This window comes from Brevibacillus gelatini (assembly GCF_050920745.1).
GTDB classification, from domain to species: domain Bacteria; phylum Bacillota; class Bacilli; order Brevibacillales; family Brevibacillaceae; genus Brevibacillus; species Brevibacillus gelatini.
This window is the reverse complement of record NZ_CP154342.1, coordinates 4,348,212-4,405,882: the sequence shown is the minus strand read 5'-3', so window position 1 is coordinate 4,405,882 and position 57,671 is coordinate 4,348,212. Positions and strand designations below refer to the sequence as shown.

Sequence of the window (57,671 nt, the reverse complement as noted above, 5' to 3'; positions counted from 1 at the left end):
AGGGCTGTGCAAAGGCAAGGGCGGCTCGATGCACATTGCGGACCTCGACAAAGGAATGCTCGGGGCAAACGGCATCGTCGGCGGCGGATTCCCGCTGGCGTGCGGCTCGGCGCTGACAGCCAAGCTGAAAAAGACCAGTGCGGTCAGCGTATGTTTCTTCGGAGATGGCGCCAACAACCAGGGAACCTTCCACGAGGGCATGAATCTGGCGGCGATCTGGAAGCTGCCTGTCGTGTTTGTGGCTGAAAACAACGGGTACGCAGAGGCGACGCCGTTTGCATACGCCTCCAGCTGCACGCATATCGCTGATCGTGCAAGCGGTTACAATATGCCGGGCGTGCGAGTGGACGGCAAGGACGTGCTCGCTGTTTACCGGGCGGCAGAGGAAGCAGTGGCCCGTGCGCGGCGCGGCGAAGGCCCTACTCTGATTGAATGTGTGACTTACCGCAACTACGGGCATTTCGAAGGGGATGCGCAGAAGTACAAAAAAGAGACCGACAAGCAGGAGCATCTAAACGAAAAGGATGCGATTGCGATGTTCCGCAACCATTTGACCGCATCGCAAACGCTCGCGGAGGCGGAATTGACGGAAGTCGAGCAGTCGGTGGAAGCGGCGATTCAGGAGGCCATCCGCTTTGCCGAGGAAAGCCCGTATCCGAACGCCGAAGAGCTGCTGACTGACGTGTACGTGTCGTACTAAGAGAGGGGGATGGAGAACATGACGAGAAAAATCAGCTTTTCTGCCGCTGTAAACGAAGCGATGAAGCTGGCGATGAGAGCCGACGAGAACGTGATTTTGCTGGGCGAGGACGTGGCTGGCGGCGCGCAGGTAGACCATTTGCAGGACGATGAAGCGTGGGGCGGCGTGCTTGGCGTGACCAAAGGGCTTGTGCAGGAGTTTGGCCGCGAGCGCGTGCTGGATACGCCGATTACCGAGGCGGGCTACATCGGGGCGGCCATGGCGGCTGCGGCAACAGGGATGCGGCCGATTGCCGAGCTGATGTTCAACGATTTTATCGGCAGCTGCCTGGACATGGTGATGAATCAGGGGGCGAAATTCCGCTACATGTTCGGCGGCAAGGCGCAGGTGCCGATCACGATTCGCACGATGCACGGTGCCGGATTCCGGGCGGCAGCGCAGCACTCGCAGAGTTTGTACGCCATGTTCACGCATATTCCTGGCATCAAGGTAGTCGTGCCGTCTACGCCGTATGAAGCAAAAGGCTTGCTGCTCGCTTCCATCGAGGACAACGATCCGGTCATTTTTTTCGAGGACAAGACGCTGTACAACACCACAGGAGAAGTTCCGGAAGACTACTACACGATCCCGCTCGGCGTAGCGGACATCAAGCGCACAGGCAGCGACCTGACGATTGTTGCCATCGGCAAGCAGGTGCAGACAGCGCTTGCGGCAGCTGACCAGTTGGCAAAAAAAGGGATCGAGGTTGAGGTGGTCGATCCGCGCACGCTGTCGCCGCTGGATGAGGATACGATATTGGCTTCTGTCGCGAAAACAAATCGGCTGATCGTGATTGACGAGGCGAATCCTCGCTGCAGCGTCGCCACTGATATTGCAGCGCTTGTCGCCGATAAAGGCTTTGACTATCTGGATGCGCCGATCAAGCGAATCACAGCGCCGCACACCCCCGTTCCGTTTTCGCCTGTGCTGGAAGACCTGTATTTGCCATCGCCGCAAAAGGTCATTCAGGTCGTGTCGGAAATGATCGGAGACGCTTCGATTACAGCCGTTTCCTGATCGACCGGGCAGCACCCGGCTGTCGGCAACAAGGGGAAGCCGGGTGCTTTTGCAGCGAAAAGACAAGCGCACAGACAAGGCAGGAGAGGAGAGAGCAGAAATGGCAGAAAATATCATCATGCCCAAGCTGGGAATGGCAATGGTGGAAGGGACGGTGATCGCCTGGAAGAAACGGGAGGGAGAGGCGGTCAAAAAAGGAGAAGGCATCGTCGACATCAGCTCGGAAAAAATTGAAATGGAAGTGGAAGCGGCTTCCGACGGCGTACTTTTGAAAATCGAGGTTCCCGAAGGCGGTGTCGTCCCCTACGGCACCGTGCTTGGCGTAATCGGACAGCCAGGGGAGCTGGCAGAGACGGCCTCTGTCGCCGCGTCGGCAAAAGCGACTGCCGAGTCGGCCGCTGCGCTGGCGGCTTCGGATGAGCAGCGGACAGCAGCAGGAGCGCCAGCGGCCACAACGGCAACGGCCGTACTGGATCGTCCGCGGGATGGGATCAAAATCTCCCCTGTCGCGCGCAAGATGGCCGAGGAAGCGGGGATTGACTACACTAAGCTGACGGGCACGGGACCACAGGGAAGAATCACCAAGGAAGACGTGGAGCGCTACCTCCAGGCTGGCGGGCAACTACAGCCGGATATGGCGGCACAAAGAGCAGAAGCGCAAGCGAACGCTGTACCAGTCGCAGGCGGCGGCAATCGCGTGGCAGCGGCAGCGAATACCGGCGAAAAGCAACCGGAGCGCATTCCAGTATCTGGCATGCGCAAAGTGATTGCCGAGCGCATGTACCAGAGCTTGCAGCAAAGCGCCCAGCTGACGATCACGATGCAGGCGGACATCACCGAGCTTTTGCAACTGAAAGAAAAGCTCTCGCCAGAAATGGAGCGCCGCTATCAGCTCAAGCTGTCGGTTACGGATTGGATCGCGAGGGCGGTCGTTCTGTCGCTTTTGCGCCACAAGCAGATGAACAGCGCGTATGTGGAAGACCGGATCGAGCTGTACGAAGAGGTTCATCTCGGAATCGCCGTCGCGCTGGAAAAAGGTCTGGTCGTCCCCGTTATTCGTCGGGCCGAGCAGAAGACGCTTGCCGAGCTGGCGAGCGAACTGAAATCCGTCAGCGCGAGGGCCAGACAAAATCAGCTCGCGCCAGAAGAAATGAAAGGCTCTACTTTTACGATCACCAACCTGGGCAGTTATGGCGTAGACACCTTTACCCCTGTGCTGAATCCGCCGGAAGCCGGGATACTGGGCGTGGGAGCGGCGAAGGACACGCCTGTATTTGTCGGCGACGAGCTGCAGCGCCGCACGTTATTGCCGCTCTCTCTGACATTTGACCATCGGGTGCTGGATGGTGCCCCGGCTGCTTCGTTTTTGGCGACAGTCCGGTCTTATCTGGAAGACCCGCACAGCCTGCTGGTCTAGGGAGGGAAAAGCATGTACGATATTGCGATTATCGGCGGAGGGCCAGCGGGCTACGTGGCGGCGATTACAGCGGCGCGCGCGGGAAAGCAGGTTGTGCTGATCGAACAAAAGGAGCTGGGCGGCACCTGCCTGAACGAAGGCTGCATGCCGACCAAAGCGCTGCTTGCCTGTGCGGACACGTATCAGCACGTCTTGCATGCAGGACGCTTTGGCATCGACATCCCTGTGAACCAGACGCGCGTCCAATGGGAGAAGGTGCACGCCTACAAGCAGAGCATCGTTCAAAAGCTGACTGGCGGCGTGCAATACTTGATGAAGCGCAACCAGGTGCAGGTCATGCGCGGACGTGCGACGTTTCACAACGAGCGCTCTTTGCGGGTGGAAACGGCAGACAGCACGAGCAGCGTAGAGGCAGAGAAATTTATTGTAGCGACCGGAGCGGAGCCAATTGCCCTTCCTTTTGCGCCATTCGACGGGGAGTGGATTTTGCACAGCAGTCACTGCCTGTCGTTGGAAAAGGCTCCGCCCGTGCTGCTCATCGTGGGCGGGGGAGTGATCGGCTGCGAATTTGCTTCTGTGTACAGCAGAATGGGCAGCCAGGTCGTCATCGTGGAGATGGCGGAGCAGCTTTTGCCGGGAGAAGACGCTGACATCGCGGCATTTCTGGAGCGCAGCCTGAAGCAGGAGGGCGTACAGCTGCATTTGGCCAGCAGCGTGGAAGCACTGGATCGCACGAACAGGCTGGCGCGCATCCGGACTCCGGAGGGGGTAAAGGAACTCAAGGCAGATGCCGTTCTTGTAGCGATTGGAAGAAAGCCGCGTCTGGACGGACTTGCGCTCGATCGAGCCGGGGTAAAGGCGACGGCGCGCGGAATTGAGGTAAACGAGCGCTTGCAGACGAGCCAGCCGCATATTTATGCCGCAGGAGATGCACGCGGAACGATTCAGCTTGCCCACGTCGCTTTTCACGAAGGCGAGATTGCTGCTCGCAACGCATGCGGGGAGGAAGCGACGCTCAACCTGCGCGCGGTTCCCCGTTGCATGTATACATCGCCGGAGGTGGCTTCCGTCGGATTGACGGAGCGTCAGGCCAGAGAGCGATACGCGGGGCTGCTCGTCGGCGAGTTTCCTTTTTCGGCCAACGGCAAGGCGCTGGTTTTGCAGGAAGGATCAGGCAAAGTAAAAGTGCTGGTGGAGCCAGAGTACCACGAGATCGTCGGCGTGACGTTGGTCGGTCCGCTGGCAACAGAGCTGATCGGGCAGGCGGCACTTCTTTTGCATACCGAAATGACGGCAGATGCCATGGAGAGCTTTATCGCCCCGCATCCGACGCTTTCAGAGGCGCTGAACGAGGCCGTTCGCGGGGCGCTTGGACATGCGATTCACGGATAGCAGAAACAAAAGCGGACGACTTGCAAGCGATGCAAAAAGGCAAAACAGACAGCCCTCCCCCAAGCCTGTCAAGCCAAGGGGAGGGCTGTCTGTTTTTTTATCGAAAAGAAGCAGCATCAGTGGTTCGTGATTGGCAGCAAAATCGTAAACCTCACGCGCTTTCCCCTGTTTTCTGCGTATACTTCTCCGTGATGGAACTGGATGACTTTTTTTGTAATGAACAAGCCAAGGCCGAATTTTCCGTTCATGCCTTTGTAAAAATGGTTGAACAACTGATCGAGCTGTTCAGCTTCGATTGGAGGACCGTCGTTTTCCAGGATGATTTTCACGCATTCTTTTCCCTGGGCGAAAACGCGTTTTACGGTTATCCAGATAGAAGATTGGGCAAAGCGCATATTGTTTTCCAAAATGTTCTCCAGTGCTACCGTAAGCTCTTCCTCGTTTCCCCAGACGTACACATGTTCCAGTTGGGGGTGAATGACGATGTGGTTTTGCACCAGCGAAAATCTGTCGATGAGATTGTGGACAATGGCTTGGACGTTCGTGGGCTTGCATTCGCTTTTTCTTTTTAAGATATAGTCGAGACTGTTGAGGTACAGCAGTTTTTCCACCTTTTTTTCGAGGTGCTTGGCTTCCTTGATAATGACCGCAACCGTCTCGTCAAAAGAGTCGTTCAAATAGACTCGATCCAAAAGCGCCTGGGAATAGCTGTGGATGACCATGATCGGTGTTTTCAAATCATGGGAAACACTTTGCAAAAAAATTTCTTCCTCCATCTCCATCTTCTTGAGCGATTCTTGCATCATGTTGATAGAGGAAGCCAGTTTGCCAAATTCGTCTCCGCGATTGAGGTCAATCGGTTCTTCCCACTCCTTGTTGGCAATTTTGCGAACCTTCTTTTCCAGGTAGCGCAGCGGCTCGGTAATTTTATTCGCGATAAACTTGGCGAGACAAATGTTGATGATCGAGAGAATGACGAGAAGCCGCACGAGATTGATTAGGACATCGACCGAGACATAGGAGACGAGGACAAGCGAGATAATCCCCGTAATAAAAATGAGAAAAGCGGTCATGATTACCCATATTTGGAGTCCAAACGGTTTGTCTCTCATCCATTCACCAACCTGTACCTGTAACCGTAGCCATAGACTGTTTCTATGGACAGCTTCGGCATTTTCTTGCGTATGCGCCGCACGGTATCGTCAACTACACGATCCGAGCCGTAATAGTTTTTGTCCCACAGTCGTTCCAAAATTTGTTCCCGGGAGAACACGCGATTGGGATGGTCAATGAAAAACAGCAATAGCTCAAACTCTTTGCTGGTCAGCGATATGGAAACACCGTCGTGAAGAATGGTGTGATTTTCGCGGTGAATGGTATAGTCGTTTATTTTGGTGATCGCGTGCTGCTGAGGTTTTGTGCCGTTTTTGCGTTCCAGCAGCTTTTGCGTTTTCAAGATCAGTTCTCGCGGTAAAAATGGTTTGGAGATGTAGTCGTCGCAGCCCAGTTCCAGACCGATCACTCGGTCAATTTCCTGGTTCTTGGCAGAGATAAAGATCACGGGAATATCCGGATGGATGGCTTTGATCTCTTTAAATAAGGTGTACCCGGTCGTATCGGGCAGCATAATGTCCAAAATCCAGAGGTCGGGTGTTTCCCGGATTTTTTGCTGGGCACTGTGGCCGTCCAGAAATGCTTCCACGGTATAGCCTGCGTTTTCCAGATACTTCTGCAAGATGGAGTTTAAATCCTGATTATCCTCAACTAAAAAAACGGTGTACGCCATCTGCAAAAAACTCCCCTCACGATGTAATACTTATATTATACCGGAATGGAGCAAACCTCTGAACTCAAGAGAATCCAGAGGTTAAAAAAGAGGAAGCGAGCTACAGAACCTTGTTCAGGAACTCCCGCGTTCTTTCTTGCTGCGTATGGAAAAACAGTTGTTCTGGTGTGCCTTCTTCGACAACAAATCCTTGATCCATAAACAAGATGCGATCAGCTACTTCTCTGGCAAAACCCATTTCGTGTGTGACGATCACCATCGTCATTCCTTCCTGGGCCAAGTCTTTCATGACTTGCAAAACCTCCCCGACCATTTCGGGATCGAGTGCGGATGTCGGTTCATCAAACAGTATGATTTCCGGCTCCATCGCCAAAGCTCTTGCAATCGCCACCCGTTGCTGCTGACCGCCAGACAGGTTTCGCGGGTAGACATCTGCTTTTTCCAGAAGGCCTACTTTGGCCAGCAGGGCTTTTCCTTTTTCAACGGCAGTGGCTGTATTGTATTTTTTGATCTTAATCAGGCCCAGCGTAATGTTTTCCAATGCCGTTTTGTGCGGGAAGAGGTTAAATTGCTGAAACACCATGCCGGCTTTTTGCCGAAGGGTGTTAATATTTGTCCCCTTGTCCATAATGTTAATCCCGTCGATGATAATTTCACCGGCTGTCGGCTCTTCAAGGAGATTGAGGCATCGCAGGAAAGTAGATTTCCCGGAGCCGGAGGGACCGATGACACATACGACCTCTTTGCGCTTGATATGGGCGTTGATGTTCTTGAGGACGTGGAGATTTCCGAATGATTTTGCCAGCTGTTTTACCTGAATCATTGTGCCGCCAGCCTCCTTTCCAGCCAATGAGAGAACCATGTGAGTACATAGATCAGAACCCAGTAAATGACGGCGATTGTACCCAAAAACTCGAAAGCTTTGAAGTTTACGGCATAAATGGTCTGAGCCGTAAATGTAAGCTCTGCAATACCGATGGTGGCAAGCAGTGACGTATCTTTGATGCTGATGATGAACTGGTTTACGATTGCGGGGATCATCCGCTTGATGGCTTGTGGCAAAATAATGTATGCCATGGTTTGGCCGTGGGTAAAGCCGATGGCTCGGCCAGCCTCCATTTGGCCTTTGTCGATGGACTCAATGCCGGCGCGGAAAATTTCAACCAAATACGCGCCTGCGTTCAGACTGAGAACGAAGATACCGGCAGACACCGCATCGGTAGCCCGTCCAAACAGCAATGGAAATACGCCGAAGTAAAAGAAAATAACTTGCACATACAGCGGGGTACCCCGAATGATGCTAACATAGACTTTCGCAATCATTTGCAGCCACTTGCGCTTCGATACACGCAAGAGACCGAAGAAAAGTCCGAGAACTGTGGCGAAAAGCAAAGAAAGAAACGCTACTTTGATCGTACTCTCAAGCCCTTTCAGCAAAAGGGGAGATGCGTCTGCAATCAGGTTGAATGTGTCCATGCTTCGCTTCCTTTCCTGAAAGAAATAAGGTGCAAATTGCACCCATTAGTTTGAACCGAAGTATTTATCGTATAATTTTTGATACTCGCCGTTTTCTTTCATTTCTTTCAGGTGTTTGTTGAATTTTTCCAGGATGTCTTCTTTTCCTTTGGCGATTGCGATTCCGTATTCTTCCCCTGTCAATTTGTCTCCAACGATTTTCAGGTTGGCAGCTGTACCGGATTTGATTTTATTGGCAACAAACGGGAAGTCGTTAATCAGCACGTCGGAGCCGCCTGCTTCCACGTCCATATAGAGAGTAGCTTCATCTTCCAAAATCTTTACTTTGGCGCCTTTTTCTTTGGCCAGCTCGTTTGCTTTTTCAAGGCCGGATGTTCCTTGCTTGGCAACGATTGTCTTGTCCTTCAGGTCATCGATGGAGCTGATCGGGCTATCTTTTTTTACGACCATCACCAGACCGGAATCAAAGTAAGGGTCGGTAAAATTCGTCACGGCCTTACGATCTTCGCGAATGGTGATGGAAGCGGCAGCGCCATCAACCTGTTTCGCTTGCAGGGCAGGGATGATGCCGTTGAATTTCATCTCTTTCCATTCGACCTTGAGGTTTTCTTTTGCAGCGATGGACTCAACAAGCTCAATATCAAATCCGGTCAATTTGCCGGAGCTGTCTCGGGAGCTGAAAGCGCCTCCATCTGGAGCGACAGCAAAAATGAGCGTATCGTTTGTGCTGCCTCCGGTTTCCTGGGATCCGCACCCTACGAGGCTAATGGCTGTCAAACAGCTTACGACAAAAGAAACCCAATGTTTACGACGAATCATGAAAAACCCTCCTCTTTTGAAAAAAAGATACGTTCTTTCTGCCTCTATCATAAAAAAGTAATGTAAAATAAATTTCAAAGAAATATGTGAAAATTCGTGAAAGGTCTGGTTGCCTTGTTAGAGAATATGGCATACTCCATCGTCAACATCCTTTGGGATATTCCTGTGCCCTTTGCTATTCTTTTCGCGGGCTTCTTTTTTACGGTGGAGAATCGGTTTTTTCAACTTCGTTATCTTTTGCATATATTTCGCCATATTCGGGGGTCTATTTCGCAAAAAAGAGAAAAAGCAAACAAGCAAGGAGGACTGCCCTCTGCCATCACCGGAAATATTGCCATTGGCTGTCTGGTAGGAGTTGGCTGTATCGGCGGGGTGGCTACAGCCATCGCCGTCGGCGGTCCGGGAGCGGTATTTTGGATGTGGGTCGCCTCCGCAGTCGGGATGATTATCAAGATGGTAGAAGTCACCTTATCCGTCTACTACAGGACGCGAGACGAGGACGGGCAAATCATCGGGGGTGCGACGGTTTACATCGAGAAAGGCATCGGGAAAGAAATGAATGTAAAAAACTGGATGTTTTTGGTTGTGCTGTTTGTGATCGGCATGAGCGCACCCGTTTTTCTCTCGATCCAAAACTACGTGGCTTCCGTCGCGGTCAGCACTACGTTTCATATGAACATTCTGGTTGTATCCTTTGTGTTTGCACTTTTGGTTTATTTCATCATCGGGCGCGGCATTGCGCATTTGGCAAAGATTTTTTTATACATCGTGCCGTTCATGATTGTTGCTTATCTTGCGTTAGGCTTCCTGATTATTGTGATGAACGTGGAAAAAGTCATCCCGACCCTGGAATTGATTTTTCAGCACGCTTTTTATGGCTCAGCCGCCATCGGTGGTTTCACGGGAGCAACCTTGGCCCAGGTGATTACAATCGGGGTATCCCAGGCCGTGTACACAAGTGAATTTGGCTGGGGTACGACACCGACTGTTCATTCGATGGCCAACGTCGACCATCCGGTCAAGCAAGGGCTGTGGGGCGGTTTTGAGGTGTTTTTTACAAGCATTGTGATTTGTGGCATTACCGCTTTCGTGGTGATTTTGTCTGGTGATTGGGTTTCCGGACAAACGGGGGTTGAGCTGGCTCTGCATTCGTTTGAACAAACATTGGGGTTAGCGGGGAAATACATCGTGACGGTCATCATTTTCCTGTTTGCCCTGACGTCGGCAAGCGGCTGGTATGTAAACAGGGAAATCATAGCTCGACACCTGCTGAATAAAAACAAGGTCGCCAAAAAACATGTACTGAAATATTTGAAGGTGCTTTGCGCACTTCCCGAATTTCTTTTTGTCGTCTATGTCGTCACCTTTCAGTATCCCGACAAGGATGTATGGTTGATGACAGGCATCATGACGGCTGTACCTACCTTTATTAATATATTTTTCCTGCTGGTTCTCAGCCATCAGTTCAAAAAGCTGGTGCAAGATTACAAAGCCAGATATTTGAACATCGGGCAGATTGACGAAGATGTCCGGCTGTTTTACGAAGAAACGGGAAATGGCCACCGCCGCAAAGACAATTGAGGGAGCGATCACATAATTTTTTGATTTTTCTCCAGAATTTTTTCCCTAAAATCAGTCACATAAGATCATCAGATGAAGGAGAAATGGACCGTGACGAAGCCTCTCATTGGTTGTACAACCTATTACGTCAGTGCCTTTGAGGAAAGCAAGCACCGATTTGCGATTGCGCAGGACCACTATACGTCAGCGATAGACGATCCTGAGAGCATTCATCGTGCGGGCGGAATACCTGTACCGATTCCACTCATTGATGATGACAGTTATCTGGATTCGCTGCTGGATCGGCTCGATGGCCTGATGTTTATTGGCGGGAGCGACATTAGCCCCAGCTTTTACGGACAGCCGTATAAAAAAGGGCTTGGTCAGATCAATCCGGCCAGAGACAAGTTTGAATGGAAGCTGCTGGACAAGGCGGTCAAAAGAAAGTTGCCGATATTCGGGATATGTCGCGGACTGCAACTTCTGAATGTGTATTTCGGCGGGACACTTGTGCAAGACATTGAGCGCGGCTACTCCACGGAGATCAACCACGCCGGGTATATCGGGCCAAAATCCAGTATTGCCCACAAGGTAAAGCTGTCAAAAGAGCATATTCTGTATCGTTGCTTTGGCAAGGAAGAGCTGGACGTCAACAGCTTCCATCATCAGGTGATCGATAGACTCGGAGAAGGTCTGGAAGCGATTGCAACCGCAGAGGACGGCATCATTGAGGCGATTGTTCATACCCAGTATCCATTTTTGCTGGCTGTTCAGTGGCATCCCGAGATGATGTTTCAGACAGACGAGGAACAGCTCAAGCTGTTTAAACTGTTCATCGAGTCCGCCAAGCAGAAGCAAACAAATACAGAGAACCTCTGTACCTCCAACCGATAAGAAAATTGGGCGGCAAGACATGTATCCAGGGCGCATTTGTGTTAAAATGAGCCGTAATTGGATGGAGGTATGAAATACATGAGTACATTGCCAAATTGCCCAAAATGTAATTCCGAGTACACGTACGAGGATGGAAGCATGCTGATCTGCCCGGAATGCAGTCATGAGTGGACACTGCAGGCAGAAGCCGAGGACAGCGGTGAAAAAGTCGTCCGGGACGCGAACGGCAACATTCTGCAAGACGGCGATACCGTAACCGTCATCAAGGACCTGAAAGTAAAAGGGAGCTCGTCGGTTTTGAAAATCGGGACGAAGGTAAAAAACATTCGCCTGGTAGACGGCGACCACGATATTGACTGCAAGATCGACGGGTTCGGTGCGATGAAATTGAAGTCGGAGTTTGTGAAAAAGGTGTAAGAACGTCAGGCCAGCTTCTGTAGAGAGGCTGGTTTTTTCTTTTCACATTTTTGCGGTAGCTGCTGACAAACAGCAACTGGAGCCTGGCGTTGAATTTGGCGATTATTGCTTGCTGCAGGTGAAGGCCTTTGATGAAAGTAGGTGCCAAAGCGTGGATTTTCAAGTAAAATGTGGTTATAAAATCCCGCGCATCATCTTGGACTGGTACTCATCCATTTAGAGAACACTGGGCAGTAGTTAATGGTAAATAAAATCAAAAAATAAATCCCTAAAGGGGATGATACCATGTTTATACATCGAACCAAGAAACTGATCGCTGTATCAATAGTCGGTCTTGCCATTTTAGGCGCTGCAAGTTTTTTTGGATATCAAGCGTATGCGAATGATGCATCCAAAACAGAAATGCTTAAGCAAATGGAAGAAGAGTATCAAAAGCTGGCCGAGCAAGATGATCCAAATGCGCCAAGTGAAGAAAGACAAAAAATAAAAGATCTGGGGTGGGAGATAGGCAAGCTGAAAAAAGAGCTGTACCCCGAAAACCCCGAGGATGTATTGGCACGTAAGCTAGCTGGTTTCAAAGAAATGACACTCATTCATGAATCAAGCTACAAAAACAGTGATGCAGATGCAAACGACCCCGAGGTAACGAAAATGTTGGCGCAAATCGAACAGCAGAAACAACTCGTTGCAAAATTTGAAGAGAAATTGGCTTCTTTAAAAAATAGAGCAAAGATGGCAAGGCAGTCTGAAGATGCCAAAGAAGAAGCAGAACAGTTGCTGGCACAATTTCAACAGGAAAAAGAAGCAATCAGTACGCAAAGCGACCAATAAGGCTACATGTACGCGAAAAACAAAGGGCGTTGCTCACCAGGGCAGCGCCCTTTTCATGAGCCGTCCAGGTGGACAGGCAAAACATAAAATGGCAGACAGCGGCTCATGTTACTACTGGCAGCTTCCTTCTCGCTATTTCCCTTTTATGGTAGACTGTCATGGAAGTATCAGATGGCCTTCATTTCTATAAAAAATCAGGTGGTACATGCATGCGTTCCATATGGCAGATTTACAAAACGGACTGGCTGAACATATTCAAAGTACCGACGGGGATTTTCCTCATCGTCGCGATTATCTTGCTTCCATGTCTGTACGATTGGGTCAACATCAAGTCTGTCTGGGACCCGTACGCCAATACGCAAGGCGTAAAAGTGGCGGTAACGAGCGAAGACCAGGGTGCGACGGTCATGGGCAAGCAGATCAACATCGGGGACGAGCTGCTAAAAAGCTTGCAGCATAACGATAAGCTGGGCTGGACCTTCGTGACGAAGGAGGAGGCCGAGCGCGGCGTGGATCGGGGCGACTACTACGCCAGCATCCTGATTCCGGCCGACTTTTCCGAGAAAATAACCGGGATTGTCAACGGCAGGCTGGACAAGCCCGAAGTGATCTATACCGTCAACGAAAAGATCAACGCCGTGGCTCCCAAAATCACCTCTTCCGGCGTCTCCGCTATCGCCAGGCAAATCAACGAAAGCTTCACGAAAGAGGTCAGCGAGACTCTGCTGACAAAGCTGAGGGAAGTCGGTGTGAAACTGGAAGAGCAACTGCCGACCATTCGCCGCATCGAGAGCGGTATTTTTGATTTGGAGAAAAAGCTGCCCGAGATTCACGCAGCGGGGCAAAAGGTGCTGGAGATGGAAAAGAAGCTGCCGGATATTCATGAGAAGGCGCAAATCATTCCGGAAGTGGAAAAGCGGCTCCCGGAAATCAACCGGGCAGCCGATGCGGTGCTGAAAGTCCAGCAAAGCTGGCCGCGAATCAACGAAGCAGCATCGCTCATCATCGGTATGGAAGACAAACTGCCGATCATCGAGCAAGCAGTCGGGCGCATGACCGAGCTCGATCAAAACTTCGGCAAAGTCGCAAGCGCGGTTACTACGGCCACAGAGAAGGCCAATAAGGCACTGGAGATGGTTTCAGCGGCGCAAAACGCCTTGCCGCGCATCGCTGAGCTGACGGACAAAGGGGCTGATTTGGCCGATCAGCTAAATCAGTTTTTTGCCAATCACGACGGGGCCTGGGACACAATCGCGCCGCTGATGAAGCAAAATCTCCTGCTGGCCCAACAGGCAGCCGATGCGCTTGCGCAGCTTACAGACAGGCTTTTGCAGCTGAGTCCGGAGCGCTTGCCGACAGCCGAAGAGGTTCATGCCGTAGAGGACAGGCTGTCCCGAGCGGTGCGCGTGCTGGAGCATACCGCAGCGCTGGTCGATAGACTAAACAGCTACATCCCCGGACAACCGTTGGCTCATTTGTCAGAGCGGCTGCACGGGCTAGAGGACAGGGTGAACCGGCAAATCGATATTTTGGGCACGATTGCAGACGCGCTGGCCAACGGGAAAAAGCCAGCGCGAGACTTGGTCGAGAGCTTGAACGAACTGTCGAAAAACGTGAGCGCGGAGCTTGGCGATATTCTCTCGCGCTACGATAGCGAAATCGTTCCGAAAATCGAAGAAGGCATTGATAAGCTAAAGACGATCACGGGAACGTCCGCCGAGCTTTTGCATACAGCACAGGAAAGGCTCCCGGATATTGAAGCGATTCTCAAAGATACAAAGGCCGGGCTGGAGCTTGGCCTGGCAGAGCTGAAACGAATCGAGCAGGAGCTGCCGCAAATTCAGGCGCGGGTTCACGAGCTGGCGGAAACGCTGCAGGTGAAGTCGGACGCTTTTGCCCAAGCGATTCGCACGGTGGCTCCGTTCTTGAAGGAAAACTTGCCAGCCATCGGGCAAAAGCTCGACCAGGCGGCGGCGTTCATTCGCAACGATTTGCCGCAGGCGGAGGCAGAACTTGTGAAACTGGCTGATTTTGTGCGCAACAAGCTGCCGGAGGTAGAGGAAGGCGTCCACAGAGTGGCGGCGCTCGTCCGCGACGATCTGCCCAAGCTGGAGAGCGCGATTGGACAGGCGGCAGACAAGCTGAGAGAGGTCGAGGCGAACAACAACTTCGCCGATCTCGCCAAGCTTTTGCGCGGGGATATTCAAAAGGAGAGCGAATTTCTCGCCAGCCCGGTGCAGATCAAGGAGAACCGCAAATATCCGATCCCGAACTACGGCTCGGCGATGTCGCCGTTTTACGGTGTCCTGTCGCTATGGGTCGGGGCCACGCTGCTGATTTCCCTGCTCAAGCCGGATGCGGAAAATCCGGACGGCCGCTACAAGCCGTACCAGCTTTATTTGGGGCGTTTGGGCACATTTGTCACGATTGGTCTGCTTCAGGCATTGTGCATTACGCTTGGAGACATTTACATTCTGGAGGCCCATGTCGCGGATAAAGTTCCGTTTGTGCTTTTTGCGATGCTCGTCAGCATGGTCTTCGTCACGATCACGTACACGCTGCTGTCCGTATTCGGCAACGTGGGCAAAGGCATCGCAATCATTTTCATGGTGTTCCAGTTTTCCAGCTCGGGCGGGACATTCCCGATCAGCATGACCGCGCCCTTTTTCCAGGCGTTGAATCCGTTCATGCCGTTCACCTACGCGATCAGCCTGCTGCGGGAGGGCGTAGGCGGGGTGCTGTGGGAGACGGCGATCCGGGATATTCTCTTTCTGTTCGGTTTCATCGGCATCAGCCTGTTCATCGCGCTCGCCTTGAAGCGTCCGTTGAGCGGTCTGATCCGAAAATCGATGGAGAATGCGAAGAAGACGAAAATTATTGGGTAAGCTTGTTGGTGGCGATCACATAAAACAGGGGAGTGTTCCGGCGAACAGATATGTGTCTCGTCGGGACACTTTTTTGCTTTTTTACGAAGGCAGATATAAGCGAAACAGGGGCGGCATTTGTTCATCATATACGCAAAAATTTTATATCCAGTTTTTGTATGATTGTTATATTATGGATGTGTATCTATTTTCTTTCATTGAAAAATGGATGCATGCAAGATTATCCATTCCGGCCATAGAAAAGAGATGAACGATGCGAATTAAAGAGATTGATTATTTGGGGAATGTAAATTTTTTTGTGTAAATGGGTTTTTAACAGGTGAATGGCTACTTCAACGGCTTTACATGGAGGGGCGGGCATGATAGGCTCGTTAGCCATGCGATGCAGTGATTTACAGGCATCGCCCAATCGCAAAGAATCATGCCCGCAGAGGCTCCATGTCAAGCCGCCCCAACAGCCCCTTTATGCAGATAGTTCCCCTTGCAAGCGGTCTCCGAAATGGATGGCCAGTTGCGATATACATTCTTTCCAGCTTCGAAGGGGCATGGTCCATTTCTTTGAAGCCTCCATGGTTGCCAGATAGATGATTTTCCGTAAGGCATCGTCGGTTGGATACGCCGTTTTTGTTTTGGTGACCTTACGAAGTTGCCGATGATACCCCTCAATAATATTCGTTGTATAAATCATCTTACGGATTTCTGGGGGATAGCTGAAATAGGCGGTCAATTCAAGCCAGTTGCTTTCCCAGGAGCGAATAATGATGGGATACTTCTTCCCCCACTTGTCTTTGAACATAGCAAATGCTGATTCGGCCTCTTCCAGCGTAAGAGCTTGATAGACTTTTTTTAAATCTGCCAAAACGGCCTTTTCTTCCTTGAACGGTACATATTTCATCGAGTTGCGAATCTGGTGAATGACGCACAATTGAATCTGGGTTCTTGGGAACGCTGCGTTGATTGCTTCGGAGAAGCCCGCCAGTCCATCCTTGCAGGCAATCAAGATATCTTCTACACCACGACTTTTCAGATCTGTGCACACATTGAGCCAGAAGCTCGCACTTTCGTGCTCGCCGATCCAGATGCCCAAAATGTCCTTATGACCAGACATCGAAATGCCGAGAACGCTGTAAGCTGCTTTGTTGACGATTCGATTTTCTTGACGGACTTTAAAATGGATGGCATCCAGAAACACGATGGGGTAAACCCGATCCAGCGGTCTGCATTGCCATTCTGCCACCATTGGCATAATCTTGTCGGTCACCTTGCTAACCATCGCAGGAGATACATCGATTCCGTACAGATCCTTCATGTGTTCCTCAATGTCTCGTGTAGACATTCCTTTAGCATAGAGTGCGATAATTTGCTCCTCCAAGCCATTTGTGGTAGTTTCATGCTTCTTCACAATGTGAGGTTCAAATTCGCCGTTACGGTCACGAGGCACACGAATTTCTGTGTTCCCGAACTTTGTCTTTAGCGTCTTTTTACTATACCCATTCCGACTATTTCCTGAATGATCCCCATCGGTACTATGTTTGGTATAGCCCAAATGGGCATCCATTTCAGCTTCAAACAACTGCTGGATGGTGTCACGGAACAAATCTTTCAGCATGGTGTGCACGTCTTCGATGGTACGGCAATCCTTCGCTAACTCCTTGATCGTCATGTCTCTTTTGTCTTGCATAAATGATCATCTCCTTAATGGGAAGTTTAACCATTTACACAAAACTTTTTACGCTCTCATTATTTGCGGGCCTTTTGTGCATTTTCGGTTATAGTCATTCATGTAACTGCTGGGTATATCGATCAAGAATCGACTGCTTACGTATTCAATCAGATTGCCCGTTATGCGGTTCCGTTGTTTATTTTACTTTCCGGATTTGGGCTTGGTTTTTCGGAGAGGAAAAAGAACACCACTTATCTCGAGTTTCTAAAGAAAAGGTACAACAAGATACTGCTTCCGTACTTTTTATGGAGCATCTTCTATTTTGTTTTTTCCAATCGATACCGAATTGGCTCCACAGATGCAGATGTTACAGAGCTTTTTTCCTTGTTCATCAAGCAATTATACACTGGAACTGCTTATGTACATCTTTACTTTTTGATTATCATGATTCAGTTGTATCTGGTGTTTCCTGTACTTCAAAAGTGGCTTATAGAAAAGCGGTACCATACGCTTGTTGGCTCATTTTTTATTTCGTTATGCATGCACGCGGCTATATATTTACATGCAGTTGGTGTGATCGTGCTGCCAAGTTTAGGCGTTCCGTATGTCATACTTTCTCCTGTTTGGGTCTTTTATTTTGTGTTAGGGATATACGTCTCTATGGAAAGGGAACGTTTCATAAGATTGACCGAAAAGATAACCTTCGCCCAAATGACATTCGTATGGTTGTTAACGTTCGTGCTGTTACTTTTGGATAGCAAGTATACAAATACTTTTGCTTCTTCTACCAAACCAAGTACGATCCTGTATACGCTGTCGAGTCTCGTGTTCCTTTTTAAAGGACTTCGTTACGTAGCTTACGCCAGGCCTAAGATGTCCGCTCTTTTCCTTTGGTACTCTACCCATTCATTTTTTATTTACTTGATTCATCCACTCATAATCAGTTGGTTGGTATTGGCTTTTCCGTATAATTGGCGTGGTACAATTGGGTTGCTTGAAATCTTTATCAGTACAATGCTCTTGTCAACACTCTTAACCTACATTGGAAGCAAATTCAAACGCATACATATTGTAGGTGGAGTATATACAGGAAATGTAGCCCGTTTAAAATCCGGGGAGATCAAAAGTGGCAATCATGAGAAGTGTTACGGTCGTGAAAGCAAGAATTTCTAATGATAACAAAATAGAGAGCCTGTCGCACAATTAGTTTTGATAGTGCGGCAAAGGCGCTGATACTTGGAAAATTTGAAAGAAAGCGGTCTGGAGGAGAAAGCATGGGCGAGTTGAATGCGTTGTTTCGAAAAAGAATCGGTCTGCCCGAACACGAAGCGATTACGTTTGACAAGCTGGACACTTTGCTGGAAAAGGCGGCACTGCGCATTCCGTTTGAAAACTTGCGCGTGATTGAGGGGAAGACAAAAGCAATCACGAAGGAAAACGTCGTCGACAAAATTTTGCTGCATCAGGAAGGCGGGCTGTGCTACGAACTGAACTCCTTGCTCTACTTTTTCCTGATCGAAAACGGCTTTGACGCCATGCTGACCCGAGGTGTCGTCTATAAACCTGCGGAGCAGCAGTATTTGGCAATCGGCGAGACACACCTGACGATCCTGCTTGCCCACGCGGGGCAGACGTACCTGGTGGATACCGGGTTTGGCGGCAATCTGCCGATGAAGCCTGTTCCGCTCAACGGCGAGGTGGTAAGCTCTTCTAACGGCGAGTTTCGGGTACGCAAGGAAAACAGCGAATACGGCGATCATGTATTCGAGATGAAATTGAAGCACAAGGATACCGACTGGCGTATCGGCTATGCTTTTTATAAAAACAAACCGATCGCAGACCTGTCCGCATGCGACGAGATTCAGACGATCATCGTTTCCCACGAGGAGTCTCCCTTCAACAAAACTCCGCTGCTCACACAGCTTACGGCAAATGGAAGCATCACGCTGACGAATACGTCTTTCACCCAATGGGTCGATGGCGTCGTGACAAAAGAAAGCATCGACAGCGCGAGGTTCAAGGAGCTGGCGAAGCAGTATTTTAACTGGAGAGACTGGGATTCGTACGAGTGAGAAAAAGACAGCGTGAGAGGCTGTGCAGCTTCCTGGACATTCGTTGTTCTGGCAAGCTTGATTTTCTATAATGAAAGTAAAAAACAGGATCGCAAGCAGAAGCGGCGACACCAGCCTGAAGCCAAAAGGAGGCGGACGAATGAACAATGCAGAGAGCCGGGAACGCTGGATGAGCCGCGTGCTGGAAGGCATCGTGGAGACGTCGCGCGATCATTTGCTCATCACCGACCCGGAAGGCTACATTCAACTGGTCGGGGATTCGTCCTACGAGATGTACGGGATCAGCAAAGACGAGCTCTTGGGTAAAAACGTCATCGAGTTGGAAAAAGAAAAAGTATTTTCGCCTTCCGTCACGCGCAAGGTGATGGATACGAAGACGCCGCAGACGATGATGCAGGAAATTCCCGGTGGCCGCAAGCTGATGGTGACGGCCTATCCGTTGTGGAATGCCGATGGCAGCATGCATTCGGTTATCAGCTATTCGCACGATTTGACGGAAATTTTGGAATTGAAGCGGCGCTATGAGAGTCTGACGGAGCAATTGAAGCAGTTTGAATCAGAGATCGAGGAACTGCGCGAGAAAAACCAGGATGGCTTCGTGGCGGTCAGTCAGCCGATGCGCGACATTGACCGCCTCATCAAAAAGGTGGCGATGGTCGACTCCACTGTGCTCATTTTGGGGGAATCAGGGGTCGGCAAAAACGTAATCGCGCGCGAAATTCACCGCAACAGCCGACGTGCAGGCGGACAGTTTGTGGAAATCAACTGCGGGGCGATTCCGGAAGGGCTGCTGGAGTCGGAGCTGTTCGGCTACGAGGCAGGCGCGTTTACGGGGGCAGGCAAGCAGGGCAAGCAAGGGATTATCGAGATGGCGAATCAGGGAACGCTGCTGTTGGATGAGCTGGGGGAACTGCCGCTGACCTTGCAGGCCAAGCTGCTGAAGGTGATTCAGGAAAAACGGCTGCAGCGCGTGGGCAGCATGCAGTACCGGGACGTGGATTTTCGCCTGATTGCCGCGACCAACCGCGACCTGGAGAAGATGGTCAAGGAAGGGAAGTTTCGTCAGGACCTGTATTTCCGGTTGAACGTCGTGCCGATTCATGTGCCCGCCCTGCGCAATCGGCCAGAGGATATCGCCGCGCTGTTGAAGCTCGTTGTGCGCTCGCTCAATGAGCGGTACGGCATGAACAAGCGGCTGGACCCGGCGGCGACACATGCCTTGATGCAGTACGCCTGGCCGGGGAACGTGCGGGAGCTGGAAAACGTGCTGGAGCGGATGGTCGTGACGGCCGACGAAGACGTGATTACGCCGCAGCACCTGCCTGCGGAAATCCGGGCGGTCGGAGAGGACCAGGCAGCGATGGAGCCGGGGGTGACAGCATCTAAAATGTCGCTGCGGGATGCGCTGGAGCAGGTGGAGGAAAAATGGCTGCGCCATGCAGCAGAGCGCTGCCGGACGACAGCGGAGATGGCAGAGTTTTTGGGCATCAGCCAGCCGTCCGTGGTGCGCAAGCTGAAAAAATACCGCATTCGTGCCACTTGATTCAAAAATGAATTTTTAATTCAAAAATGAATCGGCAATATTGGGATATTTGATTCACTTTTGCATAAATGTACACTGTACGCGTTTGGCAAATGCGCTTCCGGCAAGCTTTTTTACTTGGCACGAGTATTGCTACATATCGTCAGCGAAAGCATCACCTTGCTGTTATCCATCTCATACAAGGAGAGATCACGATATGTCCAAACAACGCAAATTCGTCAATGTAGCCGCTGGTGTCCCTGGTCCGAAGGGGGCCGCCCTGATTGAGAAAAGAAAGCAGTACGTGCCAAAAGGCGTCGGGAACAATACCCCGGTTTTTGTAGAGACAGCTTCCGGAGCGCTCGTGACAGACGTAGACGGCAACACGTTCATTGATCTGGCAGGTGCAATCGGTACGCTTAACGCCGGGCACTGTCCGCAGGAAGTCGTCGACGCGGTCAAGGAGCAGCTGGACAAATACATCCATCCTTGCTTCCACGTTGGCATGTACGAGCCGTATGTGGCGCTGGCCGAAAAGCTCGCCGCAATCACCCCAGGCAGCTTCGAAAAGAAAACGATGTTTGCCAACAGCGGAGCAGAAGCGGTGGAAAACGCCGTGAAGATCGCCCGCAAATACACCGGACGTCCCGGCATCGTATCGTTTAGTCGCGGCTTCCATGGTCGCACACTGCTCGGCATGTCGCTAACCTCCAAGGTAAAGCCGTACAAATTCGAGATGGGGCCGTTCGCGCCAGCTACCTACAAGGCGCAATTCCCGTATCCGCTGCACAAGCCGGCTTCCATGACAGAGGATGAGTACGCACAATTTTGCCTGCGCCAATTTGAAGACTTCCTCCTGACAGAAGTCGCGCCGGAAGAAGTAGCGGCTGTCATTATGGAACCGGTTCAGGGCGAAGGCGGCTTCATCGTACCGCCGGTAGCATTCGTACAAGGCGTTTTCCAGATTTGCAAAAAGCACAATATCCTGTTCATTTCCGACGAAATTCAAACAGGCTTCGGCCGGACCGGGGCGATGTTCGCTTCGACCCACTTCGGAATCGAGCCTGATCTCATAACGATGTCGAAGTCGCTTGCGGCTGGCTTGCCCATCTCTGCTGTGACAGGTCGCGCAGAGATCATGGACGCGCCCAATCCGGGGGAAATCGGCGGCACTTACGGCGGAAGCCCGCTCGGATGCGTTGCGGCGCTCGCTGTTATTGAAAAAATGGAGCGCGAAAACTTGCCTGGGCGTGCAAATGAGATTGGCAAGACAATCAAGGCGCATTTCCAGGCGCTGCAAGCCGAGTTCCCTGTCATTGCGGAAGTTCGCGGACTGGGGGCAATGTGTGCGGTAGAGTTCATCGACCCGCAAACGAAACAGCCTGCCAAGGAGCTTGTGGCGGCGTTGACCAAAGGCTGCTACGAGTCTGGCGTCATTGTGCTTTCCGCAGGCGTGCACAGCAACGTGCTGCGTTTCCTGTCGCCGCTGGTCATTACCGACGAGCAGCTGCAAGAAGCGCTGGACATCATGACCGATGTGCTGAAAAGCCAATACGTGACCCACTAATTCATCCGGGAGGTAGGCATGAAAAAGCATCTGTATATCAACGGTCAATGGAAAGAAGCAACAGAATACGCGCCGCTGTACTCGCCCTATTCCGGCGAGCTGCTGGCAGAGGTCGCCCAGGCGAACGAGGCAGATGTCGACGAAGCGATCCGCGCGGCCAGCGCCGCAGCAAAAGTGATGGCGAAGCTGCCGTCGAGCCAGCGGGCGCTGATTTTGGAAAAAGCGGTGGCGATTATGGAAGCGCGCAAGGAGGAGCTGGCAGTTATTCTCGCCAAGGAAGCTGCTAAGCCGCTGCGCACGGGACGGGTCGAGATCGCCCGCACGATTCAGACGTACAAATTCGCGGCAGAGGAAGCCAAGCGGATTCACGGGGAAACCGTACCGCTCGATGCGGCTCCGGGCGGCGAGGGACGACTCGCCTTTACCGTGCGCAAGCCGATTGGCGTGGTCGGGGCGATTACGCCATTCAACTTTCCGTTTAACCTGGTGGCCCACAAAGTAGGCCCGGCGATTGCGGCAGGAAATACGGTCGTGCTGAAGCCAGCCAGTCAGACTCCGCTCAGCTCGCTGGTTTTGGCTGATATTTTTGCCGAGGCGGGGTTGCCAGCCGGAGCGCTGAACATTTTGCCGGGAAAAGGCGCCGTCGTCGGCGAAAAGCTCGTCAGCGACAATCGGATCGCCGCGATTACGTTTACGGGCAGCCCGGCAGTCGGGATTGCCATGAAAAACAAGGCAGGTCTGAAACGCGTGACATTGGAGCTTGGCTCCAACTCCGCGGTCATTATCGACCATAACGTAGAGATCACGCCAGCGTTGGTGGATCGTTGCGTGACAGGGGCGTTCTCCTTTAGCGGCCAGGTGTGCATCTCGCTGCAGCGCGTCTACGTTCACCAGAGCAAGTACGAGGAGTTTTTGGAAAAGTTCAAGGCGGCGACAGAGAAGCTGGTGTTGGGTGATCCGTTGCAGGAAGAAACCGACATGTCCTCCGTCATTTCCGCCAAAGATCATGAGCGGATGGGAGCGTGGGTACAGGAAGCGGTTGACGCCGGAGCGCGCGTCGTGACAGGCGGCAAAGCTGTGAGCGACCGACTTTTTGCTCCTACGATCCTGACCGATGTGAGCAGCCACAGCTCCGTGTCTTGCCAGGAGGTGTTTGGGCCAATCGTTGTCGTCACGCCGTTTGCGACGATGGACGAGGCGATTGCGGCAGTAAACGACTCCCGCTACGGCCTGCAGGCAGGGATTTACACCAACGATATTCACGCAGCCATGCGCGCGGCAGATGAGCTGGAAGTGGGCGGCGTGATGATTAACGACATCCCGACCTTCCGTGTTGACAACATGCCGTACGGCGGCGTGAAGGACAGCGGCTTTGGCCGCGAAGGCATCAAGTACGCTGTCGAAGAGATGACAGAGTTGAAGCTGATTGCGATCAAGCTGTAGTTGTGATGCAGCGCTATGCGAAAAAGGGGCGTCTCAAAAGTCGTGCTTTCGACTTTGAGACGCCCCTGGCTGCTTTGAGCCATTCCGTTCGGGCATACAGAGCGGGCGGCGAATCACCAAGCAGGTTGGCTACTGCAAGTAGTAAACCGCCCGTGAGCCGACAATGGTTTCGACATTTTGCCCGTCAGCAATTTTTTTCTCCACGAACAAAATTCCGGCTTCCTGCAGCCGCACGCGGTTGGCGTTGAAGTGGCGGAAATCGACGACCATCGTCTTGTCTGTGGCTTGGATGTCTTGCAACTGCTGTCGCGCCATGGCATTGATGAATGCTTGCGACAGCAGATGCGCACTGCCAACCAGCAGCATGTTGACGAACAGGACGCCGATCAGAATGGTGCTTCCGCGGCGCAACCAGGTAGAGCGTGTCTCCCAGCCTGCCAATGCCACGATCACGGGAATCAGCCAGAGCTGGGGCACATACCGCGCCCACCAGCTTTCCGGGTTGACGAGCACCGTGACGAGCAGGATGCCGCTCGCGATAAAAAACGGCACGGCTTTCTTCCGCTCCGCGCCAACAAGCAAGCCGAGTGCGAGCAGGAGGGCGATCAGCACAGCTCCCCCGAACCACGGCCCGAAGCCTGCTACGCGGACGTCGGGTGAGACAAATGCTGCCAACTCAGAAAGTGAGACGGTAAAAGGCCATTTCAACGTCGTTTCGTTTGGCCTGGCGATGTTTTCCGACTTGGCGAACAGCGAAATCGCAAGCTTGCTCAGCGAGCCTATGTCTTTGAAATCACGCGGGCTGTTCGAGGTCATAATATCGACCGCTCCCTTGCCCGCCAGCGGATAAAACGGATGCCCTTTGCCAAGCGTGTTGGTGACGTAAGGATTGTAACCCACGACCAGGACGGTGACGACCAGACTCGCCGCGAGCCACGCCAGAAGGCTTTTCCAGCGTTTTTGCCGATCGTAGAAAAAGAAAAGCACAAGCAAGGCACAGCCGAGCAGCACAGCGTACACCAGCGCCGTGAATTTAATCTGGGCCAGGAGCATGAGAGCCGAGCAGAGAGCCAGCACGATCCAGATGTGATAGCGCTTGAGCAGCAAGTACCCGAGCGCGCAGATGATGAGTACGAGCGAGCCAAGCTGTCCGTCAATGTAGTAGGACGTAGCCTGCGTGACGCTGACCGGATTGCCGGCCAAAAGCAGCGCCAGGACGATCCCCAGCCGTTTTTTCGCGGGAAAGGCGACGCGCAGGGCGGCCAGACTGAAGAAAAAGGAAGCGGCGATGAGCAGCAAGTTGAATATTTTCCCGACTTCAATCTGGTCTGTCAGCTTGTACATGACAGCATCCAGCATCCACGGCCCTTTAGCGTAATGATTGATCCAAAGGTGGAACGCAGACAAAATCTCCTTGCTGTCCATTGTCTCGATTGTTTGGGGGAGCGGCTTCGACACGGGCGCATCGTGGACCGGATTCCAGCCGTTTTTCAGCAAAATGATCGCTTCCTGATGATAGGTTTGCCCGTCAAAGGAAAGGTCGAACGTATTGGCGCTGATGACCCAGCTGCTTCCGACGACGAGCCCGAGTCCCGCGAGCAGGGCGAGCAGCCAGATACGACGGTGCCGCCGCACAAATACGGCGATCATGGCGAGCATGCAGGTCAAAGCGACGAAGACAGCAAGCCAGAAGCTGAATGCAGTGACCGGGATGCCCAACAAAAAGTAAATCGAGGTGCAAAGCATGATTGCGGTCATAAAAAACAGCAAAGTAGCCCCGAGCAAAAACGAATACGTTGCAGTACGGTTATTCATCTGTATGTCTCCTGTTTTGCAATCTACGAAAGGACAGGGAAGGCACCAGCCAACAGGTGCAACAGCGTGGCGAGCATGATTCCCAGCACCAGCCCTCCGGCAATTTCCCATCTGGTATGGCCCATGCTCTCGCGCAGCGGTGTGGGCAAGGGCTTGTCAGGGTGCTCCTTTGCCAGCTCGTTGAGTGCGGCGGCGTGCTTGCCTACAGCTCGGCGCAGCCCTGTGGCGTCAATGATGACAATAAACGTCACCGCCACCCCCAGACCGAAAACAGGATGAGTGAAGCCCTCCTGCAAGCCGATCAAAAACACGGTAGTGACCATGACGGTCGTGTGCGTGCTGGGAAAGCCGCCGTTTCCGACCATCCTTTTCGCTTCCGGTCCAAAGCGAAGGTAGTTGATGAGAAATTTGGTTACTCCAGACACAAACCAGCCAATAAATGGCGCGATGGCATACAACATGGGCAAGCTCCTCTTTCATGGTGATTACGATTGGGAAATGACAACCACGCCAACGACGATGATCGCAAGCCCGACGATACGTGTGAGCGAAAGCGGCTCGTGAAAGATCAAAAAGGACAGTCCCGCTACCAGCACGTACCCGAGAGCCGCCATCGGATACGCGTAGGAAAGCTGCACCTTTTCCAGCGCAGCGATCCAGATGAACGCAGACAGCCCGTAAAGCGCAAGCCCCACCATGATCGGCAGGTTGGTGAAATAATGCAGAAACTTCAACAGCAGCATGTCATTGCTGCTGGACAGCGAAGACGCCCCCATTTTCATGGCAATCTGACCGCATGCGCCAAGCAGCACCGAGATGAGAATCAGAACGATAGATGGCATAAGGTGATCCACAACCTGTCTGTGTAATTAAAATTCAAAGGTGTAAATGATGCCCGCTACGGTGATGGCGTAGAGGACGACGGTGATGAGAATCGGCTTGTCCTGCACCAGCACTTTTTCCGGACTGCCGCCTTTGTCGGTAATCGTAATCAGGTACAGGTAGCGGAAAATGCCGAAAATCACAAACGGGATCGTCCACATCAGATGAATCGTGCGTCCCGAAGTAAAGGTGAACAAGCTGTAGCTGATAATCGTCGCCGTAGTGACAATCGTATTCAACTGATTCAACAATTCGGACGAATAGCTGTCCAATACTTTGCGATGCGTCCCTTTGTCTGCTTGCAGCAGCAGCAGCTCATGACGGCGCTTGCTGATCGCCAAAAACAGGGCAAGCAGCATGGTGCAGAGCAAAAACCACGGCGTGAACGGCGTGTTAATCATCAGGCTGCCGCCGATCGCCCGCAGGACAAAGCCTGCGGAAATAATCATCACGTCGAGAATGACGACGTGCTTGAGCTTGAGCGAATAGGCGACATTGAGCACAAAATAAACAGCGAGGACAACTCCGAACAACCGATCAAAGTAAAAAGCGGAAAAAAGCGAGCCAGCCAACAGCAACGCACCAAACGTCAGGGCGAGCGCAGGCGGCAGGGCGCCGGAGGCCATGGGCCGAAATTGCTTTTCCGGGTGGTTCCGGTCGTTTTTGATGTCCACGAAGTCGTTCAGGATGTAGACGCAGCCGGATACGAAGCAGAACAACAAAAACGCGAACAGCGATTTGCTAATGACATCGGTACTCACTTTGTGCAAGGAAAACAGCAGTGCCGCGAAGACGAGCAAATTTTTCGTCCACTGGTGCGGCCGCAATTGAAGAATCAGCAGACGGACGATATTTTGCCGGACGCGGGGAGCCGTTTTCACGTCAACTTTTACAGAATTAGATGTTACCTCCATGTTTCTCTCCAATCCAAAAATATTTCTATCCTCCTAATGACGAAAAATGTAAATGGAAGGTTACACCTATTGTATATGATGTTCCTTTTTCATCAAAATTTGTAATAATTGAATATATTTTGTCGATTAGGTAAAGGTCTGGATTTTTCGGTTGGAGACGGCGGGGCAAATCAAAAACGCAGCTTCTGGCAGAGTGTAGTGCCAGAAAGCTGCGTTTGTCCTTCCGTTCGGCCAGTTTACGCGTTGACCGCTTTGGTTGGCCGTTTCCACGAGTAAATCGACAGGTTAAGCAAAATGACGGCCAGGATGGCAAGTTGCGGAATCGTCGTCTCCCAGTTCGCATAAATGCCAAGGTCCGGCAGGTGGAGCAGGAAGTCCTCGCCGTGCGCAGGCAGAGTGCCTGTGACCTGCAGCGCGTGGATGCTGACCCCGATAAACTTGAAGGCCATATAGTAAAGCAGCAGGCTGGCGACGAGAAAGAACGGACGGACCGGAATCCGCGCACTAAGCCGGATGAAGCCGAAGCTGATGACGGCGAGCACGACGAGCGCTCCGACGATGCCGAGCATCAGGTCGGTGATGGAAATCGTCGCGGCCATCCCCATGTAAAAAATGATCGTTTCTGCGCCTTCGCGGACGACAGCGAGAAACGCGGTGAAGGCAAGCGACCAGAGCGCGCCTTTTGCCAGCGAGGTGCCGATTGATTTTTGCACAAAATCGTTCCACGCCTGCAAGTTCGACTTTTTATGCAGCCAGGCGCCGATGGTCAGCATGAAGAATACGGCAATCAGTCCGGTAATGCCTTCGATTGTCTCGCGGGAGCTGCCTGTCGCGAGGTTGGAAAAGACGATGCTGAGCACGACGGCGAGGATTGCCGAAGCCGCTACTCCGAGCGCCGCGCCAGACCAGATCCATTTGCGCTTGTCCGCATTTCCCGATTTTTGCAGGAAGGTAAGCAGCGACACGATAATCAGAATCGCTTCCAATCCTTCGCGGAACAAAATCAGTCCCGCATCCCAGGCGGTGTAGGAGGAAGCGGTGGCAAACGGCTCCAGCTCTGCCTTCATCTCGGCGAGCAGGGCGGCTGCTTTGTCCCACTGTGGCGGACTGGACAAGATCAGCGTCGGTACGGCGACCATTTTGGCTTCGATGCTGCTGTAGGTCGCGGGCGATTTGGTCATGACCACGCCTTCCACCAGAGGCCATGTGGCGATGAAGTTGTCCATCTTTCCGGCCGCTTCTTCCGCGTTTTGGCTGGCGATGTCCGCCTCCACAGAGGTAATGAGTTCCAGCAGGGAGGAAATGGACGGCTGCTCTGCCGAGCCTGCCGCCCCCGCAGCCTGCTGTCCGCCTTTTCCCGCCACGTAGTCTTGAACCGCCTGCAGCAGTGTTTGCAGTTTTTCCGTACTTTTTTGCGGATGGGGCGGCTCGGTGTTCAGGGCGATGCGTGCGCCGCTTATTTTCACTTCCATATCGCCGTAAATAACGGCGTTTTCCGAGCGAACGAGGCTTTCGGCCTTGTACCAGCCTTCAACGAAGCTGTTGTACTGCTGCTTGGCTTGTGTCCAGTCGCTTTTTTCGACAGCAGCCAGGCTTTTTTCCAGAAAAGGCAGCAGGGCAGCGATTTGCTTGTGCGCCTTTTCTTTTGGCTGTGCGGGTGCTTCCTGGGCCGTGACGTAGCGATCGGCAGCTTTGGCAAGGTTGGAAATGGCTGCGGCTGCGTCCTCCGGCTTCGCTTGTGCTTCAGCGAGAGCTTGTTCTGCTTGCGCGATGGCCGCCGACAGTGTCTGCGCGTCTGCGGAAGGATCCGCTGCGTTCGCAGCCCAGATCGTCTTCATGCTGGCAACGGCTTTTGTCGCTTCGTCCCAGTTTTTGTCGCCGCTGCTGATGAGCGCGTCGCTGGAGAGAGCGATCAACTGTTTGAGCTGTTCGGAAGCAAGCGGCGCTGCGAAGGCAGCCGACAGCCCGGAGAAAAGCAGCAGCAGGCAGAGGAAAAGAGAAAAAAGGTATCGTTTCAAAGGGTTCACTCCATCCTTGCTAGTTGGTTAAAACAGTGTGTCTCCGATGTAGCCGCCTTCGCTTGCCCCCGGCAGACAGGCGTACAGGCCGCTGCCGACGTGGGTGATGTATTCGTTGAGCAAATCGACAGATGCGAGCTTTTGCTGCATCGGGATAAACTGCTTGCGCGGGTCACGGTTGAAGCAGATGAACAGCAGTCCGGCGTCCAACTGCCCGGTTCGCGCATCCAGTCCGCTCGAATAAGAGTAGCCGCGGCGCAGTATTTTGACTTTGCCCCCCATGTGGGCGAGAGCGACGTGGGAGTTGGCCGGAATGACCGGATTGCCGTTAGCATCCTTGCGATCCAGCTCCAGATCGTCGAACTCGTTTGTCTTTCCGAGCGGCGCACCGGAGTCGCGGTGTCGGCCAAACGTATTTTCCTGGTCGTCCAGGGCAGAGCGGTCCCAGACTTCGATTCGCATGCGGATTCTGCGCATGACCATGTAGCTGCCACGAGCCATCCAGGCAGGCTCGTCCGAAGGCTGCACCCAGACGACTTCATCGGCTACAGCCGGGTCGCTGACCTGCGGGTTGTTAGTGCCGTCCTTGAAGCCCATCAGATTTCGGGGCGTGGAACCCTTTGGATCGGCCGCGCCTGTGCGCTGGAAGCCTTCCTGAACCCAGTGGAGGACCGCTTTGCCGCGCGCGATGCGGGCCAGGTTGCGCAACGCGTGAAAAGCCACCTGCGGATCGTTGGCGCATACCTGGACGACGATGTCGCCGTCAGACCATTCCTTGCGTATTTCGTCACTGTTGAAGCGGGGCAGGTCGACGAGAGCGGCAGGGCGTTTGCCAGCCAGTCCGAAGCGTCCGTCGAAAAAGGAAGCGCCGAGTCCAAACGTAATCGTCAGGCGCATCGGATTCAGCCCCGCGCTCTCACCTGTATCGGCAGGCGGGAGGTGAGGGCTGCCGCTTTCCTCGTCCACGGTTTGTCCGGCAGTCAAACGGGCTGCAGCGGCGGTCCAGCTCTGGAACAGCTTGCGCACATCGTCAAGCGAGGTCGTCGTTAAATCAAAAGCACCCATGCAGATAAAATCCTGCATAGGTGTAATGATCCCGGCCTGATGCTTGCCGTAAAAAGGAATGATGCCGTCGGCAGGCACAGGCGTTGCAGCGGCTTTTTCGCTGGTGGAAGCGGACGGCAGCAGCGATTTCATGCCAGTAGCGCCGAGAATCAGCCCGAGTCCGCCGACACCTGCCAGCTTTAGCGCCTCGCGACGTGTCAGCTTCGTGTTGTCGCTTGCGGGATGCTTGTTTTCCATCAGGTTAGCCTCCAATGATCGTGCCCATTTTGGAGAGTGGTTCAGCCAGGGCATCGAGAGACTGGCTCAGTTTTTTCACCTGGTCTTCCTTCAATTCGGTGTACAGCACGTAGCCGTTGCCCTTGCGGTAAGGCGCGAGCGCCGCGTCAAGCTCGGCAAAACGGGTTTCGATCTCTTTGGACAACGCTTCGTCCTTGGCGTCGAGAGCAGGCTTGAGCACTTTGAAAATTTCGTGTGCGCCTTCTACGTTTGCGGCGAAATCGTACAGGTCGGTATGGGAGTAGCGCTCTTCCTCGCCTGTCACCTTGCTGGTCGAAACTTCGTTCAAAAGCTCTACTGCGCCTGTTACGAGCATTTTCACGTCGATTTCCACGCTCTCGACCTTTACGCGCAGTTGTTTGACGTCTTGCAGAAGCTGGTCTGCCACCGGGCCTTGGTCAGCGACGGACTTGGTTTCCCAGAGCGCTTTTTCCAATTTGTGATAGCCGCGCCATTCGTTATCGGGTACATCGCCTTCGCGGGCATCAATCCACGGGTCGAAGTCGCCGAGTGATTCAGCGATCGGCTCGATTCGTTCAAAGTAGGCGCGAGCCGGCGCGTACTCGCTTTTCGCTTTTTCCATGTCGCCAGCCTTGACGGCGGCCGTAAAGCTTTCCGTCGCTTTTACCAGCTGATCTGTCTGTTCAATGACCCATTTGCGGTAGGCGTCGATTGGAGCCTGCAGGTCTACGGCAGCGGTGTTCGCGGTGGTTTCGGCTGCCGCTGGCTTGTCCGGTTGGGTGGCCTCAGGCTTTTTCTCTTCCTTTGCCGTTTCCGTGTTGCCGCAAGCAGACAGCAAGAGAGAAGATCCGAGCACAACGGCGGACAGCGGATAACCCCATTTTTTCATCATGTAAAAACACATCCCCTTACTTACCATATAAGTAGATTCTTATTAGCTGATAATAAAAATCATTATCATTCAAAAAGAATGTAAACCTTTCTTTTGCGATTTGCAATCTATTTTTGAAGCTTTGCCGCTGGTTTATTTTGCACGCGGGGCAGGGGCGAACGGAAAAAGGCTGTCCAATCGAACCAGTAGCGATCTGCATCGAAACAGCCAGGGTCACGTCAGGTGGCGCTGGCTGTTGTTCACAAAGATGGCACGAGGTTTTACAGTTATGTGGCGAAACGCCCCGGAGATTGGTAATGAAGGTTGGGGAAAATTATAATGAAGCTACATACACAGTGGGCAAGCGCCTTTTCAGCGGGAAAGAGGGTACTATGGAACCAAATCAATTGATGGAAGCAGCTTATCGCTTTATTCGCACCTGCTACAGCGAGCTGAACAAAACTGCAGCCGAGACAGAGCAGCGTTTGCAAGAAGTCCGGTACCAGATCGAGTCACAAGGCTATTACGAGCACACAGAGGAAGAACTGCTCCACGGGGCGAGGATGGCCTGGCGCAACAGCAATCGATGCATCGGGCGTTTTTTCTGGGAATCGCTCATTGTGCTGGACGAGCGCGGTGTGCAGACAGAGGAGGAGATGGCTCAGGCGTTGTTGCGGCACATTGAGTTTGCGACGAATGGCGGGAAAGTGCGTCCGACCATTACCGTTTTCGCCCCTGCCATACCGGGGCGGCCGCAGATGCGCATCTGGAACCATCAGTTAATTCGCTACGCCGGGTACGAGACGGAGTACGGCATCCTGGGCGATCCGGCTTCACTTGAGCTGACGAAGCTCTGCTTGAGCCTGGGGTGGCAAGGGGCGGGCACGCCCTACGACATCTTGCCGCTCGTCGTGCAAATCGGGGAGCGCAAGCCGCAATTTTTCGAGATACCACGGGAGCTGGTCATCGAAGTGCCGATCACGCACCCGGAAATCGCGGGCTTCGCAGACCTTGGCCTGCAATGGTACGGCGTGCCAATCGTCGCGGACATGCGCCTGGAAATCGGCGGCCTGGATTATGTGGCGGCTCCTTTTAACGGGTGGTACATGGGGACTGAGATCGGAGCGCGCAATCTGGCAGACGAACAGCGCTACAACATGCTGCCAAAAGTCGCGGAGGTCATGGGCCTGGACACGAGCCGGGAAGCGACGCTCTGGAAAGACAAGGCACTGGTGGAGCTGAACGTGGCCGTGCTGCATTCCTTCAAGGAAAAAGGCGTTTCGATTGTCGACCATCACACAGCCAGTCAACAGTTCAAACGCTTTGAGGAAAGAGAAGCCAAAAGTGGCCGGAAGATTACAGGGGACTGGACGTGGCTGATTCCGCCGATTTCTCCTGCGGCTACACACATTTTTCACAGGATGTACGACAACAAGATGGAGTCGCCGAACTTCCATTATCAGGCGAAGCCGGATTTGCCCCAAACATAGGGAAAAAAGCAAGGGAAATGTCGCAGACGCTGGTTTGCGGCATTTTTTTTTGTAGAAAAGAGAGCTTTGCGAGGATGGACAAGGCAGGGGCGAAAAAGCTGGCTCGGTAAACCGTCATTTTCTTGGACAGAATGGGTGGCGAAAACGGGAATTTGTGATAAAATTAGTCGATAATGATTATCATTATTAAGGGATGTGGGGGAGATTCATTTTGCACCAGACAGGAGCTTTCAGAGTCATCTTACTGGCAGTTATGCTGGTTCTCGTCGGGGCTTTGGCGGCATGCGGACAAGCTCCGGCCAATAATGCCGCCCAACCGGCGCAAGAGCAATCGGCTGCTCCAGCCCAAACCGAGAGCAGCGACGAATTTATCACCTATCAGGCCGTTAACGGAGAGGTGAAAATTCCGAAAGACCTAAAACGAGTGGTCGTGCTGGCAGACAGCTACGTCGGCGATTTTCTCGCTTTGGGCATCAAGCCGATCGGGATTACCGATCATGTAATGAAGAACCCGTACATGAAAGGCAAGCTGGACGGCATTGAAAGCGTTGGCGACGGCTCTTCCGTGGAGAAGGTGCTCTCGATGAATCCAGACTTGATCGTTGTGTTCGATGGTGACAAAAATCTCGCGGAATTCTCCAAAATCGCGCCGACTGTTGCGATTCCGTACGGCAAGAAAACATTCCGTGAGCAATTGTTGGAGTTTGGCAAAATGACGGGCAGGGAAGACAAAGCCAAAGAGTGGATTGCTGCCTGGGACAAAAAGATCGCTGAGGTGAAGCCAAAAGTACAGGCGGCAGTAGGGGACAAAACCGTTGCCATTTTGCAGCCTTACGCCAAAGGCATTTACGCATTCGGGCACAACTACGGCCGCGGCGGCGAAATCATTTACGGCGAATTTCAGTTGAAGGCGCCTGCTGCTCTGCAAAAGGCTGCCATCGACAGCGGCACCGGCTGGGCGCAAGTCTCGCTGGAAACATTGCCGGACTTCGCTGGCGATTACATTTTCACAAGCGCCTGGAGCGGCGATGATGCCGATCCGGAGAGTGTGTACGGCTCCGCAGTCTGGAAGGGACTTCCGGCCGTGAAAAACAACAAGGTGTTCCGCATCGACCGCGACGGCTCTTACTTTAACGATCCGGTCTCCCTGGAGGCCCAGCTCGATTTCATTGTAGAAAAACTGACGCAAAACTAAGCTCATGCAAGGGAAAACCCCCGAGCAAAACGGCGATTGTACGCTGCTTTTGGCTCGGGGGTTTTTGCTGTTGCCTAACGGCTGTAGTAGCTGCTGAGTGCTTGCAGCAGGCCCAGCGGGTTTTTGCGCAAATCTTTGGCGCTGAAAAAGACGCTGCCCTGGACTTCAGGGATCGTCGCATTGAAATTCAGTTGATTGATAATTTCCTGAGAACTTTGCCACCCTGCTTCGGCTGTGCCTAGCTTGTAAGGCGAATGGCCGATGAACAGTTTGACGTTGGTGCCGCGCACCTCGTTGGCCCACCAGGTAACGAGCTTGTCGTACTGGGCAGGGGCAAAGGAGAGACTCCAGTAAATTTGCGGAGTGACATAGTCCATCCAGCCTTGCTTGATCCAGGTGCGGACGTCGGCGTACATATGGTCGTAAGCCGTTACGCCTGCTTTTGTATCAGACCCGGTCGGATCGACGGCGATGTTGCGCCAGACGCCAAACGGGCTGATGCCGAACTGGACATGCGGCTTGGCGCTTTTGATCGCCTGGTTGAGCTGCTGCACGAACTGGTTGATATTGTCGCGTCGCCAGTCTGCTTTTGTTGCGATTTTTTTGCTGTTGTAGCTTTTGAAGGTCGCATCGTCGTTAAAGGTGCCGTTGGACGGATAGAAGTAATCGTCCAGATGTACGCCGTCGATGTCGTAGCGCTGCACGACTTCCATGATCTCGGCAATGATTTGCTGGCGGGCTTGTGGGATGCCCGGATTGATGTACAGCTTGTTGCTGGAATTGACGATCCATTCCGGATGTTTTTTCACGACGTGATTGGCCGCCAGTTGGTCTGTTTTCGCATCCACGTTGGCGCGGAACGGATTGAACCAGGCGTGGAACTGCATGCCGCGTCGGTGTGTTTCCGCGACCATGAAGGCGAGCGGGTCGTAGCCGGGATTTTTTCCCTGGGTGCCCGTCAAATATTTGGACCACGGCACGAGCGAGGAAGGGTACAAGGCGTCTGCCGAAGGGCGCACCTGCACGAACACGGCATTCATGCCCATCGCTTGCAGCTCGTCCAAAAGCTGTATGTATTCCTGCTGCTGTTTGGCCTGGTTGCCGTAGGAGCCGGTCGAAGGCCAGTCCAGATTGTACACGGTCGATACCCATACGCCGCGCAGCGAACCGTTGCTGGAAACGGGAGCTGTTGGCACAGCAGGCAGCGAGCTGCTGTTTTCACCCGGAATGTCCTGTGGAGGCGGTGTGACGGCTACGGGGCTTCCCGTCGACAGCGTGATCGTTCTCGTTTCCTGTGTCCAGCCCACTTGCAGGCCAAGCTGCTCGGAAACAAATCGCAGCGGAACCATGACCCGGCCTTGCTTGTTCTGAACAGAAGCATCGAGCGGCACGGTGCTGTCGTTTACGAGCGCGTAAGACTGGTTCACCGTCATGGACAGCACGGTATCGTCTTTCAAGATGGTAGCCGTCTGCAAGTTTTGATCCCAGTACACTTCTGCACCGAGATTTTCGCTGATGACCCGAAGCGGGACCATCGTGACATTGACTTTGGGGATGATGTACGGAGCGACGTCGCTTCTGACTTGTTGCCCGTCCAGAAAGATGCTGATCGCAGGAGTTGTCTGCGCAGCCTGCACAGATGTCCCCATCGCTGGCATGCACAGCACGAACATCAGCAACAGCATAAACCACTTGTGTAACTTCATTTTGGGAATCCTCCGACACGTATTATTTGCTGCAAAACTCTCGCTAATCGTTAGACGTCTTATTATATCGTTTGTTACGGCGGCGTGGGAGGAGAATGGACACGATTTTCGTTCATTTGAACAAAAAAGGTTAATTGGAACCACACAAGCCGACGGGGAATAGGCAAAGACATAGGCCATTTTCAGGGAGAGGAATTGCTGTATGAGTTCTTTTCTGCAAAAGGTGCCGATTGTGTTTGTACCGGGGCTGTTTGGGTCGATGAACGATCAGATTATACCGGGGACGGGGGAATGGAGTTTTGGTCTTGCGCGAACCGCATACGAGCCGTTTGTTCGCATGCTGGAAAAGATGGGGTACCGACGGAATGAACTGTTGTTCATCGCTTTTTATGACTGGCGCAGGCCGATTGGCATTTCCGCGGAGCAGTTTCTCGTGCCCGTCATTCAATGGGCGAAGCAGGTGACGGGTGCAAGCCGTGTCAATCTCGTCTGCCACAGCATGGGCGGTCTGGTAGCCAGAGCGTATGTGCAAGGCGATTCGTACCAAAACGACGTGGACCAACTGCTTGTTTTTGCCACGCCGAACGCAGGCTCGCCGATCAGCTACTGCTACTGGGCAGGCGGGAAGCTCCCGCGCTCGGTTCCGGGCAAAAGAAATGTGTTGGAAATTTACATGAATGTATACCTCGCCTATTTGGAGCAGGGTAGGCCGTTCAAGCGCGTCCAGGCGATCCAGAGACATTTTCCAAGCCTGCTTGACCTGGTGCCGGCCGCTGACTACGGCGATTACTTGCTGGAGAAGAAAGACGGGACGGAGAGCTTTGTTCCATACAGCAGCATGGTCGTCAAAAATCATTATATGGATCTGCTCAACAGCACGATGTCGCTGATTTACGAGCGCAACATCCGCGTCACGGTCGTGGCGGGGATTGGGCAGGAAACGATTCATTACTTGCGCACAGTGCCATCGCTTTCCCCGACCAAATGGGTCGACGGGAGAGTCGTGGGCTCGATCAGCAGTACGGCGGGCGACGGCAGCGTCATGGCGAAAAGTGTATTTGCACTGGAAGGTGATAAATATTACGTGGCGGCAACTCATTTGGATATTTTGTACAAGAGCGAGCCGCTGCTGAGACGGCTTCTCGGATCGTGAGGCGAATGCGACGATTGCTTTCGGATAAAAAAAGAGGACTGGGCCATAGAAAAACTGCACCTCCCATTGTTCGTGGTGTCTAACAATGGGGGTGCAGTTCGCTTGGCGTTTTGGCTGACAGTTGCTGTCACTGCTCGCTTGCGTCAGCCAAAACGGTCAGGTTTGCTTGGTTACACCGCTTTTTTTCTTCGGTACAGCATGATGGCAAGTCCGGTCAAAATGGAAGCCACGCCAGCAAACAGAGAGCCGGTCGGAGCTTCTTCTCCGGTTTGCGGCAGTACGTTTCCGCTTGGGAAGGCTTCGTCTGCATGATTTTGTACGCGGGCGTTATTCGCTGCGACGGATTCGTCCGGTTGGCCGGAGTTTCCGGGAGCTGTCGGTTGCCCGGCGTTGTTTGCTTTCCCATGGTTGGTTGGCTGGGCAGACGAATCAGGCTCCTCGGAAGTGCCGGACTGCCCGGAAGTGCCGGGTTGCTCGGAAGTACCGGGTTGTTCAGGAGTGCCGGGGTGTCCTGGAGTGCCGGGCTGCTCAGGGGTGCCGGGCTGTTCAGGAGTACCAGGCTTATCCGGTTTATCCGGTTTCTCGGGCTTGTCTGGTTTATCTGGCTTATCCGGCTTATCCGGTTTGTCCGGCTTATCCGGTTTGTCGGGTTTTTCCGGTTTGTCCGGATCGGGCCCAGTACCGCCGCCACCTGTTTTTTCCTCGTTTTCCGCGACAACTTCCACATGCTCACCGCGAGCTTGCCCTTCTGGAATGACGAACGCAATCGGCGTACTGTCCTTCACATAGCCAGCCGGAGCTGCCGTCTCGACAAACTGGTATTTCCCAGGATGGAGGTTCTCGACAATCAGCTCGCCGCTGTCATTGGTTGTCAGCCCTTTCAGTTCTCGTCCGTCCTTGTCCATAACGGTTTGCCCATTCTCATCTTCCAGGGTGAAAACAGCTCCCTGCAGCTTGCGGTGTGGACTGCCTGCCTTGATCTTGGTCAGCTTGACCGAGCCTGTTGGCAGCAGTTTGTTGGTCAGTGAAAGCGACAGTGTGCCTTCGTTCATCAGCTCGAACTCCAATGGAGCGGCCAGTTGGTAATCGGGCAGCGCCTTGGTTTCGACGAACTTGTACGTGCCTTGTAGCAGGTTGTTCACGCGAATTTTGCCTGCCGAATCGGTCGTCAAGCCACTGTGCACCACTTTGCCGTCTGCGTCAAGAAGATCGAAGACGACGCCGGACAAAGGCGCTTTTGTATCGTGATCGACTTTCAGCAGTTCAACGGAGCCGATGATTGGGCTGCTTGTTGCCACTTTGTTTTCCACGACCACTTCCACGTGCTTGCCGTGTACCTGATTTCGCTGAATTTCAAAAGCAATCGGCTTGCCAGCTTTTACATAGCCAGCCGGGGCTTTTGTCTCGACAAACTGGTACTTTCCAGGATTGAGGTTCTCGACGATCAGCTCGCCGTTGTCATCGGTGGTCAAGCCTTTCAGTTCCTGTCCGTCTTTGTCCTTGACGGTTTGCCCGTTCTCATCCACCAGGGTGAAAACGGCTCCTTTCAGCTTGTGATTCGGGTACCCTTCCCTGATCTTGGTCAGTTTGACCGAGCCGGGAATCAGCTTGTTGGTCAATGTAAGCGACAGCGTGCCTTCGTCGATCAGCTCAAAGGTCAGCGGGGCGGCCAGTTGATAATCGGCCAGCGCTTTTGTCTCGACAAACTGATATGTGCCGGACTTGAGGTTCTCGACACGGAGCTTGCCGTCCGTATCGGTTGTCAGGTTGCTGTGCAGCACATTGCCGTCTGCGTCAAGCAGGTCGAAGGTGACGCCCGCAAGAGGCTCCTTCGTGTAATGGTCTACTTTCACAAGCTCCACTGCGCCAACATTTTTCTCGTTTTTCATGGTGAGCTTTACGATTTCGGTCTGGTTGGCGACGATCGTGAACGGCTGCGGAGCCGGATTGAGTTTATACCCCTTCGGCGCCTTTGTCTCTACCAGCTGATAGTTGCCCGGTGGCAGATCGCCTTTGTACAGCTTCCCGTCCGCACCTGTGGTCAGTTCAGCAACGTCTTCGAATGTTCCGCTGTTGTCAAACTGGAGCAGGAAAACGGCCCCTTCCAGCAGCTTGGCCGGATTTTCGGAGTCCACCTTCACCAGTTCAAAGCCTTGCCGCAGCAGTTTGTTTTCTACGGTCAGCTCAAGCGTGTACGGAACGGTTGGATCGGCGTTGTCAGGCGCTTTCAGGATGATTTCCTTGCCGATGCGGTAGTCATCCGGGATGACGTAGCCATTTGGCGCGGACAGTTCTTTCAGCTTGTAGGTCTTGTATTTGTAGTTTTGGAAAAGCGCAACACCGTCGGCATCTGTCACGATTTTTTCCAGCAGGGTCGTCCCGGATTTGTCATACAGTCCGAACTCTGCTCCCGCCAAAGGCTGCTTGGTCTCAGCGTCTATTTTGATAACCTGGAGGTGGCCTTTACCCGGTGTGCTCGCGCCGCCCCCTGCCCCGGACAGGCTGACCTTGATGCCTTCGTTTCCGTTCTCGTCAACTCCGACAACGGTTTTTCCGGCGAACGAGGCCGCATTGTCGAGGATTTCCCCATGATCCGCATTGATAAAGGACTGGTACTCCAAAATGTAGGCTGTTCGCAACTCATTCTTGAAGGTGATGGAAAAGGTGTTGCCATTGATGTGAAGCGTGTAGTCGTCCGGGTTCAGCTCGTCGGCCTTGGACAGCCCCCCGTTGGCGGCAACGTTTGTCGCATAGAGCTTCAAGGAATCCTTGAGCAAAAGCTGATTGCCCGACAAGGTATCGGTCAAGGTAGCGCCCGCTGCAATATACGACTGACCAGGGTTGACGAGGATGGTCCAGAAAACGTACTCGGATTCTGCACCAGTCCCTTGCCGTCCCGTTTTCAGCAAATATTTTCCGCCGTATGCCGGCTTGACGACAGCTGTGCCTGTAAAGAGCGGAGGGGCAGTGAGATCGCTGTCATGCAATGTCGCATGGTTTGTGTATTCGGACAGGACAGGGAGATTTTCCAGGCTTGTCCTGTACGTAATCCGGACAGCGAAATCAATGTTGCCAAGGTGAGCTTCAAAGCCGTCATTGCCGTTTTCTGTTAGCTTCTGAAAATTGGAAAACGGGATTTCCTCGTCGACAACTTCTACACCGTTTGCGTCGCCTGTCAGCTTCAGCTTGTACACCTTCAGAGAGCCATCCACGAAGGTCTGCTCGCCACTGTAAAAATCGCGGATAATCGCATTGGCAATTTCGTGGAGGTTGTAGTTCACATCAATCGTCCAGGTGATTTCTTTCGTTTTGGCGTTGTACACGCCTGTTTTGTTTCCGTTGTTTGCGGTGTAGTGATCCGGCGTAACGGTAGCGGATTTGCTGATCGGTGTCTGCGGCGTACCGTTTTCGCTCCAGGTCAGGGTCGCCTTGTTTTTGTAAACGCTTGGACGGTCTTTGGAGGTAGGGTCAAACCTTGTTTCGTAGGTGATGACATGGCTTTTCGTCAGCTTGTTCAAAAACGTGATGGTAAAGCCTTCCGAAAAGTCGGGGTTTGCCTCTAGCCTGTAGTCCGTATCTTTTTCCAGTTCGCTGATTTTCAGGCTTTCCGGAATCAGCGTCAGCCCCTGCCCTGCGTAACTGTCCGAGATGACAGTGCCTGCATCCATCTCCCAATTGTCGTCATTGAGGCTGATGGTCCATTCAATCGTTTTCTTTTCGTAGTTCACCCGTTCTTTTTTGGCGGTTTTCCAAAAGATTACCTGATTGATGTCCCTGGGGGCTTCGGCTGTCGTGCCGTCGTGGATTTTCGCTTTGTTGCTAACCGTATAGCTGTCCTCGTGAACGCGGTTTTTGGCCTTTGTCTGGTAGGTGATCTCGTAAGCGGCGTTCACGTCTTCGCCAAATTGCAGGCGGAAGCCGTCCGGCGTCTCGCTGACACTGTAGTTTGTGAAGGCAGCGCCTGCTCTGGTCGCTTTTCCGTCGTTGTCGATGTTCATTTGATAGACGGTAAAAGAGCCGGGCACAAGCTGCTGATGGCTGGTGTCAAACTCATCCTCGATCCAGGCATTGCTTTGCGGAATTGCCTGTTCGTTGTAGTTGAACTGGATCGCCCATGTAATGGTCTGTGTGCGGGAATCGTAGTCTGGCGACGTTTTTGTCAGCGGCTTGCTGTATTTGACCGTCACGCTTGCCGAGTCTTGCAGGGCATCGGAAAGATTGCTTCCTGTGACAACGGCGTTGTTGGTGAAGGTCCGGTCTTTCGCTTCGGTCACTTTTGTCTGGTACGTGACGCGATAAGCGCTGTCAATATCGCCAAAGCTGATTTTGAATCCGTTGGCATCCGTCATTTTCTCAGGTGTGAAGGCAGTGATCTCGTCTTTTTGAATCACGGACCCGTCCAGATTCACTTCCAGGGCGAAAACTTTGATGGAAGCCATGTCGACTTCCAGCCCGGCCGGAAGCTCATCGGTAAAAAGAGCATCCTTGATCGAATGTTCACCTTGGTTAAAATCAACGGTCCAGTCGATCAGGCTTGGATTCATCCCTTTGTTGGCTTTTGCAGATTTCTCGATTTGACGGTTGTTTTTGCTTTTGAAATGCACCTGAATCGGGGCAATTCCATCGAACTTGAAGTCGATTTGCTGCTTTGTGCTCCCTTCAAGCTTCTGCTCATCAAACTGGCGCCACACATAGAAGTAGCCGTTGTCCAGCTCTTGCCCGTCGTTGATGGAATCGTTAAAGGTTAGCGTAACAAGGCCGTCTTCCGTCACTTCATACGTTCCGTAGCCGTTGTCGAGATCCCCGGTCAGGGTGCGGTCGGTCCTGAATTTGTCCGGAAGCGCGAAGGTATACGTGGCCCCTTCTGAATACGGGTGGCCTGCCGGCAGTTTCCAGGTGAACTCAATCTGCACGCGCTCCCCTTGGTCTGGTCGGATATCCTCGATGTTGTTGCCGTCTTTGTCTTTCATAACGACGCTCGTGATGAGGGTTTCGGTGATGATGTCCGCCCCGGCAGATTGGGGAGTCGGTGCGGCGGCATTATCCTCGTCTGGCGGAAGGACCGAACTGTCGTCAGGGGTTGAGCCAGAGCCATCGTCAGGGTTCGGTCCGGAGCCATCGTCAGGGGTTGAGCCAGAGCCATCGTCAGGGTTGGTGCCTGAGCCGTCGTCAGGGTTGGTGCCTGAGTCGTCGTCAGGGTTCGGCCCGGAGCCGTCGTCAGGGTTGGTGCCTGAGTCGTCGCCAGGGTTCGGCTCGGAGCCGTCGTCAGGGTTGGTGCCTGAGTCGTCGCCAGGGTTCGGCTCGGAGCCGTCGTCAGGGTTGGTGCCTGAGTCGTCGCCAGGGTTCGGCCCGGAGTCGTCGTCAGGGTTGGTGCCTGAGTCATCACCCGTGCTCGCCCCGGAGCCATCATCGCCCGGTGTCGCTCCCGAATCATTGTCCGTAGTTCCGCCTCCTTCCTCATCCCCTGCAAATGCAACTTGCCCGGCTGCTTCCGCGTGGGCTGTCGATACGAATCCGAAGAAACTTTGGACAATGAGAAAGAAGGCTACAACAACGATCCAAGATTTCCTTCGCATAAGTTCCTCCTGTCATTTTCAAAGCACTGTCAGTAGAGAAAACCAATGCTGTATGGTGTTGATTGCTGTAAAAACTCAGCTTTTGGATGACAGCCTTGCTTGTACGATCAACCGCTTTGTCGGATTTTTCGCTCCGACAGGCGTGCATGTGACCAGGGTGAGCAAAGGCTCCCGCTGATCGGCAAGCACCTCTACTTGGTTGCGGTCAACGACAAACGTATCCATGACGATAAATTCATAGTTGGCTGTTTTGGTCTGAATCTCGATGGCATCGTTTGGCACCAGTTCATCTAGCCGATTGAACTGTTTGCCGCGAGTCGCGCCACGGTGCCCTGCCAGCCCGACGTTGTTTTTCCCGAATTCCTTTTCCGGCTCGATCATGCCTGCGCCTTTGCTCAAGACCGCTTCATTTGCGCCTGCAAAAATCATCATTTCCAGATCGATTTTCGGAATCCGGATCACGCCTATGGCCCCTTCCAGCATGGTCGTGGGCACAGCGGTTTGGGCCGTGTGCGTCTGCGCAGCTTTTTCTGTTGCCAAATACTCGTTTTCGCTTGCCAACAGCTCGAATGCGTCAATAAGCTGTTGCTGCTTCTGCTCGTACACTTTCTTTTCCCACTGTGGGTAAAAAAGAAAGGCCAAGCCTGCGAGGATAAAACCAATGCCAAAGAGCAGGCGCACATGTCTATCCCCTTTCGTTACGGATTGCTTGCGTCATTCCCCCCTCTTCCCTTCTATTTACATGTGCCTGTTTCAGGCCAGGCATCTTTTTGAACAAGGCTGTCAGAGCAGCGGATATGAGCTGCCCTTTTTACGTGAACAAGGTAAGTCGGAAAAGAATGCCTGAAACCATAGTAATTTTTCGACCTATACAAATTCTCAACACGGACTGTTTTTTTACGGAGCGGACAGGCTGGGCACAACAAAAAGATACTGTCCAATAAATCCCTAAAATAAAAAATGGGCGAAAAACCGATAAGGTTTCCGTCCATTTTTTGGCTCCCTAGTCTCTTTAAGTTGAAGGCAGTCAGGCGGCTGCTAGCCACCATCAGTAGATTGTGGGCCAAAGCCACAATTCCAAACTCTGCGTGAACCTTATCCAGCCCACGCTTTCACTCTCCAACGCAAATCCGCTTGATGCACTCGTTTTCTTGGCGAGAATCTGACTTTGTGCCTGGATGACAACTCGCTTTGGCGTGTAAAGCGAAATCTCTTCCTTTGCGTTCAGGGTCAGCTTTTTATGGCTGGCCAGCCGCTTGAGCAGCTCCCAGTCCGTCTCATCGTACTGGATGATCGGCTCGCCGATCTGGATACCTTCTCCGATGCTTACATTCACGTTGTAGCCGGGATACGTCTTGATGATTTCCTGTACCAGCTTAGGATAGGTCATGCCTGCCTGCTGAAAGGAGCGGCGTTTATTCGTTACATCGAGTTGGAAGCTTCCGGACTGCCCTTCCAGTTCAATCGCGTAAACGCCTTGCCGATGCGCGATCTGAACAGAAGTCACGACTCCCTTGAAAATTGTCGTTTCGCTTTCGCCATCCGTGTCATACAGGCGTATTTCATCGTCGGAGGCGGCTTGCAGCACGGCATTTACCGTTTCGCTGTCGTCCACGATGCCCCGCAGGTACAGCTGGGCGTGTTCGTTCGGTTTCCACTCCATTCGTACATCTTCGATTCGTTTGATCCGGTAAGGAGCTGTTACCCGGATCCGTTCATACCCTGTCACCCCTCATTTGCCTCCGTTTGGATCTAGCAGCTGGGCATGAAAAGCGTCCAAAAAGGGCAATTCCGCTAACGTTTCTGACAGACAAAAGGGGCGTCTCGAAGTCCAAAAATCGACTTTGGAGACAGCCCCTGCTGTATGCATTTTGAAAATTTGTAAGCAACCCGTTGACGGTCAGTAAGCGACGTTTTTTGAGACAAAGCCGACGAGCACATTGCCTTGGGCGTCCTGGGTGGAGCCGTAATACCAGTCGCCGTGCTGGCCGACGACCTGAACAAGCGCATGTTGTACGGCATAGCCTCTGCCGCGGCTATCAGCAGAAGGCGTAGCGAAGAAGTAGCCTTTTTCTGCATGAATGCTGACCGTTTTCGGAGTGATGGGGGTATAGCTGGTGATGACTTTTTTGGAGACGAAGCCTTGTCCGATTGTAACAAATTCCGGGTGAGTGCCGGAGTCGGCCAGCTCAAAGCCATACCAGAGCGTTGTGGTCACAGGCGAGTCCGCAGAGGGAGCGGCAAAAACATTTGCTTGTTCTACCGCTACAATGACTTTGGGTGCGACTGGTTTCGGCTGTACTGGCTTGGCTGCTGGCGGCTTGGATGTGGCAGGCTTCGCCTGGCTGCTGCCGGAAGAACGGCCGCCCGAAGAGTTGCTCGCTTTGTTGTGGTAGTGGTACTCGCCGTACTTCAAGCCCCATTTTTCACAATTCGTTCTGCAAGTGTGCCCGCCGTTTGCATCCGTTCGGCCGGGGTGCGCCTCCAGTGACTGAAGAGGAAAGAAAACAACGGCCAAAATGAGAGCGAACAGAAAAGCAGTTTTTTTCATGGCAACCCTCCAAAAGTATTATTTTGGATATTATACCAATATTCCGGCTGTTTGGACGAGCACAGACACAAAAAAACCGGGTACTCTGCCTACCCGGTTGGTGTAAGATTCGAAATGGATTTTGCCAATGACGGCAGTGGTCAAGGAGTAGCTTTGGCCCGCAGCAGGTTCAACCCCATCCCGATAAAGACGATCCCGGTCAATTTGTTCAGGATGGAAGAAAAATGCGGATTGCTGCGCAGCTTTTGGGTGACGAACGAAGCAAACAGGGCGATCAGGCTGCACCAGATTCCGCTTGTCAGCGTGAATGTCAGGCCCAGCAGGAGAAAAGGCAGCGGACCCGTATAGGTTGCGTCGACGAATTGCGGCAAAAACGCGACGAAAAACAACGCTACCTTCGGATTGGTGACGCTCGTAACAATCGCTTGCCCGTACACCTTGCCTGCTTTCCGGCCAGGCGAGGTCTTGGAGTCGAACGACAGTGCTTGCTTGGTCATGAACATGCGCACGCCCAGGTAGACGAGATAGACGACACCGAGAATTTTGACGATGTTGAAAAGCACGACCGATTGGGCCAGGATGAGCGACAGGCCAAAAGCAGCCAGCACGGTGTGAATGACCGAGCCTGTCAGGATGCCGAGAACAGAGAGGATGCCAGCTTGGCGCCCCTGCGCAATACTGCGGCTGATAATGTACATCGTGTCGGTTCCGGGAATCATGTTAAGCATGATCGCTGTTAGGACAAACGCTTCGTAATGAACAATGCCAAACATCTCTCTCCACACTCCATTCAACTCGAACTAAGGGGAAATTATAAAAGATTCAGACAGTCATTTCAATGCACAATTCCCCCCTGGAAAATGGAAAGATTGGAACCGGATTTAGTGATTTGCTATGATGGAGGTATCTGTCAAAAATGTGCAGGGACAAATCCAATCACGGAACGGGTAGCGCTCGATTGAGCTGGAATGTGTGAAAAGAATCAGCATTTGCAGACACCCTGCTGGATTGGACGGTCAGGGTGTTTTTTGCAGCGATTCCGGGGGGAGAGCTTCTTTGGTGACGGAGCCTTTGTAGTATTTTTCCAGGGACTTGTCTGAGCCTGTCCAATGGGCCAGTTTGGCCAGCACACCAAAAAATGCCTTTTGCAGAAAGATTGGCAGGTAGGGAACGTAGAACTGTCCCATTTTGAACAGCGTGCCCAATAGCAAAATGTTTTTTGGCACGTACTGCTTCAAAAACGGCATGTAAAAACTTCGGCCGTCCGTATCCAGGCCGTAACTGCAGCGGACGAACGACTCGAAAGTGCCGGCAGGACGGATCTCGGCTGTGAAGCTGATAAACTCACTGGAAGGGTTGTAAAAACTGTGAACCTTGTGGAGAGGAATGTCCAGTTTCTCACCTGGTTTCAGGATGATTTTTTTTCCGTCAATCTTTACCTCCAAATTTCCGCTAATGCCTTCAAAGGTTTCTACAAGTTCGGTATGATAATGTAGAAAAATTCCATTGTCCGGTGGCAGATCTGTTCGGAAAAGCAAATACTCCCCATTGGTTTCCTCCGTCGTCTTCAGAAAGGTAACGGTTTCTTTCGTGTACGGGTTGCTTACACTTCGACTCAAATTTGCCATAGACATACCTCCCTAAGTATTAGTGGAAGAAAGTATTATATGACAGAATATATACTCAATATAGATTATTTGTCCTAAAGCAACAATACTAATCATAGGATGTTCAGCCTAGATGGAGTGGATAGTATGAGCGGCATGATCGTGATTCCGGGATACAGAGTGACAGAGTTTCTCTCAACACATTCAAATATGGGATTTTACCGCGGGTTTCGGAACAGTGACAACCTGCCTGTCATCATCAAAAAGCCGCATGAAGGTTCCAGGCACAAAGAGTTGCTTTGGAGACTGAAGCACGAGTACCGCATTTTGCAATCTCTCGATTCAAATGCCGTGGAAACTGCTGTCGAGCTGATCGATCACAACCGGGAACCGGCGCTCATTACGGAAGATTTCGGGGGAGTGCCGCTCTCCCTGCTCTGCAAAATGAAAGAGTTGTCGCTAGAAGAGATCCTGACTATTGCGATTCGTATCGCCTCGTGCATTGAGGACATTCATCAACAGCGCATTATCCATAAAGACATCAATCCGGCCCATATCCTGGTGCACCCGGAGACGTATGAGGTCAAGCTGATTAGCTTCGGCCTGGCAACCCGCAGATACCAGGAGCATCAGGGCGTGCTGAATCCGAAGGAGTGGAGAGGCAACCTGCGCTACGTGTCGCCTGAGCAGACGGGAAGAATGAATCGGACGGTCGACTACCGGACGGATATTTACTCGTTTGGCGTGACGATATACGAGATGCTGACAGGAAAGCCGCCTTTTCTGACCTCAGACATGCTTGAACTGGTACATGCCCACATGGCCCGAAAGCCGATTGCTCCTGCCCAGGTAAAGCCATCTGTTCCGCAAGTGTTGTCGGACATCGTGATGAAGTGTCTGTCCAAAAATACCGAAGACCGCTATTTCAGCATGGCTGGTCTGGTGGCTGACTTGCAGTTGTGCCTGGAGCAGCTTGTAAACAATGAAACCATCGGCCATTTTCCGCTGGCACAGCATGATCGCGCGGATCGTCTGCACATTCCGGAAAAGCTGTACGGGCGCGAACAGGAAATCCAGATGCTGATCGACGCGTTTGAAGAGGTGTCAAATGGCGCGGCGCGGATGGTCATGCTGAGCGGCAGTGCTGGTGTGGGCAAGTCCGCCCTCGTGTTTGAGGCGCAAAAAGTTTTCCTGAAGGGCAGAGGGCGCTTCATATCCGGCAAGTTCGATCAATACCGCCAAGGCGTGCCGTACTCCGCCGTCATTCAAGTCTTTCAGGATCTGATAAAACAGCTTTTGGCCGGAAATGAAAAGGAGCTTGCAGCGTGGCGGGAAACGATTCTCGAAGCGATGCAAGGGCTTGGGCAAGTTATCGTGGATGTCATTCCGCAGCTTGTGGCTGTGATCGGGGAACAGCCGCCTGTGCCGGAGTTGCCCGCAGCAGAGGCCAAGAACCGTTTTCAACTGGTCATGCAACGATTTATTCGCATCTGGGCAACACCTGAGCATCCGCTGGTCCTGTTTTTCGATGACCTGCAATGGGCGGATTCGTCCTCCCTGTCTCTCATCCGCGAGCTTGTGGCCGAGTTGCCGCTCAGCCATTTTCTGCTCGTGTGCGCCTACCGGGAGCAGGATGGAGGAGAGAACAATTCGTTGATCGCCAATTTGACGGAAGCGGGAGTCAAAAGCAGAATGCTGCGCCAAATCACGCTGTTGCCGCTGCGGCTCACACAGATCAACGCGTTGCTCTCCGATGCGTTGCATGCCGATCCTGCCGTCACGAAGCCGCTGGCGATGATTTTAATGCGGAAAACGGCCGGAAACCCGTTCTACTCCAGACAGTTTATCAAGTCGTTGTACGATCAGGGACTGTTGCGGTACGTCCCGGAGGAACGCGGCTGGCAATGGGATCTGGCTGAGATTGAAAAGCTCAGCACGACAGAGAACGTCGCTGATTTTCTCGTGGAAAAAGTAAGACGTCTGCCTGGCGTGACGCAGAAACTGCTGGCGTATGCGGCGTGTCTCGGAAGCTCTTTTAATCTGGACATGCTGGCAAAAACGCAAAAGCGAAGTGATGCCGAAGCAATCCGGGATATTTTCCCTGCCATGGAGGAAGGGTTGCTCTATCCGCTGGAGGGCGCCGAGTATTTGGCTTTTGCAGCCGTCGAGGAAGAAGAAAACCTCAATCTCTCACAGGTCACGATCCAGCTCAGCTTTGTTCACGACCGGATTCAGCAGGCGGCGTACTCCTTGCTGTCGGAAGAGGAACAGAAAGAGGCGCACGTGACAATCGGAAGAATGATGTGGGACATGTCCCGTTCGTTTGAATCGGCGCTGCTGTTTGAAATATGCGAGCACATGTATCGCGGTGCGGACATGATTGACGATGTGGCGGAAAGAATCCAGGTTGCCCACTGCCATCTGCTCGCCGGGCAAAAAGCGATGGCCGCGACGGCCTTCGATGCGGCGCTGCAGTATTTTCGGCGAGGGGCGATGTTTATCGGAGACGCGGCGTGGGAGCAGCATCATCAACTGGCGATGGAGCTGTACACGCTCTATGCGGAGTCTGCTTATTTGTGCAACCGGATGGAGGATGCGAATCGCCTGTTTGACCTTACCCTTGCGCACGCCAGGACGAATCGTGAGCGTGTGCGGATTCTGGAGCTGCAAATCCACATGTACACCCGCCTGGCCGAATTTTCGCGGGTGATGGAAATTGCGAGCGAAGCATTGGGACTGCTGGGTGTGCCCATCCCTCACAAGCCAGGGAAGCTGGATATTATCAAGGAAATGTTGCAGATCAAGCGGCGGCTGAGAGGGCGCAAAATTGACGAGCTGCTGTATTTGCCGGACATCTCCAATGAGAACTACCAACTGGCTATGAGCATCATCAGCAATGCAGGGCCGTCCTCGTACTACGTCAATCCGAACTGGTTTGCGCTGACGATCCTGCGCGTGCTGCATTTGTCGCTCGTGCACGGCAATGCAGCGGCGTCTGCCAACGGATATACCGGTTACGGGATTGTGCTTGGCTCGAAATTTGGAAAATACAGGGAAGCATATGAGTTCGGGCAGCTGGCATGCCGGGTGGCTGATGGCTTTGCGGACCCGATTGCCCTGACGAAAGCGTACGGTGCGTTTGCCCTGCTCATCAATCACTGGTGCGAGCATGCGCGGACAAACATCCCGCTGATGAAAAAAGCGATCCAGCATGGGATGGAAGGCGGAGGAAACATTTACACTGCCTACAATGCCCACGGCTTGCTGGAAGCCATGCTCTACTGCGGGCTGCCGCTGGAAGAGCTGGAGCAGCAAATCAGGGAGTACGCCGGCTTGATTTCCCAGATGAAGGTGGTCGATCACGACGATCGGCTTCTGTTGCTGCGGCAAGCCTTGCATACGTTTACAAACTGGACGGAGGGCGAACAGACAGCGTTTTGCCGGGATGGCTTTGATGAAGCGCAATACGTGAGCAGCCTGCAAAAAGAAGGCACCAGCTACAAGCGGTACATGTACCACTTCTACAAGTCGCTGTCCCATCTTGTGTACGGCCATTACGAGAAAGCCGCACAACTGTTGAGCGAGGCAGAACAATGGATAGAGTCGGTCAGCGGACAGGTGCTGGTCAGCCAGCATGTTTTCATGCACACCCTGTCGTTGACGAAGCTGTATGAGAACGTCAATCGCCGAGAGCAGCTGCGTTACGCGAAAAAAATCAAGGCGCATTTGAAAAAAATGAAGACCTGGGCCAGCAGCTGTCCGGAAAACTTCCAGCACAAATACTTGCTGATGAGTGCCGAATGGAACCGTGTGAACGGCAAGCGGCAAATAGCTGGAGAACTGTACGATGAGGCGCTGCAGTTGGCGAAAAAGGACGGATTTTTGCAAAACGAGGCGCTGGCGAGCGAGCTGGCTGCTCATCACTATTTGGCATTGGGGCTGGAGACTATCGCCAGGGCGTACATGACGGAAGCGTATGAGTCGTACTTGCAGTGGGGGGCTTTGGCTAAGGCGAGAGAGATGGAAGAGCGCTACCCGCACCTTGTGCAGCGGGGAAGAGGGATGGAAGCATCGGCTGAGCTTGCGGCGACAGACCAGTCTGCTGATCTGGTCGACCTGATGAGCGTCATCAAGGCATCGCAAACGATGGCGAGCGAGATCAGGCTGGAACAGCTGCTCGCGACCATGCTGCGCACGGTCATGAGCAATGCGGGAGCGGAAAAAGGCATCCTGATTTTGAAAAACGAAAGCGAATGGCTCATCGAGGCTGCCGGGTCCGTCGATCTGGACGTGGAAATCATGCAATCTGTCCCGTACGAGCACAGCGGGATGCTCTCAGTCGCGGTGGTCAACTACACGATCCGCACAGAAGAAATGCTGGTGCTGCACAACGCTTCGGTAGAAGGAGTCTTTTTCCGGGACCCGTACATCACGAAAAACAGGCCGAAGTCGATTTTGTGTTCGCCACTTTGGCAGCAGGGCAAAATGATCGGCGTCATCTACCTGGAAAACAACGAAACGACACACGTTTTCAACGAAAAACGTTCAGAGCCGCTGCGACTCATTTTCTCGCAAATGGCGATCTTTATTGAAAATGCCCGGCTGTATCATCAATTGGAGCAGTGGAACCAGTCGCTGGAGATGATCGTCGCCGAACGAACGAGGGAGATTCAATCGCTTTTGCAGGCGAACAAAAATTTGCTGAACAACGCAGGCCAAGGCTTCCTGTCGTTCTCCAAAAATCTGCTGGTCCATTCCGAATACAGCCGCGAATGCTTGCGGATGTTCGGCAGAGAGCTGGCCGGCGAATCGGTGGCAAGTCTTTTGTACCCGAACCGTCCGGACAAGCAAGTGTTTGTCGAGTCTCTTCTGGAAAAGTATTTTGAGACGAAGGATCAGGGGCAAAAAGAGCTTTATTTGAGCCTCTTCCCTACGGAAATCTGCATCAACCAGTTGCCGTTGAAGCTGGAGTGCAAGCCTATCCAAGGGGATCGGCGCGATTCGCCAGAGGGCCTGATGCTGATTTTGACCGATATGAGCGAGCAAAGAGCGCTGGAGTGCAAAATGGAGCAGGAGTGGCAGAAGCTGAACATGATTGTGACCGTGGCGACCAGCCTGCCTCTTTTCCAAAAAGCATATCGTTCCTTCACTTCCTTCTTTGCGGGAGGCTGGAAAACGCTGTTTGGCACGGGCACGGACCTGTCTGACAGCCTGCTCAAGCTGGCGGAACAAATCCATCAATTCAAAGGGGATTTTAGCCAATTCCATATGATCCACACTCCCCAAAAGCTGCACGATTTGGAAACGTGGCTGATGGATCGGGACCTGCAGCAGGAGTGGCTCACAGACGGGGATTTCCAGAGCCAGCTGCCAGTCGCACAAGTCCAGGCTGCCATGCAGCAAGACCTGGAGATCATCCGCAACAAGTTGGGGAACAGCTTTTTGGAGAATGGCGACGGAGAGATGACGATTGCCAGGGACAGGTGGGAGCGTTTTGTAGAAAAGGTGAGCGGCTTGTTGCCTGACAGCTCTGCCGCCCGGCTCGACCAATGCATTCGCGAGCTGCACCAGCGTCCGATCAAGGAAATGATGGTGCGCTATCAGGAGTATGTCGAAGAGCTTGCCCAGCGTCTGCACAAAACGATCCATCCGCTTCAGTTGGAAGCAGAGGAGATTTTGGTCGACCCTGAGCGCTTTGAGCCGTTTGTAGGCAGCCTGCTGCATGTTTTCTCCAATGCAATCGTCCACGCCATAGAGCCGGAAAGCGAACGGCTGGCGCAGGGCAAAGAAAGCAGGGGGACCATCCACTGTCGGATTTGGCAGGAGGAGGCCGCGCTTTTGATCGCCATCGAAGATGACGGACGAGGGATCGATTTCGACAAGCTCAAGCAGCAAGCGATTGAACAGGGCTGGCGGCCGGAGAGCAGCGACGAAGAGGAAGCTGGCTTCCTGTTTTACGGGCAGGTCAGTATCAAGGAAGAAGCCGACATCTATTCAGGCAGAGGCTTGGGACTGCCGATTGTCAAACATGAGTTGGAAAAATTGCAGGGGACTGTAAGCGTAGTCTCCCGGACCGGACAAGGCAGCCGCTTTCTTTTCCGGATTCCGCTGGAAGACAGGCTTCTGCAACCCATATAGCAGCAATGAAAAAACTGAGGCGCGAGCATGCCCTCAGTTTTTTTTGTGCGCTGCGGCTGACTGTTCAGAGAGCGTTTTGAATAGAATCCAAAAGACGCTCTTCATCAATCGGCTTCGTGATATAGTGACGCGCTCCCGCATTGATTGCTTCAAAGACCAAATGCTTTAAACCGTAGGTGCTAATCATGATGATATAGGCATTGGGGAATTCGCTGATAATTTTTTTGACCGTGTCGATACCGTTCATGCCAGGCATGTTGATATCCATCATGACTACATCAGGTTGGTGAGTCTTGTATTGCTGATACGCGTCTAGTCCGTTCGCCGCTTCTGCAATGACTTGATGGCCAGCCCGTTGAAGGATGATTCTTATGTATTCTCGGACAACAATCGAGTCATCTGCGATAAGTATGCGAGCCATAAAACCTCCTGTGTGTCGAAGCGGTGTAAAAGTGTTTTGCAGTGTTGTGGTTCTGCCTACTTTAACCATACATGTTTAGGAAAATAGTCGCAATCCCATTATTGGAAAATTTGAGCGATCGTTAACAAGAACGTCACAAATCAGTCAACAGTGATTCCTTGACGGCACGAATGACCCGTGAAAGCCAATGGGTAGCCGAAATACATTCTTCCCTGATCGATATGGTCAAAAGCGCGGGCATTGTTTCAAAGAATATTAGACGGAAAATTCGAACTTTTGTCAATCCGGAGAAATTTAGCCGACTAATGAAAAAATACTTTCATCCGCGATCAAGACGTGCTACTATAGCAAAGGAGCTGCAAATGAGAATGAATCTCTTTATTATTGAGAATGAATTGCTTTCTCATTTGCAAAAATAAATGCAACGCACCATTCACGTGAACAAAGAGAAGAGTAGGGAAGCGATGAAAAAAAGATATTTGGTTGTGGCGCTGATTCTGCTATCAATGGTATCCCTGTTTATCGGCGTGAAGGACATTTCACCTCTGGAGCTGTTCAATCTCAGCGACGACAAGGTACAGGTGATGTGGATCAGCAGGATTCCCCGTTTGGTTAGCATCATCATCGCCGGTGTCAGCATGAGCGTGGTCGGTCTTATCATGCAGCAGCTGACCCGCAATAAATTCGTCTCGCCTACGACAGCGGGGACCGAAGACTCTGTCCGCTTCGGGATTCTCATCTCGATGCTCGTGTTTGTCGACGCTTCTGTATGGGTGAGGCTGCTCGTGGCATTCGTTTTCGCCTTGCTTGGAACGTTTGTCTTCATGAAGATTCTCGACAGAGTGAAGTACAAGGACTCGATCTTCATTCCGCTGGTCGGGTTGATGTTCGGCAATATCGTCGGCTCGATCACGACGTTTTTCGCCTACAAACACGACCTGATCCAAAACATGTCGTCCTGGCTGCACGGTGATTTTTCCTCCATCATGAGGGGAAACTATGAGCTTTTATACATAAGCATTCCGTTGGTAGTCATTGCGTACCTGTTTGCCAACAAATTTACAATCGCAGGGATGGGCGAGGAATTTGCCATCAACCTCGGGCTGAATTACAAGCAAGTCGTCAATATCGGCCTGGCGATTGTCGCGATGGTTTCGTCCGTCGTCATCCTCACAGTGGGTACGATCCCGTTTTTGGGGCTTATTATTCCCAATATTGTGACGCTTTATCTGGGTGACAATTTGAAAAAAAGCTTGGCCCATACCGCCTTGCTCGGTGCGGTGTTTGTCCTCTGCTGTGATATTTTGGGACGCCTCATCATCTTCCCGTACGAGATTTCGATTGGTTTGATGGTCGGGGTCGTGGGCAGCGGTATATTCGTGTACTTACTCATGAGAAGAAAGGCATATGAACGATGAAAGCTAAGATTGGTGTCATGGCGATAGTCGCCGTTGCTTTGATAGCCATTTTCATGCTGATTGACGCTGGAGGCAACTGGGATTACGTGCTTCCCCGGCGGGCGAAGAAAATTCTCGCCATCATCCTGACCGGGTGCATCATCGCCTTCTCGACGATGGTCTTCCAGACGATTACCAACAACCGCATTTTGACGCCCAGCATCATCGGCCTTGATTCCCTGTACATGTTCATTCAGACGTTCGTCATTTTCGTGTTTGGCTCTACTCACTTGACGATCATGAACAAAAATGTCAACTTTCTCATCTCGACAGGCTTGATGATTCTGTTTGCCGGGGTGCTGTACAAATTCCTGTTCAGGCGGGAAGGGCAAAACATCTACTTTCTGCTGTTGATCGGCTTGATCTTCGGCACGCTGTTCGGCAGCCTGTCGACGTTCATGCAGGTGCTGATCGACCCGAATGAATTTCAGGTGGTCCAGGATAAAATGTTCGCCAGCTTCAACAACGTGAACACAGACCTGCTCATTCTCAGCTTTGTGCTGGTGATTGGAATCGGAATTTACTTCTGGCGCTACATCAAATACCTGGATGTACTGTCGCTGGGACGCGATCAGGCGATCAACCTGGGGATTCCTTACGATTTTGTCGTCAAACGTTTCCTGATCGTGATTGCGATTCTGGTGTCGATTGCGACCGCACTGGTTGGGCCGATCACCTTCCTTGGGCTTTTGGTGGCGAACCTGGCTCATCAGTTCATGAAGACGTATCAGCACAAGTTTTTGCTGGCAGGCTCGGCGCTAATCAGCGTCGTGGCGCTGGTAGGCGGTCTTTTGATCGTAGAGCGCGTGTTTACGTTCTCGACGACGCTCAGTGTGATCGTCAACTTTATCGGTGGGGTTTACTTCATCTATCTTCTGTTAAAGGAGAATAAAGCGTGATAGAAGTCCGGAACGTCTCAAAACAGTATGGGAACAAAAACGTCGTGGAAAACGTCTCGGTGAAGATTGCCAAAGGAAAAATCACGTCTTTTATCGGGCCGAACGGGGCCGGAAAAAGTACGCTTCTGTCCATGATTAGCCGTCTGTTGACGAAGGATCAGGGCGAGGTATTGATTGAGGGCCAGGAGATCGGACAGTACAAAAGCAACGATCTGGCCAAAAAGATCTCGATTCTCAAGCAGTCCAACCACATTACCGTTCGCCTGACGATTCGCGAGCTGGTCAGCTTCGGGCGCTTCCCGTACTCGCAAGGCAATCTGACCAAAGAAGACTGGAAGTATGTAGACGAAGCGATCCGTTACCTGGAATTGACGGACATTCAGCACAAATACCTCGACCAGTTGAGCGGCGGGCAGCGGCAACGGGCGTACATTGCCATGGTTGTCGCGCAAAACACGGAGTATGTGCTCCTCGATGAGCCGCTGAACAACCTGGACATGAAGCATTCCGTCCAGATCATGAAGGTGCTGCGCCGCCTCGTCGACGAGATGGGCAAGACGGTCGTGATCGTCATTCACGACATCAACTTTGCTTCCTGCTACTCGGACTATATCGTGGCGCTCAAGGATGGCAAGGTCGTGAAGGAAGGCACTACCGACGAGATCATCGACCCGCAAATCCTGAAGGATGTATACGATATGGACATTCACATTGAAGACATCGAGCAAAACAAAATATGCGTGTACTTCGCGTAATGCTTTTCTTCCCTTTCGATAAAATTATTTTGATAGTGTGCAAAGGGATTTCCAAAGCAGCTATCAATAATTTTATATATATTCATTAGCGTTGCATAAAAAATGAATCCATCTATTGTCAAATTATTCTGAATGACATTTTCAACTTCACAACCAAAAACGAGAACAGCCAAGCAAAAGGTAGCCACTATCCATTTGGCAGTTTTATACATTTATTACAACATCGACAACAACAAACAACACTTACTTCCTTTTCTGTCGCCCTCTGGATGTTCGTTTGGATTGGTAATCCATTCTGCCTATCCATTGTTCAAAGGTCTGCCAGAGAAACACTTTGAGCCATCTACTGATTTGCAGCAGACTGTGCTGACTGTTTCTTTCCAGCTTTACAAGAAGCAACAAGCAGTAAGCAATGAGAGCGAGAAAAACTTGATTCCAGACCGCATTTTCACTTGTTCCATAGAACGTCTTGATCTTTGCGTGTTGTTTCATCCATTTGAAAAACAGTTCTATTTGCCAGCGCCAACGGTAGATGTCGCTCAATTCTTCTGCTTCTAAGTCGAACCTATTGGTGATGATTCGAATACGATTTCCTTTCGAATCATGCGTTTCAATCAGTCGTAACACATTATCCACCCGTTTTTGTGGCGTTCCAAGAAGGATCATGGAGTCGGATAAAACGGAGCTTTCTGGTGGTACTTTGAAAGTATACAAATGACGAGTTTCCGCGTTATCCTTGAGACGTGAAGCAAAAAAGATGCCCTGATCGGTATACTCATCGAACTTTTCATAATCCACGTACCCTCGATCAAAGACGTACATGGCTCCGATCTCATCAATCAGCGACTCCATTTGGGTGCGGTCATTGGATTTGGCACAAGTTAGGGAAATCTTTTCAGGATAGACATCCTCCTGGCTTGCGAAAACGAGACGAAGATGAATTTTGATTCCTGCCTTTGTTTCGCGAAAGGTTGCCCACTTATACTTTTGCAAACATAATCCAATTGTAGTGGAATCAATGATCTTTATGTGTTTTCGAAGAGAGCAGGCTTTTCCAGAAACGCGTTGAATTTGCTGGACAAGGTCGACAAAAACTTCTTCAAGCAAAGCAGGTTCTACCCGATTGTTTTTTCGACTAAGCTGTGCGGGGCTGATCGATGACAGTCCTAATTCTTGCTGAAATTTCTTTGATAGAACATCGTCAGCAATGGCTCGAAGCCCTTCGCGTTGCTGAAGTTGGGCATGTAAAAATAGGAGAAGATACGCTTTTGTCGTCAGCTTCTTCACGTACTTGTCTTGATCCGTTTCGTCAATTCGTTGTTGAAGTTTCATAATATTGATGGGTGCAACCCATTTACCAAATGAAGAAAATAGGGTATTCTTGTCCATGAGCTATCCTTTGCGTTGGATTTGGACAGGAA

At 52.3% G+C, this 57,671-nt stretch carries 43 protein-coding genes (1 of these 43 only partly in view); 21 read left to right on the top strand and 22 right to left on the bottom strand.

Annotated elements, in window-relative coordinates; genetic code table 11:
* The 4 genes from AAFJ72_RS21085 to lpdA form a co-directional block, all read left to right on the top strand.
* A protein-coding gene (locus AAFJ72_RS21085) for a thiamine pyrophosphate-dependent dehydrogenase E1 component subunit alpha (RefSeq protein WP_432775616.1) crosses the window boundary here: on the top strand, positions 1–700 show its 3' portion. It extends 293 nt beyond the left edge of the window; 700 of the gene's 993 nt are visible here — the last part of the coding sequence; the start codon falls outside the window, past its left edge; its stop codon occupies positions 698–700.
* 18 nt (positions 701–718) lie between these two features.
* Positions 719–1,756 (top strand): alpha-ketoacid dehydrogenase subunit beta, encoded by a 1,038-nt coding sequence (locus AAFJ72_RS21080; protein WP_122904547.1) that lies wholly within the window; start codon positions 719–721, stop codon positions 1,754–1,756.
* A gap of 100 nt (positions 1,757–1,856) precedes the next feature.
* Positions 1,857–3,173 carry a dihydrolipoamide acetyltransferase family protein gene (locus AAFJ72_RS21075; RefSeq protein WP_432775615.1) on the top strand — a complete coding sequence of 439 codons (1,317 nt, stop codon included), beginning with the start codon at positions 1,857–1,859 and terminating at the stop codon, positions 3,171–3,173.
* A gap of 12 nt (positions 3,174–3,185) precedes the next feature.
* Positions 3,186–4,565, top strand: a complete 1,380-nt coding sequence (gene lpdA, locus AAFJ72_RS21070; protein ID WP_432775614.1) for a dihydrolipoyl dehydrogenase — start codon at positions 3,186–3,188, stop codon at positions 4,563–4,565.
* Between the two features lie 116 nt (positions 4,566–4,681).
* On the opposite strand, the gene AAFJ72_RS21065 is transcribed toward lpdA, so the two are convergent.
* The 5 genes from AAFJ72_RS21065 to AAFJ72_RS21045 all read right to left on the bottom strand — a co-directional run bounded on the left by AAFJ72_RS21065 (position 4,682) and on the right by AAFJ72_RS21045 (position 8,646).
* Complete coding sequence (locus tag AAFJ72_RS21065) at positions 4,682–5,677, bottom strand: sensor histidine kinase (protein WP_122904549.1); 996 nt, start codon at positions 5,675–5,677, stop codon at positions 4,682–4,684.
* Complete coding sequence (locus AAFJ72_RS21060) at positions 5,674–6,351, bottom strand: response regulator transcription factor (RefSeq protein ID WP_432775613.1); 678 nt, start codon at positions 6,349–6,351, stop codon at positions 5,674–5,676. Before AAFJ72_RS21060 ends, AAFJ72_RS21065 begins: the two co-directional genes overlap by 4 nt.
* 100 nt (positions 6,352–6,451) lie before the next feature.
* Positions 6,452–7,174 (bottom strand): amino acid ABC transporter ATP-binding protein, encoded by a 723-nt coding sequence (locus AAFJ72_RS21055; RefSeq protein WP_432775612.1) that lies wholly within the window; start codon positions 7,172–7,174, stop codon positions 6,452–6,454.
* Positions 7,171–7,827 carry an amino acid ABC transporter permease gene (locus AAFJ72_RS21050; protein WP_122904552.1) on the bottom strand — a complete coding sequence of 219 codons (657 nt, stop codon included), beginning with the start codon at positions 7,825–7,827 and terminating at the stop codon, positions 7,171–7,173. Before AAFJ72_RS21050 ends, AAFJ72_RS21055 begins: the two co-directional genes overlap by 4 nt.
* Positions 7,828–7,872: 45 nt before the next feature.
* Positions 7,873–8,646 carry a basic amino acid ABC transporter substrate-binding protein gene (locus tag AAFJ72_RS21045; protein ID WP_432775610.1) on the bottom strand — a complete coding sequence of 258 codons (774 nt, stop codon included), beginning with the start codon at positions 8,644–8,646 and terminating at the stop codon, positions 7,873–7,875.
* A 126-nt stretch (positions 8,647–8,772) separates the two neighbouring features.
* Here AAFJ72_RS21045 and AAFJ72_RS21040 point away from each other — a divergent pair, with 126 nt between their 5' ends.
* The 5 genes from AAFJ72_RS21040 to AAFJ72_RS21020 all read left to right on the top strand — a co-directional run bounded on the left by AAFJ72_RS21040 (position 8,773) and on the right by AAFJ72_RS21020 (position 15,233).
* Positions 8,773–10,227: an alanine/glycine:cation symporter family protein gene (locus AAFJ72_RS21040; RefSeq protein WP_432777231.1), complete on the top strand. Its 1,455-nt coding sequence runs from the start codon at positions 8,773–8,775 to the stop codon at positions 10,225–10,227.
* A 90-nt stretch (positions 10,228–10,317) separates the two neighbouring features.
* Positions 10,318–11,100 carry a gamma-glutamyl-gamma-aminobutyrate hydrolase family protein gene (locus tag AAFJ72_RS21035; protein ID WP_432775608.1) on the top strand — a complete coding sequence of 261 codons (783 nt, stop codon included), beginning with the start codon at positions 10,318–10,320 and terminating at the stop codon, positions 11,098–11,100.
* Positions 11,101–11,178: 78 nt separating this feature from the next.
* Positions 11,179–11,517: a zinc ribbon domain-containing protein YjdM gene (locus AAFJ72_RS21030; RefSeq protein ID WP_432775606.1), complete on the top strand. Its 339-nt coding sequence runs from the start codon at positions 11,179–11,181 to the stop codon at positions 11,515–11,517.
* Positions 11,518–11,802: 285 nt separating this feature from the next.
* Positions 11,803–12,348, top strand: a complete 546-nt coding sequence (locus AAFJ72_RS21025; protein ID WP_432775605.1) for a hypothetical protein — start codon at positions 11,803–11,805, stop codon at positions 12,346–12,348.
* A gap of 209 nt (positions 12,349–12,557) precedes the next feature.
* Positions 12,558–15,233: a YhgE/Pip family protein gene (locus AAFJ72_RS21020; protein WP_432775604.1), complete on the top strand. Its 2,676-nt coding sequence runs from the start codon at positions 12,558–12,560 to the stop codon at positions 15,231–15,233.
* A gap of 463 nt (positions 15,234–15,696) precedes the next feature.
* Here AAFJ72_RS21020 and AAFJ72_RS21015 read toward each other — a convergent pair whose 3' ends face one another.
* On the bottom strand, positions 15,697–16,914 hold the full coding sequence (locus AAFJ72_RS21015; RefSeq protein ID WP_003842338.1) for an IS256 family transposase: 1,218 nt from the start codon (positions 16,912–16,914) through the stop codon (positions 15,697–15,699).
* 63 nt (positions 16,915–16,977) lie between these two features.
* Between AAFJ72_RS21015 and AAFJ72_RS21010 the strand changes: the two genes are divergently transcribed.
* The 5 genes from AAFJ72_RS21010 to AAFJ72_RS20990 all read left to right on the top strand — a co-directional run bounded on the left by AAFJ72_RS21010 (position 16,978) and on the right by AAFJ72_RS20990 (position 23,500).
* Complete coding sequence (locus AAFJ72_RS21010) at positions 16,978–18,069, top strand: acyltransferase (RefSeq protein ID WP_432775603.1); 1,092 nt, start codon at positions 16,978–16,980, stop codon at positions 18,067–18,069.
* Positions 18,070–18,170: 101 nt separating this feature from the next.
* Positions 18,171–18,968 carry an arylamine N-acetyltransferase family protein gene (locus tag AAFJ72_RS21005; protein ID WP_432775601.1) on the top strand — a complete coding sequence of 266 codons (798 nt, stop codon included), beginning with the start codon at positions 18,171–18,173 and terminating at the stop codon, positions 18,966–18,968.
* A gap of 139 nt (positions 18,969–19,107) precedes the next feature.
* On the top strand, positions 19,108–20,511 hold the full coding sequence (locus AAFJ72_RS21000; RefSeq protein ID WP_432775600.1) for a sigma-54 interaction domain-containing protein: 1,404 nt from the start codon (positions 19,108–19,110) through the stop codon (positions 20,509–20,511).
* Positions 20,512–20,707: 196 nt separating this feature from the next.
* Positions 20,708–22,057 carry a 4-aminobutyrate--2-oxoglutarate transaminase gene (gene gabT, locus AAFJ72_RS20995; RefSeq protein ID WP_432775598.1) on the top strand — a complete coding sequence of 450 codons (1,350 nt, stop codon included), beginning with the start codon at positions 20,708–20,710 and terminating at the stop codon, positions 22,055–22,057.
* Positions 22,058–22,075: 18 nt separating this feature from the next.
* Positions 22,076–23,500 carry an aldehyde dehydrogenase family protein gene (locus tag AAFJ72_RS20990; protein ID WP_432775596.1) on the top strand — a complete coding sequence of 475 codons (1,425 nt, stop codon included), beginning with the start codon at positions 22,076–22,078 and terminating at the stop codon, positions 23,498–23,500.
* A 129-nt stretch (positions 23,501–23,629) separates the two neighbouring features.
* On the opposite strand, the gene AAFJ72_RS20985 is transcribed toward AAFJ72_RS20990, so the two are convergent.
* The 7 genes from AAFJ72_RS20985 to efeO all read right to left on the bottom strand — a co-directional run bounded on the left by AAFJ72_RS20985 (position 23,630) and on the right by efeO (position 31,323).
* A complete protein-coding gene (locus AAFJ72_RS20985) occupies positions 23,630–25,315 on the bottom strand; it encodes a hypothetical protein (RefSeq protein ID WP_432775594.1) in 1,686 nt (561 codons plus the stop codon).
* A gap of 23 nt (positions 25,316–25,338) precedes the next feature.
* Complete coding sequence (locus AAFJ72_RS20980) at positions 25,339–25,776, bottom strand: divergent PAP2 family protein (RefSeq protein ID WP_122904564.1); 438 nt, start codon at positions 25,774–25,776, stop codon at positions 25,339–25,341.
* Positions 25,777–25,800: 24 nt separating this feature from the next.
* Positions 25,801–26,157 carry an SMR family transporter gene (locus AAFJ72_RS20975; RefSeq protein ID WP_122904565.1) on the bottom strand — a complete coding sequence of 119 codons (357 nt, stop codon included), beginning with the start codon at positions 26,155–26,157 and terminating at the stop codon, positions 25,801–25,803.
* Positions 26,158–26,184: 27 nt separating this feature from the next.
* Entirely contained in the window at positions 26,185–27,111 is a 927-nt protein-coding gene (locus tag AAFJ72_RS20970) for a decaprenyl-phosphate phosphoribosyltransferase (protein WP_122904566.1), read from the bottom strand.
* 236 nt (positions 27,112–27,347) lie between these two features.
* Entirely contained in the window at positions 27,348–29,129 is a 1,782-nt protein-coding gene (locus tag AAFJ72_RS20965) for an FTR1 family iron permease (RefSeq protein WP_432775592.1), read from the bottom strand.
* Positions 29,130–29,156: 27 nt separating this feature from the next.
* Entirely contained in the window at positions 29,157–30,431 is a 1,275-nt protein-coding gene (gene efeB, locus AAFJ72_RS20960) for an iron uptake transporter deferrochelatase/peroxidase subunit (protein ID WP_432775590.1), read from the bottom strand.
* Between the two features lie 4 nt (positions 30,432–30,435).
* Complete coding sequence (efeO, locus tag AAFJ72_RS20955) at positions 30,436–31,323, bottom strand: iron uptake system protein EfeO (RefSeq protein WP_432775588.1); 888 nt, start codon at positions 31,321–31,323, stop codon at positions 30,436–30,438.
* A gap of 371 nt (positions 31,324–31,694) precedes the next feature.
* On the opposite strand from efeO, the gene AAFJ72_RS20950 reads away from it, so the two are divergent.
* Both AAFJ72_RS20950 and AAFJ72_RS20945 read left to right on the top strand, forming a co-directional pair.
* The gene (locus tag AAFJ72_RS20950) at positions 31,695–32,792 is read left to right on the top strand and encodes a nitric oxide synthase oxygenase (protein WP_432775586.1); all 1,098 of its coding nucleotides are present in this window, start codon (positions 31,695–31,697) and stop codon (positions 32,790–32,792) included.
* A gap of 211 nt (positions 32,793–33,003) precedes the next feature.
* Positions 33,004–33,987: an iron-hydroxamate ABC transporter substrate-binding protein gene (locus AAFJ72_RS20945; RefSeq protein WP_432775584.1), complete on the top strand. Its 984-nt coding sequence runs from the start codon at positions 33,004–33,006 to the stop codon at positions 33,985–33,987.
* A 74-nt stretch (positions 33,988–34,061) separates the two neighbouring features.
* Here AAFJ72_RS20945 and AAFJ72_RS20940 read toward each other — a convergent pair whose 3' ends face one another.
* Complete coding sequence (locus AAFJ72_RS20940; RefSeq protein ID WP_432775582.1) at positions 34,062–35,693, bottom strand: family 10 glycosylhydrolase; 1,632 nt, start codon at positions 35,691–35,693, stop codon at positions 34,062–34,064.
* Positions 35,694–35,895: 202 nt separating this feature from the next.
* Between AAFJ72_RS20940 and AAFJ72_RS20935 the strand changes: the two genes are divergently transcribed.
* A complete protein-coding gene (locus AAFJ72_RS20935) occupies positions 35,896–36,846 on the top strand; it encodes a lipase/acyltransferase domain-containing protein (protein ID WP_432775581.1) in 951 nt (316 codons plus the stop codon).
* 170 nt (positions 36,847–37,016) lie between these two features.
* Here AAFJ72_RS20935 and AAFJ72_RS20930 read toward each other — a convergent pair whose 3' ends face one another.
* From AAFJ72_RS20930 to AAFJ72_RS20905, 6 genes are all read right to left on the bottom strand, one after another.
* Entirely contained in the window at positions 37,017–42,422 is a 5,406-nt protein-coding gene (locus AAFJ72_RS20930) for a SpaA isopeptide-forming pilin-related protein (protein ID WP_432775580.1), read from the bottom strand.
* Between the two features lie 75 nt (positions 42,423–42,497).
* Complete coding sequence (locus tag AAFJ72_RS20925) at positions 42,498–43,103, bottom strand: class D sortase (RefSeq protein ID WP_432775579.1); 606 nt, start codon at positions 43,101–43,103, stop codon at positions 42,498–42,500.
* A gap of 367 nt (positions 43,104–43,470) precedes the next feature.
* On the bottom strand, positions 43,471–44,151 hold the full coding sequence (locus tag AAFJ72_RS20920; protein WP_432775578.1) for a hypothetical protein: 681 nt from the start codon (positions 44,149–44,151) through the stop codon (positions 43,471–43,473).
* A 171-nt stretch (positions 44,152–44,322) separates the two neighbouring features.
* Positions 44,323–44,973 (bottom strand): YHYH domain-containing protein, encoded by a 651-nt coding sequence (locus AAFJ72_RS20915; protein ID WP_432775577.1) that lies wholly within the window; start codon positions 44,971–44,973, stop codon positions 44,323–44,325.
* 140 nt (positions 44,974–45,113) lie between these two features.
* Positions 45,114–45,746 (bottom strand): LysE family translocator, encoded by a 633-nt coding sequence (locus AAFJ72_RS20910; RefSeq protein ID WP_432775576.1) that lies wholly within the window; start codon positions 45,744–45,746, stop codon positions 45,114–45,116.
* 243 nt (positions 45,747–45,989) lie between these two features.
* The gene (locus AAFJ72_RS20905; protein WP_432775575.1) at positions 45,990–46,601 is read right to left on the bottom strand and encodes a cupin domain-containing protein; all 612 of its coding nucleotides are present in this window, start codon (positions 46,599–46,601) and stop codon (positions 45,990–45,992) included.
* Between the two features lie 126 nt (positions 46,602–46,727).
* Between AAFJ72_RS20905 and AAFJ72_RS20900 the strand changes: the two genes are divergently transcribed.
* A complete protein-coding gene (locus AAFJ72_RS20900; RefSeq protein WP_432775573.1) occupies positions 46,728–52,718 on the top strand; it encodes an AAA family ATPase in 5,991 nt (1,996 codons plus the stop codon).
* A gap of 64 nt (positions 52,719–52,782) precedes the next feature.
* Here the strand turns inward: AAFJ72_RS20900 and AAFJ72_RS20895 are convergent, their stop codons facing one another.
* Positions 52,783–53,139, bottom strand: a complete 357-nt coding sequence (locus AAFJ72_RS20895; protein ID WP_122904743.1) for a response regulator — start codon at positions 53,137–53,139, stop codon at positions 52,783–52,785.
* A gap of 464 nt (positions 53,140–53,603) precedes the next feature.
* Here AAFJ72_RS20895 and AAFJ72_RS20890 point away from each other — a divergent pair, with 464 nt between their 5' ends.
* Genes AAFJ72_RS20890 through AAFJ72_RS20880 form a run of 3 tightly spaced genes read left to right on the top strand, consistent with a single transcriptional unit; the run spans position 53,604 to position 56,250 of the window.
* Positions 53,604–54,557, top strand: a complete 954-nt coding sequence (locus AAFJ72_RS20890) for an ABC transporter permease (protein WP_432775571.1) — start codon at positions 53,604–53,606, stop codon at positions 54,555–54,557.
* Positions 54,554–55,495, top strand: coding sequence for an iron chelate uptake ABC transporter family permease subunit (locus AAFJ72_RS20885; RefSeq protein WP_432775569.1), 942 nt, complete (start codon positions 54,554–54,556; stop codon positions 55,493–55,495). The genes AAFJ72_RS20890 and AAFJ72_RS20885 overlap by 4 nt, the downstream gene beginning before the upstream one ends.
* The gene (locus tag AAFJ72_RS20880) at positions 55,492–56,250 is read left to right on the top strand and encodes an iron ABC transporter ATP-binding protein (RefSeq protein ID WP_122904740.1); all 759 of its coding nucleotides are present in this window, start codon (positions 55,492–55,494) and stop codon (positions 56,248–56,250) included. The genes AAFJ72_RS20885 and AAFJ72_RS20880 overlap by 4 nt, the downstream gene beginning before the upstream one ends.
* A 243-nt stretch (positions 56,251–56,493) precedes the next feature.
* Here AAFJ72_RS20880 and AAFJ72_RS20875 read toward each other — a convergent pair whose 3' ends face one another.
* Positions 56,494–57,639, bottom strand: a complete 1,146-nt coding sequence (locus tag AAFJ72_RS20875) for an IS4 family transposase (RefSeq protein ID WP_025845287.1) — start codon at positions 57,637–57,639, stop codon at positions 56,494–56,496.
* Positions 57,640–57,671: the final 32 nt, after the last annotated feature.

What these genes read in the sequence shown, in the direction of transcription:
- efeO (WP_432775588.1), bottom strand. Translation starts at nt 31,323, where the DNA reads ATGATGAAAAAATGGGGTTATCCGCTGTCCGCCGTTGTGCTCGGATCT.
- AAFJ72_RS20985 (WP_432775594.1), bottom strand. Translation starts at nt 25,315, where the DNA reads ATGAATAACCGTACTGCAACGTATTCGTTTTTGCTCGGGGCTACTTTG.
- AAFJ72_RS21045 (WP_432775610.1), bottom strand. Translation starts at nt 8,646, where the DNA reads ATGATTCGTCGTAAACATTGGGTTTCTTTTGTCGTAAGCTGTTTGACA.
- AAFJ72_RS21055 (WP_432775612.1), bottom strand. Translation starts at nt 7,174, where the DNA reads ATGATTCAGGTAAAACAGCTGGCAAAATCATTCGGAAATCTCCACGTC.
- AAFJ72_RS20980 (WP_122904564.1), bottom strand. Translation starts at nt 25,776, where the DNA reads ATGTTGTATGCCATCGCGCCATTTATTGGCTGGTTTGTGTCTGGAGTA.
- AAFJ72_RS21025 (WP_432775605.1), top strand. Translation starts at nt 11,803, where the DNA reads ATGTTTATACATCGAACCAAGAAACTGATCGCTGTATCAATAGTCGGT.
- AAFJ72_RS21075 (WP_432775615.1), top strand. Translation starts at nt 1,857, where the DNA reads ATGGCAGAAAATATCATCATGCCCAAGCTGGGAATGGCAATGGTGGAA.
- AAFJ72_RS20890 (WP_432775571.1), top strand. Translation starts at nt 53,604, where the DNA reads ATGAAAAAAAGATATTTGGTTGTGGCGCTGATTCTGCTATCAATGGTA.
- AAFJ72_RS21030 (WP_432775606.1), top strand. Translation starts at nt 11,179, where the DNA reads ATGAGTACATTGCCAAATTGCCCAAAATGTAATTCCGAGTACACGTAC.
- AAFJ72_RS20910 (WP_432775576.1), bottom strand. Translation starts at nt 45,746, where the DNA reads ATGTTTGGCATTGTTCATTACGAAGCGTTTGTCCTAACAGCGATCATG.
- AAFJ72_RS20905 (WP_432775575.1), bottom strand. Translation starts at nt 46,601, where the DNA reads ATGGCAAATTTGAGTCGAAGTGTAAGCAACCCGTACACGAAAGAAACC.
- AAFJ72_RS20895 (WP_122904743.1), bottom strand. Translation starts at nt 53,139, where the DNA reads ATGGCTCGCATACTTATCGCAGATGACTCGATTGTTGTCCGAGAATAC.
- AAFJ72_RS21060 (WP_432775613.1), bottom strand. Translation starts at nt 6,351, where the DNA reads ATGGCGTACACCGTTTTTTTAGTTGAGGATAATCAGGATTTAAACTCC.
- gabT (WP_432775598.1), top strand. Translation starts at nt 20,708, where the DNA reads ATGTCCAAACAACGCAAATTCGTCAATGTAGCCGCTGGTGTCCCTGGT.
- AAFJ72_RS21005 (WP_432775601.1), top strand. Translation starts at nt 18,171, where the DNA reads ATGGGCGAGTTGAATGCGTTGTTTCGAAAAAGAATCGGTCTGCCCGAA.
- AAFJ72_RS21080 (WP_122904547.1), top strand. Translation starts at nt 719, where the DNA reads ATGACGAGAAAAATCAGCTTTTCTGCCGCTGTAAACGAAGCGATGAAG.
- AAFJ72_RS21040 (WP_432777231.1), top strand. Translation starts at nt 8,773, where the DNA reads ATGGCATACTCCATCGTCAACATCCTTTGGGATATTCCTGTGCCCTTT.
- AAFJ72_RS21050 (WP_122904552.1), bottom strand. Translation starts at nt 7,827, where the DNA reads ATGGACACATTCAACCTGATTGCAGACGCATCTCCCCTTTTGCTGAAA.
- AAFJ72_RS20885 (WP_432775569.1), top strand. Translation starts at nt 54,554, where the DNA reads ATGAAAGCTAAGATTGGTGTCATGGCGATAGTCGCCGTTGCTTTGATA.
- AAFJ72_RS20900 (WP_432775573.1), top strand. Translation starts at nt 46,728, where the DNA reads ATGAGCGGCATGATCGTGATTCCGGGATACAGAGTGACAGAGTTTCTC.
- AAFJ72_RS20940 (WP_432775582.1), bottom strand. Translation starts at nt 35,693, where the DNA reads ATGAAGTTACACAAGTGGTTTATGCTGTTGCTGATGTTCGTGCTGTGC.
- AAFJ72_RS20950 (WP_432775586.1), top strand. Translation starts at nt 31,695, where the DNA reads ATGGAACCAAATCAATTGATGGAAGCAGCTTATCGCTTTATTCGCACC.
- AAFJ72_RS20990 (WP_432775596.1), top strand. Translation starts at nt 22,076, where the DNA reads ATGAAAAAGCATCTGTATATCAACGGTCAATGGAAAGAAGCAACAGAA.
- AAFJ72_RS20915 (WP_432775577.1), bottom strand. Translation starts at nt 44,973, where the DNA reads ATGAAAAAAACTGCTTTTCTGTTCGCTCTCATTTTGGCCGTTGTTTTC.
- AAFJ72_RS21065 (WP_122904549.1), bottom strand. Translation starts at nt 5,677, where the DNA reads ATGAGAGACAAACCGTTTGGACTCCAAATATGGGTAATCATGACCGCT.
- AAFJ72_RS21020 (WP_432775604.1), top strand. Translation starts at nt 12,558, where the DNA reads ATGCGTTCCATATGGCAGATTTACAAAACGGACTGGCTGAACATATTC.
- AAFJ72_RS21015 (WP_003842338.1), bottom strand. Translation starts at nt 16,914, where the DNA reads ATGCAAGACAAAAGAGACATGACGATCAAGGAGTTAGCGAAGGATTGC.
- AAFJ72_RS20970 (WP_122904566.1), bottom strand. Translation starts at nt 27,111, where the DNA reads ATGGAGGTAACATCTAATTCTGTAAAAGTTGACGTGAAAACGGCTCCC.
- efeB (WP_432775590.1), bottom strand. Translation starts at nt 30,431, where the DNA reads ATGGAAAACAAGCATCCCGCAAGCGACAACACGAAGCTGACACGTCGC.
- AAFJ72_RS20875 (WP_025845287.1), bottom strand. Translation starts at nt 57,639, where the DNA reads ATGGACAAGAATACCCTATTTTCTTCATTTGGTAAATGGGTTGCACCC.
- lpdA (WP_432775614.1), top strand. Translation starts at nt 3,186, where the DNA reads ATGTACGATATTGCGATTATCGGCGGAGGGCCAGCGGGCTACGTGGCG.
- AAFJ72_RS20935 (WP_432775581.1), top strand. Translation starts at nt 35,896, where the DNA reads ATGAGTTCTTTTCTGCAAAAGGTGCCGATTGTGTTTGTACCGGGGCTG.
- AAFJ72_RS20975 (WP_122904565.1), bottom strand. Translation starts at nt 26,157, where the DNA reads ATGCCATCTATCGTTCTGATTCTCATCTCGGTGCTGCTTGGCGCATGC.
- AAFJ72_RS21000 (WP_432775600.1), top strand. Translation starts at nt 19,108, where the DNA reads ATGAACAATGCAGAGAGCCGGGAACGCTGGATGAGCCGCGTGCTGGAA.
- AAFJ72_RS20930 (WP_432775580.1), bottom strand. Translation starts at nt 42,422, where the DNA reads ATGCGAAGGAAATCTTGGATCGTTGTTGTAGCCTTCTTTCTCATTGTC.